Source organism: Pseudomonas putida, from assembly GCF_001941965.1.
GTDB classification, from domain to species: Bacteria; Pseudomonadota; Gammaproteobacteria; order Pseudomonadales; family Pseudomonadaceae; genus Aquipseudomonas; species Aquipseudomonas putida_L.
In genome coordinates, this window is the sequence record NZ_MKZO01000014.1 from 1 (window position 1) to 57,671 (window position 57,671).

Sequence of the window (57,671 nt, forward strand, 5' to 3'; positions counted from 1 at the left end):
TCTGATCCATCTGGATCGAGGGGGATTAACTCATCTGGATGGTCAGGAATGCTTGTCTCTGAGTGCCGGGGGGGTTGGAGGTCTCTGCCAGGCTCAGGATGGATGCTGTTGCTGATGGCCTCATCGCATCGAGCAGCGACAACCCCAATAAAAACCAGCAGCCCCGGCCCGCAACGGTCCGGCTGACATGCGCGCGCGTCCCGAGGGTGTCTGTCCGCTATTCAATGACTTTCGAGGTAAGTATGTCTCCGCGTTTGCTGGCGATGGCGCTGGCACCCCTGCTCGGGCTGTTCATCATGGCCCTGGGCAACGGCTTCCTGTCTTCCCTGACCACCCTGCGCCTGGACGAGGCCGGCGAGTCGGCCACCATGATCGGTATGGTCTCCTCCGCCTACTTCATCGGCCTGACCCTCGGCGCCGTGTTCAACGACCGCCTGATCCTGCGCATCGGCCATATCCGCGCCTACAGCAGCTTCGCCTCGCTGATCGCCGTGACCATCCTCCTGCAGGGCCTGTTCGTCGATACCTGGGGCTGGATGGTGCTGCGCCTGATCAACGGCTGGGCCACGGTCGGGGTGTTCCTGGTGATCGAAAGCTGGCTGCTGATGGCTGGCGACACCAAGGTCCGCGGCCGCCTGCTGGCCCTGTACATGATCGCCTTCTACGGCGCCGGCGTACTCAGCCAGGCCGGCCTGGGCGAGTTGGCCAACATGGGCGACATGGCGCCGTTCATGGTCGCCGGCATGCTGGCCTCGCTGTCGGTACTGCCGATCGTGATCCTGCCGCGGGTGTCGCCGATCCTCGAGCATGTCGAGCCGCTGAAACCGCGCCAGTTGCTGAGCGTGACCCCCACCGGCCTGATCGGCTGCTTCGGCTCGGGTGTGACCATCGCGGCGGTCTACACCCTGCTGCCGCTGTACCTGCAACGTATCGGCCTGGACGTCGGTGAAGTCGGGCAAATGATGGCCTGGGTGATCCTCGGCGCCATGCTCCTGCAATACCCGGTGGGCCGCTGGTCCGACCGCAAGGACCGCCAGGACGTGCTGATCGCCCTCGCCGCCGCGTGCGTGGTGCTGTCGGTGGTGATCGTGCTGCTGCCGTCCAACTCGGTGCTGTTGCCGGCCATGCTGTTCCTTCTCGGTGGCGGTGTGTTCGCGGTGTACCCGGTGTCGGTCAGCCACGCGGCCGACCGTGCCCCGGTCGAGGCGCTGGTGCCGATGATCCAGGGCATGCTGCTGATCAACTCGCTGGGCTCGGCCATGAGTCCGCTGGCGATCTCGCCCGTGATGAACACCTACGGCGCGGCCGGGCTGTTCTGGGCCTTCGCGGCGGTCAACCTGGCCATGGTCGGGTTCTTCCTGCTGCGCCGCGGCAAGCGTCCGGTGCCGGCCAACCCGGCGCCGTTCGTGCCGTCTGCGACCTTCTCGCCGACCGGCGCCGAACTGCGGGTCACCGACGACCTGCGCCATGCCGCCCAGGAACACCCGCCGGTGCCCGAGTGCGACAACGCCCACTCCCCGCCCGTGCCCCGCGCCGGCGTGGAATAAGGGTCTACACTGCGGTGCCCGGAGCATTTCGAAGGAGCACCGCAGTGAACACCACCACCCGCTCGCTGGCTGGCGCGATCGCGCTGCTGGCACTGACCGGCGTCGCCCAGGCGGCGCCGTTGTCAATCCACTCCACCGCCTTCAAGGATGGCGGCACCGTTCCCCTCGCCCAGGTCGGGCCCGATGCCAATTGCGGCAAGGGCCAGGGCCTGTCGCCGCAAGTCAGCTGGAAAAACCTGCCGGAAGGCACCCGCTCGGTGGCGCTGCTGATGTTCGACCCGGACGGCGCCAAGGGCCTCGGGGTCAGTCACTGGGTCGCCTACAACATCGATGCCAAGCGTGGCGAGATCGCCGAAGGTGCGAGCGAAGGCATCACCGTTGGCAAGAACATCAGGGGCGACACGGCCTACCGCGGCCCCTGCCCGCCTGCCGGCGACAATCCCCATCACTACGCCCTGACCCTGATCGCCAGCGACCTGGCGCCGGACGCGCTACCCGCAGGCCTGGACCGCGAGGGATTGATCAAGGCACTGCAAGGCCATGCCCTGGGTGGGCAAAGCCTGATCGGCCTGTACGGTCACTGAGCCTTCTTCGGCCTGGGGATCAACCAGCCGAGGATCACACCCTTCTTCGGCGCCGCGTCGATCAGCGGCTCGGCGTCGTACCAGCGCACACGATCGAGGGCGTCCGCCTTTTCGCCTGCGCTGCCACGCAGGCGCAGGCCGTCGCTGCACTTTCCCGAGGCCAGGCATAACCGGGCGTAGCCGTAGACCACGAAGGAGTGCGCGTCTTCAGGCCTACAGCCCTTGGCCCCGACCTTCTTGATCGCACATTGCACTTCGAGGATCAGCGGCGAGCCGCCGTCGATGGCCTTGCGGATCACCGCCATGGTGCCCTTGACGGTGTGCGGCAATTTCTCGCCATTGGGATACTCGACCAGCTTCATGTCGGTTTCGAACAGGGCATGGTTGCTTACGCGCTTGCAGCGGTCGGGGATCACTACCCGGTAGAAGAACTCGCCGAACTTCTTGCCATTGAGCCCCTTGGCCAGCTCCGGGTTGTCCAGGCCGGGGACGATCTGTCGCAATTCGGCCATTACCGGCGCAGGAATGTCGGCGGTAGTGGCGAACTGGCCCTTGTACTTGCGGTAAAAAGACTGCAAGCGGCCCAGCAGCTTGCGCTGGGAGGCGACTGACGCCTCGGTGATGCTGCCGTCCTCGACATACAGGTCGCCGAGGAACGCCCGCTCGTCGATGCACGACTGGTCGGGCGCCGAACCGCGAATCACCGCCGTGTTGAACAACGCCCCGATCGAACTGCCGCCTTCGGTGAGTTCGGGCGGGTTGCTGAAGCTGTAGTGGCCGTCGTTGTTCTTGGGCAGTTCCTGGCCCCAGACCGCCACGCCCAACGGCGACACCAGGCGATTGGGCTCCAGGGTGCTGCAGTTTTCCTTGTAGGCCTGGCAGTTGTGGTAGTTGAACACCGTGGCTGCGGAATGCCCGTAGCAGAAGCCGAAGCCTTGCTGGCTGGTGGGCGCGGGCATGTTGTCGAGGACCTTGCTTTCCTTCACCGTCCACTCTTCGCCGTAATAGACCTCGACGCTGACGTACTCCTCCTTGGCGTGAACGAGGAGCGGGAACAGGCACAGAATGATCGGCAGGAGGCGATTCAAGGCAGGAATCTCGGGAGAACGGGCTATTAAGCGAAGCGTACAAGCAGGTATGTCGTTGCGCCACTACCGCCCGGAAACCTCTTAACAAAATGTTGCAAGTCGTCATCGCTATATAGAATGCTATACGTCGAAAAACAGCCCAAGAGCCCTGCCATAGAGAGGCCACGCATGACCACCGCCGTGTATCCCAAGGAAGCCACCGGGGCGAACTACGCCCTCGACCTGATGAACTATGCCCAGGCCCGTACCTGGGAAGCCGTGGACGCCATCGCCGCGGTGATTCGTCCGGGCATGACCGAAAAGGAAGCCACCCTGCTCGGCAAGCAGATCCTCGTCGACCTGAACATGGAACGCATCTGGCACCCGCTGCTGGTGCGTTTCGGCGCCAATACCCTGAAAGCCTTCAACGAACGCTCGGAAGGCGATCCGGTGCTGGGCGAGAACGATATCTTCTTCATCGACATGGGCGTGGTCTGGAAGGGCCATGAAGGCGATGCCGGGGCGACCTTCACCGTCGGCGACGACGCCGAGATGATCGCCTGTGCGGCGGCAGCCAAGAGCCTGTACCAGCGGGTCGAGGCGCACTGGCGCGCATCGGGGTGCAGCGGGGTCGAGCTGTATGACTTTGCCCACGAACAGGCCGAGGCCATGGGCTGGAAGCTGAACCTGGATATCAAGGGGCACCGGGTCAGTGATTTCCCCCATGCCATCTACCGCGCCGGGGACCTGGGGGATTACGACGGGCAGCCGAACAAGGGGTTGTGGATTCTGGAGATCCAGATTGCCCATCCCACCAAGGCGTATGGTGCGTTCTACGAAGATCTCCTGGCTTGACACCGATCCCTTGTGGGAGCCGGCGTTGCCGGCGATGAGGCCGGACCAGACAACATCGCTGTCATTGCCGGCCTCATCGCCGGCAACGCCAGCTCCCACAGGGTTTAGTGGTGAATTGCAGTTCTGCATGCTGCTCGGAGCACGACGATGGACAAACTCCCCCTGTTGCTGTCCGCTCAACTGACCTGAGGCCCCCAGGCGGTCATCAGCGGCCCCTCCACGCCTCCCAGTGGATCGGCCTCCGGCAACGGCACGCGGGCGATACGCCCTTGCGAATCGGCGTGGTTGCCACTGCCGGGACGCTGAATATCGTAGTCCTCCTGCCCGCGCGGGTAGGCGCCCACCACGAGAAAGTCCTTGCTGCACTCGACGCAGCGATGGCCGGTGCCCGCTGGCAGGACCAGCACATCACCGGGTTCCAGGCTCAGGGTCTGTCCCGACTCGCCGCCCAAAGTCACCCGTGCCCGCCCGTGCACCACCGCCAGCGCCTCGTGGGCCGTGGAATGGTAGTGGTGATAGTCGTAGATGCCGGCGCGCCATAGTGGAATCCATTGGTTTTCGCTGAACAGTGCTCCGAAGGCGTCGGCCAATGCCGCGCCGTTGGTACTGCGCAGGTGATAGTGCAGCACCGGCAGGTGGCTGTTCGGCGTGGACCCGTCATCGTGGAAGTACAGTTGCCGGACATGTTCCAGGCCCCGTTGCAGATCATCGAAAGCGTGCATGGTTTACCTCTTCTTGCGCGTCCCCAGCTCGATCCAGGTCGGCGCGTGGTCACTGGCCTTGGCTTCGTTGCGCACCCAGGCATCGACCCCTGCGTTCTTCAGATAGGGGGCCAGGGCGCGGTTGAGCAGCAGGTGATCGATACGCAACCCCGAGTTCCTCTCCCAGTGCTGGCGAAAGTAGTCCCAGAAGGTGTAGAAGCGCTCGTGCGGATAAAGGTGACGCAGCGAATCGAGCCAACCCTGTTCCAGCAAGCGCTGGTAGCAATCTCGACTTTCAGGCTGCAGCAAGGCGTCCTTGAGCCAGGAGCGGGGGTTGTAGATGTCGAAGTCGGTCGGCACTACGTTGTAGTCACCGGCGAGCACTACCGGGTGCTCGCTATCGTGGAGCGACCGGGCATGGGTGATCAGTTGTTCGAACCAGGCCAGCTTGTAGTCGAACTTCGGTCCGGGCCGGGGATTGCCATTGGGCAGGTACAGACAGGCAATGATCACGCCATGGGCAGCCGCTTCCAGGTAACGACGCTGGGGGTCGCCCTCCATGCCCGGCAATCCACGGCGGATTTCCAGCGGCTCGGCATCGCGCGCAAGAATCGCCACGCCATTCCAGGAGGGCTGCCCGGAATAAAGGCTGCCATAACCGGCCTGCGCCAGGGCCTGGACGGGAAAATCCGCCGCCTTGAGTTCCTGCAGGCAGGCGATATCCGGTTTTTCGCGTTCCAGCCACGCCAGCAGGTTAGGCAGGCGCGCACGAATACCGTTGATATTGAAGGTGGCGATCTTTAGCGCTTTCATGCGTCCGGATCGGCCAGCCGACTTTCCAGTGCATCTTCCAGCGCCCGGGCGTGACCGCTGTTGGCCAGGGCCTTGAGCGCCATGTATTCATCCCAGTCCACCACGCCGCTGGCGAGCAGTTCCTCTGTGCCCTGCAGCAGGCTGGTGTGCCAGGCATCCGGCGAGTCCAGGCGGTAGCCATCGTCGCTGAGCAGGTCGTGCCAGGCCTGGAGTTCCGGGCGGTGGGGTTTGTCGTTCATGGTGGCGTGTCCTGATCTTCTACCTGTTGCTTATGAGCCCCGGCGGACGGCGGGCGTTCAGAAAAACCAAACTTTTCCCGGCTCGCGGCCCTCAACACCCAGGAGGCGACAACCGTCGTCATGACCTGAACGGGAGGAGCTCATCCATGGCTCAGCAACTGCAAGGCAAGAAGATCCTGGTGATCACCTCGAACGCTGGCGTCGAGCGCGACGAACTGCTCAAGCCGCTGGAGGCACTGCGCAATCTTGGCGCGACCCTGATCCACGGCTCGATCAAGGGCGGGACGGTGCAGACCTTCCTGCACGACACCGAGAAGGATCGGGCAGTCGAATCCGATGCCAAACTGAAAGACCAACAGGAAGCGGACTTCGATGCCCTGGTGATTCCAGGCGGCACCGTCAACGCGGACACCCTGCGCACCGACGAGGATGCGCGGCGCCTGATCAATGAATTCAGCCTGGCCGGCAAGGTGATCGCGGCGATCTGCCATGGGCCTTGGGCGCTGATCGATGCCGGGGTGGCCGAGGGCAAGACGCTGACGTCATATCCCAGCGTGAAGATTGACCTGGGCAACGCCGGGGCCGAGTGGGTGGACAAGGAGGTGCAGACCTGCGGAGCGAAAGGCTGGACCCTGATCACTTCGCGCAAGCCGGATGATATCCCGGCGTTCAATCGGGCGATTGCCGAGGCGCTGGTGGACTGATTTCTCGGGTGCCTGTACTGGCCTTATCGCCGGCAACGCCGGCTCCCACAGGTTTGGCGTACACCGCGATACCTGTGGGAGCCGGCGTTGCCGGCGATAAGGCACTCAAGGCGGTCAGTGATCCATCTCATCCTTCACGATCTTGCCGCTGTGCGGATCGACCTTGAATTCGTACTTCATGCCATCGGCCTTCATCCCTTCGCCTTCCCAATGGCCGTCATCGGCTTCGATCTTGGTGATCTGGGTGTAGCCGGCCGCCTTGAGGGTGGTTTCGGCCTGGGCCTGGGTGACTTTCCAGTCCGCGCCAGGCTGGTCGGCGAAGGCCGGGCCGGCCAGGGCGCCGATCAGGGCGAGGCCGGCGAACATCGAGGTCAGTGGTTTCATGGGACAGCTCCTTGTTTTGCATGAAAGGTCTTTCATGGACTGGCACGCCAGGCGCAAGGTTCAGCCGGATTCGCCGCGAATGGCTGCACGGCTTACACTGTGCGGCCGTTTCATTCAGTCAACGCAAGGGACCCCCATGGCCAACCACGACATCACCTACATTCCCGACCCGGACCCGGAATCGATTTCCTCCGATGTGACCGGCTTCAACGGCATCCTGATGTCCACCCAGATCCCCACCCGCGCCGACGGCAGCCTGGAGCTGGGCGATATCACAGCGCAGAGCGAATGCACCCTGCAGGCCCTGAAAGTGGCCCTGGAAAAAGCCGGCAGCTCGATGGACCGGGTGCTGCACCTGACCATCTACCTGACCGACATGGCCGAGCGCGCGGCGTTCAACGAGGTGTACCAGCGCTTCTTCCAGCAACCCTGGCCGGTGCGTGCGGCGGTGGGCGTAGCGGAGCTGGCGGTGGAAGGGATGAAGGTGGAAGTCACGGCGATGGCGGCCAAGGCCTGATCTCCCCAGGCTGAACGCGAGACCCTGTGGGAGCTGGCTTGCCAGCGAGGAGGCCAGACCAGACACCTTCTTTGTCATTGAAGGCCCTATCGCTGGCAAGCCAGCTCCCACAAGGACCGGTGAGCAGCATTCGGATGCCCCCCGGCCATTTCGCCGCTACAATGCGCGCCTTGACCGTGAAGCAGCCCGAAAAAAAACATTATGTCCTTGCCCAAGCATCACCTCGAATTGCTCAGCCCTGCCCGCGATGTCGCCATCGCCCGCGAGGCCATCCTGCATGGCGCCGACGCCGTGTACATCGGCGGCCCGAGCTTCGGCGCGCGGCATAACGCCTGCAACGAAGTCAGCGAGATCGCCGAACTGGTGAAATTCGCCCGCCGCTACCATGCGCGGATCTTCACCACCATCAACACCATCCTCCACGACAACGAGCTGGAACCGGCACGCAAGCTGATCCACCAGCTCTACGACGCCGGCGTCGACGCGCTGATCGTCCAGGACCTCGGGGTGATGGAGCTGGATATCCCGCCGATCGAACTGCACGCCAGTACCCAGACCGATATCCGCACCCTGGGCCGGGCGAAGTTCCTCGACCAGGCCGGCTTCTCCCAGCTGGTGCTGGCCCGCGAGCTGAACCTCAAGGAAATCCGCGCCATCGCCGACGAAACCGACGCGGCGATCGAGTTCTTCATCCACGGTGCGCTGTGCGTGGCCTTCTCCGGCCAGTGCAACATCTCCCATGCCCAGACCGGGCGCAGCGCCAACCGCGGCGACTGCTCCCAGGCCTGCCGCCTGCCCTACACCCTGAAGGATGAAAAAGGCGGCGTGATCGCCTACGAGAAGCACCTGCTGTCGATGAAGGACAACAACCAGAGCGCCAACCTGGCCGCGCTGGTGGACGCCGGCGTGCGCTCGTTCAAGATCGAGGGCCGCTACAAGGACATGGGCTATGTGAAGAACATCACCGCCTACTACCGCCAGCTGCTCGACAACATCCTCGAAGGTCGCCCGGATCTCGCCCGTGCCTCCAGCGGCCGTACCGCGCACTTCTTCGTCCCGGACCCGGACAAGACCTTCCACCGCGGCAGCACCGACTACTTCGTCAGTGAGCGCAAGATCGATATCGGCGCCTTCGACTCGCCGACCTTCACCGGCCTGCTGGTGGGCAACGTGGAGAAAGTCGGCAAGCGCGACATGAGCGTGGTCACCCATGAGCCGCTGTCCAACGGCGACGGCCTGAACGTGCTGGTCAAGCGTGAGGTGGTGGGCTTCCGCGCCAATATCGCCGAGCTGAAAGGCGAGTTCGAGGAAGACGGCGAGAAGCGCTACCGCTACCGCGTCGAGCCCAACGAGATGCCCGAGGGCCTGTACAAGCTGCGCCCGAACCACCCGCTGAGCCGCAACCTCGACCACAACTGGCAGCAGGCGCTGCAGAAGACCTCGGCCGAGCGCCGTATCGGCCTGTCCTGGGTTGCCCGCCTGCGCGAGGACGCCCTGGAACTGACCGCCACCAGCGAAGAAGGCATCAGCGCCAGCGCCCGCCTGGATGGCCCGTTCGGGGTAGCCAACAAGCCGGAGCAGGCCCTGGAGCAACTGCACGACCTGCTGGGGCAACTGGGTACCACCCAGTACCACGCCAATGCCGTCGAACTGGATGCACCGCACGCCTTCTTCATCCCCAACTCGCAGCTCAAGGCCCTGCGCCGCGAAGTGATCGAGGCCCTGACCGAAGCGCGTATCGCAGCGCATCCGCGTGGCGGGCGCAAGGCGGAAAGCACGCCGCCGCCGGTCTACCCCGAGTCGCACCTGTCGTTCCTGGCCAACGTCTACAACGAGAAAGCCCGGGCCTTCTACCACCGTCATGGTGTCGAGCTGATCGATGCTGCGTACGAAGCCCATGAGGAACCGGGCGAAGTACCGGTGATGATCACCAAGCACTGCCTGCGCTTCTCCTTCAACCTGTGCCCGAAACAGGCCAAGGGCGTGACCGGCGTGCGCACCAAGGTGGCGCCGATGCAGCTGATTCATGGCGATGAAGTGCTGACCCTGAAGTTCGACTGCAAGCCGTGCGAGATGCATGTGATCGGCAAGATGAAGGGCCATATCCTCGACCTGCCGCAGCCGGGCAGCGCGGTGGGCGGCCATATCAGCGCCGAAGACCTGATGAAGACCATTCCCCGCGGGCCGCACTGAGGCCCCACCTGGCATCTGTTTTGCCTTGTCACCTCCCACGGCGGGCCACATTGGCCGCTGTGGGAGCGGGTTCACCCGCTCCCACAGTGATCGCATTCCGCCACTCCATCTCCTCCCTACCCGACCACCAACCGGTAGCGCTTTGCGCAACCTGTAGGAAATATTGATATCATCTGTAAGCATTTTCCTACGAAACTCAGGGCTCACCCCCGGAATCACGCTAGGGAAACACCTTAAACGGCATTCAACTTTTGCAGACATGGGCCGATGTATGGAGCGCAGGCCGGGTTAGAACGGTGCAAAACCAGTCAAAATATCGGCGCTTTATTTCCGTTGCACCAACGATCGGAAACAGGCGCACTGAAAAAACAAATTATTGACACCGTCATTTTGATATCACACCCTTGCCTCTTTGGAAGACCTGATCTGCCCTTCTGTAGTCCAGATAGCCGTTGGCTGGAAGTACATATATGAGTCAAGCAGACGATATTGGAAATCTGTTCCACCGCTTTGGGGCCAGTGCCGACAGCTACCAGGAAATCAACACCGAGTTCGAATTCCTCGAGCCTTTGCCCGCAAACGCAGAGCCGGCGCCGCTTGCGCCCGCTGCGGTGAAACCCGCTCCGGTCACTTTGGTCGAGGTCAAGCGCCCCGCCCTGGTCACCGCCGCCCCCGCGCCATCCGCTCCGGTTGTTGTGCAATCTCCCGTGCCCGCCGTCCCTGCTCCGGCGTTTTTGCCGTCGAGCGCCGAGGCGCCGGCCGGTTCCCTGCGTGACCGCCTGCAAGGCATCGCCCGGCAACGCCGCCTCGCCGCCGAAGAAAGCAACCGCCGCGCCCTCGACAAGGCCATGCGGGTGCAACCCGCGTCGCGACCACAAGCACGCATCGTTGCCGTCGTGTCAGCCAAAGGCGGTGTCGGCAAGACGACATTGGCCATGTCCCTGGCCAAACTGCTCAAGCGCCCGGTCGGCCGCACCCTGGTCCTCGACCTCGATCCGCAGAACGCCCTGCTCAGCCATTTCAACCTGCCGCGTACCACGCCCGGCCTGAACCAGGCACGCCTGGATGCGCTGGACTGGAGCGAAATCTGCGCCCCTACCGACGCTGGTATCGAATGCCTGCCGTTCGGCCCGAGCAACGCTGCCGACCTGCGCGCCTTCGAAACTCTGCTGGCGGGCAACCCGGAGTGGCTGGTGCAGGAGCTGTCCACCCTCGACCTGGGCAAGGACGACCTGCTGTTGATCGACACCAGCACCGGCGCCTCGCCCTGGCTGCACCAGGTCCTGGCCATCGCCGACCAGGTGATCGCCGTGACCCTGGCCGACGCCGCCTCCTACCTGGTGCTGGACAAGCTGCAGTCCTGGCTTTCCCCCTTGCGCCCCGAACACTGCGCCTATCTGGTCAACCTGGTGGACGCCCGCAGCGCCCTGAGCCTGGATATGAGCGAAGTGCTGCGCCAGCAACTGGGCAACCAATGGCTGGCCGCCGTTCCGTTCGACCCGCAGGTCGGCGAGGCCCTGGCCTTCGAATACGACCTTTTCCAGCAACCGGCCGATAGCCCTGCCTGCCAGGCATTGCGCAACGTTGCCGGCCAGCTGACCCACCGCCTCGAGCAGCTTCGCGAAGAACACAGCGCCTCATGACCGCCCAACTCACACCGACGCCGGAGTTGCCGACGTCCAGGAGAGCGCGGGCGCATGCCTGGGTTGCCCGGATGGAAGCACTGTCCCCGGCCCTTAAGCTCAGCCTGAAGATCGCTGCCGCCGTGGTCGGCTTGTTCCTGCTCGCCGCCGTGGTCACCGCGCCCCTGGACCTGGAACGCCAGTTCGCCTTTTCCGGCCTGTGCCTGGTCTGCCTGCTGATCCTGCGCAAAGTGCCGGGACGCCTGCCGGTGATGGCCATGATCGCCCTGTCCTTGCTGGCGACCCTGCGCTACGTCTATTGGCGCCTGACCGACACCCTCGGCTTCGACAACTGGGTGGACATGTTCTTCGGCTATGGCCTGGTGGCCGCCGAGACCTACGCCCTGATCATCCTCGCGTTCGGCTACATGCAGACCGCCTGGCCGCTGCAGCGCAAGCCGAAGATCCTCACCACGCCGCCGCAGGAATGGCCGGTGGTGGACGTGTTCGTGCCGACCTACAACGAAGAACTGAGCATCGTCAAACTCACCGTCCTCGCCGCCCAGGCCATGGACTGGCCGCGGGACAAGCTGCGCATCCATGTGCTGGACGACGGTCGCCGCGAGGAATTCCGCGAGTTCTCCCGGCAGATCGGGGTCAACTACATCGTCCGCGACAACAACCGTCACGCCAAGGCCGGTAACCTCAACGAAGCGCTGAAGGTCACCGACGGCGAGTTCGTGGCGATCTTCGACGCCGACCATGTGCCGACCCGCTCCTTCCTCCAGGTCACCCTGGGCTGGTTCCTCAAGGATCCAAAGCTGTCGCTGCTGCAAACGCCGCACTTCTTCTTCTCGCCCGACCCGTTCGAGAAAAACCTCAACACCTTCCGTTCGGTACCCAACGAGGGTGAGCTGTTCTACGGCCTGATCCAGGACGGCAACGACCTGTGGAACGCCACCTTCTTCTGTGGTTCCTGCGCGGTGATCCGGCGTACCCACCTGCTGGAAGTCGGCGGCGTCGCGGTGGAAACCGTGACCGAGGACGCCCACACCGCCCTCAAGCTCAACCGCAAGGGCTACAACACCGCCTACCTGGCGATCCCCCAGGCGGCAGGCCTGGCTACCGAGAGCCTGTCACGGCATATCAACCAGCGCATCCGCTGGGCCCGGGGCATGGCGCAGATCTTCCGCACCGACAACCCGTTCATGGGCAAGGGCCTGAACTTCGGCCAGCGGGTCTGCTACGCCAACGCCATGGCGCACTTCTTCTACGGCCTGCCGCGCCTGGTGTTCCTCACCGCACCGCTGGCCTACCTGATTTTCGGCGCGAAGATCTTCCACGCCTCGGCGCTGATGATCACCGCCTACGTGCTGCCCCATATCATCCACGCCAGCCTGACCAACTCACGGATCCAGGGGAAGTTCCGCCATTCGTTCTGGAACGAGGTCTACGAATCGGTACTGGCCTGGTACATCATGCGCCCGGTGCTGGTGGCCCTGATCAACCCGAAGGTCGGCGGCTTCAACGTCACCGACAAGGGCGGGATCATCGAGAAGGACTATTTCGACTGGAAGCTGGCCCGGCCCTATATCGTCCTGCTGGCGCTGAACCTGATCGGCATGGCCTGCGGCATCGTCCAGCTGGTGATCGGCGACCCGGACGCGGCAGTGACCATCGTCATCAACCTCGGCTGGACCCTGTACAACGTGATCATGACCAGCGCCGCCGTGGCCGTGGCCAGTGAAAGCCGCCAGGTGCGCACCGAGCCACGGGTGCACGCCGAGCTGCCGGTGCGTCTGCACCTGCCCGACGGCCGCGAGATCGACACCAGCACCCTCGACTTCTCCCAGAGCGGCGTGGGCGTGAAGCTGCCGGCGGACCTGGCCCTGACCAAGGACATGCAGCTCGACGTGACCCTGCACCGCGGCGGCCAGGCCTGCGTGCTGCCGGCGCGGGTGATGTTCTCGCGCCACGGCATGGCCGGCATGCGCTTCCGCGAGCTGACCCTGCGCCAGCAGAGCGACATGGTCCGCCTGACCTTCTCCCGCGCCGACACCTGGGCCTCGACCTGGGGCGGCGCCAAGACCGACACCCCGCTGCACGCCCTGCGCGATGTCAGCCGGGTCGGCCTGCGCGGCATCTACGACCTCGGCCAGGCGACCGTGGCAGCGCTGCAGCACCGCCGCTATTTCCGCAAGAACCCGACTTCTCCTTCCGAACCTGCAGTGGAAACCCAATGACCTTCCAGGCTCCCTTCCCCCGCTCCGTCAACCCGTTGCGCCGCCCCCGCGCCCTGCTCGCCTGCGCCCTCCTCCTGGCCGGCGCAGCCCAGGCCGAGGAACTGCCGGCCAGCGCGTCGGCGGTGGCGGCGCCGGATGCGGCCCTCAGCCCGGCAGGCACCTCCCCCGGTTACCACATGACCTTCAAGGAGCTGGGCAAGGACTACACCATGAGCCTCAAGGGCATCGAGTCCGCCGACACGGTGAACTTCGACATGCGCGCCGACGAGGTGGTGACCGGGGCCCAGCTGACCCTGCAATACACCTATTCGCCGGCCCTGCTCAGCGACCTGTCGCAGATCAACATCATGGTCAACGATGAAGTCGCCGCCAGCCTGGCCCTGCCCAAGGAAAGCGCCGGCACCCTGCAGAAGCAGACCATCGAGATCCCGCCCTACCTGATCACCGAGTTCAACCGCCTCAGCGTGCAGTTAATCGGCCACTACACCATGCAGTGCGAGGACCCGCAGCACTCCAGCCTGTGGGCGAAGATCGGCAGCGACAGCCAATTGAGCATCCAGGTGTCCCAGGTCGAGTTGCCCAACGACCTGGCCAACCTGCCCATGCCGCTGTTCGACCGTCGCGACCGCCGCGCCCTGGCCTTGCCGTTCGTGTTTGCCGCTGCACCGGACAACACCACCCTGGAAGCCGCCGGCGCGGTCTCCTCGTGGCTGGGCGCGCTGGCCAGTTACCGTGGCGCGCGCTTCTCGACTCAACTCGACGGCCTGCCGGCCAGCGGCAACGGCGTCGTCCTGGTCAACAGCACCGAGGCCTCGCACCTGGCCGGCCTCGACCTGCCAGCGGTGGACGGCCCGACCCTGTCCATCGTCGCCAACCCCAATGACCGTTTCGGCAAGCTGTTGGTCATCGCCGGCCGCGACAGTGCCGAAATCAAGCAAGCCGCCAACGCCCTGGTCCTCGGCAACCGCAGCTTCGCCGGGCAAAGCGTGAAGATCGACGCCGTCGACCTGCTGCCGCGCCAGCCCTACGACGCGCCGAACTGGCTGCCCAGCGATCGCCCGGTGCGCCTGGGCGAGTTGCTCGAGCCGCGCCAGTTGAACGTCTCCGGCTACGCCCCGGCGATGATCACCGTGCCGATGCGCCTGCCGCCGGACCTGTTCAACTGGCGTGAAGACGGCGCCCGGCTGAACCTGAAGTACCGCTACACGCCGCAGCAGACCTCGACCAACTCGTCGCTGATGGTCAGCTTCAACGACCGCTTCATCCGTTCCATGACCCTGCCATCGATCCAGAGCATGGGCGCCGGGGAAAGCCTGCTGGCGATGCTGAAGAAGGACGACAGCCTGGTCCGCGAAGCGAGCATGCTGCTGCCGCTGGACTCGGTCGCCCTGCAATCGCGCCTGCAATTCCGCTATATGTTCGACTACGTCAAGCAGGGTGAATGCGGCGACATCATCATCGACAACATGCGCGGCGCCATCGACCCCGACTCGACCCTGGACCTGAGCGGCTACGACCACTTCATCGCCATGCCCAACCTCGGCGTGTTCAAGGACAGCGGCTTCCCCTTCACCCGCCTGGCCGACCTGTCGCAGACTGCGGTGATCCTTCCGGACAATGCCGGCCCGGCCGACTGGGACGCCTACCTGACCGTGCTCGGACGCTTTGGTGATTCCACCGGCTACCCGGCCACGGCGGTCAGCGTCGGCCAGGCCGACGACGTCGGGCAGTTCGCCGACAAGGACCTGCTGGTGCTGTCCTCCGGGCACAACCAACCGCTGCTCAAGAGCTGGGCCGACTACCTGCCCAGCCGCAGCGAAGACGCCAGGCGCTATGTGGAGTTCTCCGACCTGCCGCTGCGCCTGCGCGAATGGATCAGCCCGGACCCCGCCGCCAACCTGCGCAAGGCCCGGGGCGCCCTGACCTTCAGCGGCGGCGACAGCGGCTCCTACGTCAGCGGCTTCGAATCGCCGCTGCAGAAGGGCCGCAGCGTGGTCCTGCTGTCCAGCCCACAGGCCGGCAAGCTCAGCGAAGTGACCGACGCCCTGATCGGCGGCGAGCACTACACCCAGGCCCTGCAAGGCAGCCTGGCAGTGATCAAGGGCAAGAACATCCAGTCGCTGGTGGCCGAAGAGGATTACTACGTCGGCCAACTGGGCCCGTTCCGCTACATCCAATGGGTGCTGTCGCGCCACGTGTTCCTGCTGCTGGTGCTGACCGTCGTCGGGGTGTCCCTGGTCAGTGGCGCGGCCTACTTCTCGCTGCGCACCATCGCCCGACGCCGGCTCAAGGACCAGTAAGTCATGAAGACTCCATTGAAGACCCTGCTCGCTGCCGCCCTCGGCGCCTGCCTGCTGCCCGCCACCAGCCAGGCCGCCGAGCAGTGCGGCGTCAGCGAGTGGCCGCTGTGGCACGACTTCGTCCAGCACTTCATCCAGCCTGACGGCCGGGTGCTGGACGCCAGTACCCCGCAGTTGCACAGTTCTTCCGAAGGCCAGTCCTACGGCATGTTCTTCGCCCTGGTCGCCAATGACCGGCCGGCCTTCGACAAACTCTGGGCCTGGGCCAGGAACAACCTGGCCGGCAGCGACATCGCCAACAACCTGCCGGGCTGGTGGTGGGGCAAGGACGAGAAAGGCCAGTGGCGCCTGCTCGACAGCAACTCCGCCTCCGACGCCGACCTGTGGTTCGCCTACGCCCTGAGCGAAGCGGCGCGCCTGTGGAAGGACGACAGCTATGCCAAGGAGGCCAACCTGCTGCTGGCCAATATCAAGGCCAGGGAAGTCGCCGACCTGCCCGGCCTGGGCAAGATGCTCCTGCCCGGCCCGTTCGGCTTCGCCCAGCCTGGTCACCTCTGGCACCTGAACCCGAGCTACCTGCCGGTGCCGGTGCTGCGCCGCATCGCCGCGGTCGACCCGCAAGGCCCGTGGAACGAGATCGCCCGCAGCACCGGCAGCCTGATGCAGCGCGCCGCCAAGCACGGCTTTATCGCCGACTGGGTCGGCTATCGCGGCACCGGTCCGAGTTCCGGGCTGTTCATCATCGACCCGCTCAAGGGCGAACAAGGCAGCTACGACGCGATCCGCGTGTATCTGTGGGCCGGCATGACCCCCAACAGTGACCCCCTGGCCAAGCCGATCCTCGACAGCCTCGACGGCATGTCGCGCATCGTCGCCACCCAGGGCACGCCGCCGGAGAAGGTCCAGGTACACGCCAACACCACCAGCAATGCCGCCAACTTCGGGTTCTCCGCCGCGCTGCTGCCCTACCTGAAGGCCCGCCAGCAACCCTGGCTGGAGCAGCAGCAACGCGCCCGGGTCGATGCCGAGCTGGCCCAAAGCTTTACCCCGCAGGCAGTTCAGGCCAGCCAACCACCTTATTACTCCGTGGTCCTCAGCCTGTTCGCCCTTGGCTACATGGATGAGCATTACCGCTTCCTCGCCGACGGGAAGCTGCAACCTCTCTGGGAGACTTCATGCGCTCGCGTCGTCAAACTCTAGCTGTCGGCCTGCTTGCCGCACTGTCCTGCACTGCCACCCACGCCGAACTCAGCGCGAACGGCAAGGCCCTGCTCGAACAGGGCCAGTACTGGCAGGGGCGCAAGGACAAGGCCCGGGCCTCCGAGGCCTGGCGCAAGCTGCTGCTGATCGATCCGCAGCAATCCGATGCCATCTACAACCTAGGCCTGATCGAGCTGGACAGCGATCGTCCGGCAAACGCCAAGCGCTACCTGGAGCAGTTGAAAGCGGCCCATCCCGGTTCGCAACAGGCCCTGTTGCTGGACCAGGAAATCCGCCTGCACGGCGACGCCACCGGCGAGCACCTGAACCAGGCGCGGGTCGAGGTGGAGTCCGGCGAAGCGGAAAAGGCCGTGGAAACCTACCGCGGGCTTTTCGGCGGGCAACCGCCACAAGGCGACCTGGCCCTGGAGTACTACGGCACCCTCGGCTACACCAAGGGCGGCTGGCAGGAAGCCCGGCAAGGACTGGAACGCCTGATCGCCCAGGGCGGTGATAACCGCCGGGCCAAACTGACCCTGGCCAAGCTGCTGCTCAGCGACGAAAGTACCCGCGCCGACGGCCTGCGTCGCCTGGCCTCGTTCCGCGACGATCCGGTGATCGGCAGCCAGGCCGTGGAAGCCTGGCGCCAGGGCCTGTCGTGGCTGGGCGGGAGCAAGGCCGACATGGCCTTGTTCGAGGACTACCTCAAGGCCTATCCGGACGACGAGGAAATCCGCGAGCAAATGCGCACCGGCCAGCGCCGGGCGCAATCCAGCTACCAGCAGAATCCGCATCTGGCCCGGGGCTTCAAGGCCCTCGAAAGCGAAGACCTGGACGCCGCGGAACAGGCCTTCCAGGCCCGTCTGCGTGAAGCACCGCAAGATGCCGACGCCCTCGGCGGCCTGGGTCTGGTGCGCCAGCGCCAGGGGCGCCTGGCCGATGCCGACGCCCTGCTGCGCCAGGCGATCAAGCAAGGCAACGCCAGCCGCTGGCAGAGTGCACTGGTCGCCAACCAGTACTGGGTGCTGCTGGACCAGGCGGCACAGGAACGGGATGCCGGCAATCCGGACAAGGCCCGGGAACTGCTACAGCGGGCCATCGCCAACAATCCGCGCGAGGTCCAAGGCCATCTCAACCTGGCCGAGCTGCAAGCGGCCCAGGGTCAGCTCCAACTGGCTGAAACCACCTACCGCCACGCCCTGAGCCTGGACCCCGCCCAGCCCGACGCCCTCGCCGGCCTCATCGCCCTGCTCGCCGGCAACGGCAAGCTCGGCGAAGCCCAGCGCATGATCGACAACCTCGGCGATGCCCAGCGTCAGCGCCTGGACATGAGCCGGCTGCGCGCCGCCATCGCCGTCGGCCAGGCCAAGGACGCCGAGGCCCGTGGCGACCTGGCCGGGGCACGCAAGGCCCTGGAAGACGCGGTGCGCAACGACCCGCAGAACCCCTGGACCCGCTCGGACCTCGCCGAGATCTACCTGAAGACCGACGCGCCGAACAAGGCGCGGCAGACCATGGATGAACTGGTCCAGGCCAACCCGGGCAAGCCCGAGGCGCTGTATGCCGGGGCGCTGTTCGCCAGCCGCCAGGCGCAGTGGGCCAGGGCCCGCCAGTTGCTCGAACGCATTCCCGCCAGCCAGCGCAGCAAGGCGATGAACAATCTCGCCGAGGAAGTCGAACTGCGCCAGCTCGCCGCCCAGGCGCAAACCCTGGCCAAACAGGGCAAGCGCACCCAGGCCATGAACCTGCTCAAGCGCGCCGAAACCGGCGTCAGCGCCAGCCCCGACCTGTATGCCGCCCTGGCCGCGGCCTATATCGAAATCGGCTACACCGACCGCGCCGTGTCCATGTTGCGCAACGCTATCGCCCAGAGCAGCAAGCCGACCCCGGCCCTGCGCATCGCCTATGCCGGTGCCCTGCTCAAGGCCGGTGACGACCTGCAGGTCAGCCAGATGCTCCGCGACCTGCGCAGCCTGCCGCTGACCGCAGCCGAGCAGCGCAGCTACGACGACCTGCTGTTCCAGTACACCGTGCGCCAGGCCGACCTGCTGCGCGAGAAAGGCGACCTGGTCGCCGCCTACGACACCCTGGCCCCGGCCCTGGCCCAGCGCCCGGACGATGCCCAGGCGGTGTCGTCGCTGGCGCGCATGTACCTGGACAACCGCAATCCGCAGAAGGCCGTGGACCTCTATCAGCCACTGCTCGCTGCCCAACCCGCCAACGCCGACGTGCAGATGGGCGCGGCCCTGGCCTACCAGCAGAACGGCCAGACTGCCCAGGCGGAGCACGCCATCGAGCGCGGCCTGGAACTGGCCCCGGAAAATCCGCAAGTGCTGAGCACGGCGGCCGCCTGGTACCGCAGCCGCGGCAAGCTGGCCCGGGCCCAGGAGCTGTATGCCCAGGCCCTGGCCCTGCAGGGGCCGAAGGAAGAACTGATCGACAACCCGTTCGGCCCGGCCATCGCCGCCAACCCCTTCGTCGGCCAGCCCGGCCAGCGCAAGGCCTCGCGCCTGGGCGATATCGCCCTCAACGAGATTCCCGAACCGGCGCGGGTCCAGGCGAAAAGCCGTGCCGCCGCGACCCAGCTCCGCGACGCGGATACCTTCGACGAGCCGGTGCAACTGGCCAGCCTCGATGACGCGCCGGTTCAGCGTCGCAGCACCCGGCCGGCGGCCGAGCCCGACCGCGCGGTGATCAACCCGGATCCGCGTGCCGCCATCGAAACCGAGCTGACCAGCCTGGCCGAGCAGCGCAGCCCGCAGATCAAGCAAGGCGTAACCTTCCGCAGCAACAACGGCGAAGGTGGCCTGAGCAAGATCTTCGATGTGGAAACCCCGCTGGAAATCAGCTTCCCGGTCAACGACGACCGCATGGCCGTGCGGGTGACGCCGGTGTCGCTGAATGCCAGCGGTTTCCATTCAAGCAGCAACAGCGCCTACCGCTTCGGCGGCTTCGACGCGGCTGACGCCCAGGTGTTGCTGGCCGAACCGCTGGCAGAACAGCTGGACGACATGGACACCCTGCTCAACGGCTACCCCGGCTCGCAGAAAGATGCCGGCGTCGGCCTGGCCCTGGCCTATGAAATGCCAGCGCTGGGCCTGAAGACCGATATCGGCAGCACGCCGATCGGCTTCCGCGAAACCAATATGGTAGGCGGCATCAGCCTCGACCGGCCGTTCGCCGAGAACAGCAACTTCCGCTACAACCTCAACCTGTCGCGCCGGGCCATGACCGACAGCCTGCTGTCCTTCGCCGGCGCCCGCGATGCGCGCAGCGGCGTGGAATGGGGCGGCGTCACCGCCACCGGCCTGCGCGGCCAGCTCAGCTACGACAACCAGCGCTGGGGCACCTACGCCTACGCCGGTTGGGCCAGCCTCGAGGGCAAGCATGTCGAGCGCAACGAACGGGTCGAACTAGGCAGCGGTATCTACTGGTACCTGCTCAACAGCGAAGACTACCGCCTGACCGGTGGCCTGGGCGTGTCGGCGGCCAGCTACGACAGCAACCAGAGCTTCTTCACCTACGGCCACGGCGGCTACTTCAGCCCGCAGAACTTCTTCTCCATCGGCCTGCCGTTCAGCTGGGCGCATCGCGGGCCGGACTGGTCGTACCAGATCCAGAGCTCGATCGGCGTGCAGCATATCGAGCAGGAAGGCGCTCCCTACTACGGCAACAAGAGCGCCCAGGCCGCACTGGAAAGCCTTGCCGCGATCTACCAGGCGAACAACCCCGGCAGCGTGGTCAACACCCGCTACGAGAAGCAGAGCAAGACCGGCATCGGCTATTCCTTCGGCGCCACGGGCGAGTACCGCCTGGGCGACGGCTTCTTCTTCGGCGGTACCCTGGGCGTCGACAACGCCCGCGACTACCGCCAGTTCACCGGTGGCCTGTACCTGCGCTACCTGTTCGAGGACGGCGGCGGCGCCATGCCCCTGCCCGTCAGTCCTTACCGTTCCCCTTATTCGAATTAAGCCAAAGGAGATTCATACATGGCTGCTTCCCTGCTTGCTGGCCTGACCATCCTGATGATCGGCGACAGCCACCTGGCCACGCCCAACTACCTGATGCAGGACCTGCACAACAACCTGGTCAACCAGGGCGCGCAGGTGCATACCCTGGGCGTTTGCGGCTCCAAGGCCGGCGACTGGACCCAGGTGGTGCCCGGCGAGTGCGGCGGCGCCGAGCGGCGCAACAAGGACAAGGCCGTGGTCCTCGGCAACAAGGCCACCACCCAGCCGGTGGGCCAGTTGGTCGCTGCCGACAAGGCCAACCTGATCGTGGTGGTGATGGGTGACACCATGGCCGACTACACCAAGCCGGCGTTCCCGAAAGCCTGGGCCTGGCAGCAAACCACCCAGTTGACCAAGGCGATCAAGGAAACCGGCGCCAAATGCGTCTGGGTCGGTCCGGGCTGGGGCACCGAAGGTGGCAAGTACGGCAAGACCTTCGCCCGCGTCGAAATGACCTCGAAATTCCTCGCCGCCAACGTCGCCCCCTGCGACTACATCGACTCGCTGACCTTCGCCAAGCAAGGCCAATGGGCGACCATCGATGGTCAGCACTACACCGCCATGGGCTACACCAGCTGGAGCAAGGCGATCACCGACGCCATCCTGAAAACCCCGGCCGTGCAAGGGGCGAAGAAATGACCCTGCGTCCCCTGCTCGCCCTGCCCCTGGCCCTGGCGGCCGCCACGGCCAGTGCCGAAGTCGCCCTGTACCCCACCGGCCCCAGCGAAGACTCGGCGTTCCTGCGCTTCGTCAATGTCGCCCCCGGCGTACTGAAGATGGAAGCCAGCGGTTCGAAAGCCAGCCTCGCCCTGAACGATACGAAGAAGGTCTCCGACTACCTGCCGGTGCCGGCCAACAAGTCCATCCAGGGCACCCTGAGCCGTGGCGGCCAGAGCGCTGCACTGGACCTGAAAGTGGCGCCGGGCGAGTTCGCCACGGTGTTCGCCTTCGACGACGGCGGCAAGATCAGCCAGCGCGTGGTCCGCGAACAACCGGACGACTTCAACGGCCTGAAAGCCTCGCTGGCCTTCATCAGCCTCGACGCCACCTGCCAGGGCGCCAGTCTGCGCCCGGCCGGACGCACTGCCGACCTGTTCAAGGACACCGCCGACGGCAGCCTCCAGCGCCGCTCGATCAACCCGGTGAAGCTCTCGGTGCAGCTGGTCTGTGCCAACGCCAACGTCGGCAACCCGCTGGACCTGGGCGAGCTCAAGGCCGGAGAGCGCTACAGCGTCATGCTCTTGCCGGGGGCCAACGGCCCGCAACTGCTCAACGCCACCGATACCCTGGCCAACTGACAGGACGTCCGCCGCACCATGGTTTTTGCCTCGCTCGAGTTCCTGACCCTGTTCCTGCCGCTGTTCATGCTGGTGTATGCCCTGAGCCCGGCGCGGGGACGCAACCTGGTGCTGCTGCTCGGCAGCTGGTTCTTCTATGGCTGGCTGAGCCCGCTGTTCCTGCTGCTGCACGTGGTGCTGACGGTGATCGCCTGGGCCGGGGGCCTGGCGGTAGACCGCAGCCGCGAGGACGGCCGCGGCCGGGTGCGTCTTTTGGCGGCGCTGATCGTGCTCAACACCCTGGTACTGTGCTGGTACAAGTACGCCAATATCGTCGCCGCGACCTACAACGAGCTGATCACCCATTACGGCTACCTGCCCATGGAATGGCAGCGCGTGGCCTTGCCGGCGGGGTTGTCGTTCATCGTCCTGCAGGCGATCTCCTACCTGGTCGATGTGCACCGCCACACCGTGCCGGTAGAGCGCAGCCTGGTAAATTTCGCCACCTACATCTCGATGTTCGGCCACTCCATCGCCGGCCCCATCATTCGCTATGACTGGGTCCGGCGCGAGCTGGAGCAGCGTTACTTCAACTGGCAAAACTTCTCCCTCGGCGCCCGGCGTTTCATGATCGGCATGTGCATGAAGGTGCTGGTGGCCGACACCCTGTCGCCGCTGGTGGACGTGGCCTTCCATCTGGACAACCCATCGTTCCTCGACGCCTGGCTGGGTTGCCTGGCCTACTCGCTGCAACTGTTCTTCGACTTCGCCGGCTACAGCGCCATGGCCATCGGCCTGGGCCTGATGCTCGGTTTCCACTTCCCGGAAAACTTCAACCGGCCCTACCTGGCCAGCAGCATCCAGGACTTCTGGCGGCGCTGGCACCTGTCGCTGTCCAGCTGGCTGCGGGATTACCTGTACATCGCCCTGGGCGGCAACCGCTTCGGCACCTGGAACACCTACCGCAACCTGTTCCTGACCATGGCCATCGCCGGCCTCTGGCATGGCGGCGACAGTTGGAACTACCTGCTCTGGGGCGCTGCCCACGGCGTTGCCTTGTGCGTCGACCGGGCCTGGAGCCGTTCCAGCCTGCCGGCGATCCCGAAAGTGCTGTCCCATACCCTGACCCTGCTGTTCGTCTGCCTGGCCTGGACCCTGTTCCGTGCCCCGGACTTCGCTACCGCCCTGGACATGTACGCCGGGCAGTTCGGCCTGCACGCCTTCGCCCTGGGCGAAGCGCTGTCAGCCACGGTACGTCCGGTGCATGGCCTGGCGGCGGCGCTCGGTGTGTGTTGCGTGATCGCGCCGCTGTACCAGGCGCGGCTTGAACGATCCTTCGGTCACAGCGCACTGTATGCGGTGCTGGCTGCCCTCTGGCCCGTGGCCGGTTTCCTGTTGGCGTTCTCCCTGATCGCCAGCCGCGATGCCGTGCCCTTCCTGTACTTCCAGTTCTGATGACGACCAAGACTCCGCCGCCGAGTACGGCACCGACGCCTCCGAGCGCCATCGCCCTGCGCACCAGCCCGCTGGCCGGTGCCACCCTCGCCGCCTTCCTGGCCGCCGGCCTGCTGTCCTGTGGCTGGCTGCTGTTCAGCGGCAAGCTCCAGTTGCTGCCAGGCAAGGCGCTGTCCAACGACGCGGTGCTGGAGGGTGAAATCACCCACCGCATTGCCAAGGAACTGGCCAAGGCGCCGCTGCCGGAGCATGCCGCACAACTGGAACGCGCCGGCAGTTGGCTGGCGTTGGGCGATACCGGTCCGCGGGTGCGCGAGGGGTGTCCGCAGTGGCTGTTCATCAGCGACGAACTGAAGATCAACCGGCATGCGGCGCAGAATGCCGAGGCCAAGGCGGCGGCGGTGATTGCCCTGCGTGACCAACTGAAGGCGCGGAATATCCAGTTGCTGGTCAGCGTGGTCCCGGACAAGAGCCGGGTCGCTGCCGGCCAGCTCTGCGATCTGCCGCGTCCGGCCAGCCTGGAGCCTCGGGTACGGGACTGGACGGCCAGCCTGCAGGCGGCGGGGGTCAATGTCCTCGACCTCACCCCTGCCCTGCAACCCTTGGGTGCCGACGCCTTCCTGCGCCTGGATACTCACTGGAGCGAGGCCGGGGCCCATGCGGCGGCGCTGGCGATTGCCGGGAAGATCGCCGCCATGGGCTTCACGGCGACGCCGACGCGCAGTTTCGCTATCGCCCAGCAACCGGCGGCACCGCGCCCTGGCGATCTGGTGCGGCTGGCCGGGCTCGACTGGCTGCCAATGCCTCTGCAACCCGCTGAAGAAGTGGTGATGGCCTCGACCATCAACGAACAGGTGCCGGAAGCCGAAGGTGGAGGAGACAGCCTCGATGACTTGTTCGGCGACGACAACCTGCCCAACCTGGCGCTGATCGGCACCTCGTTCTCGCGCAACTCGAACTTCGCCGGGTTCCTGCAACAGGCGCTCAAGGCGCCGGTGGGCAATTTTGCCAAGGATGGCGGGGAGTTCTCGGGGGCGGCCAAGGCCTACTTCAACAGCCCGGCGTTCTCCCAGACCCCGCCGCAGTTGGTGGTCTGGGAGATTCCGGAGCGGGATTTGCAGACGGCGTATGGCGGGGACGTGGGTCTGCAATGATCGCCCGATAGAAAGCGCAGCGCCGGACAGATGCCGATGTCGGCAGTTCCGGCCTCATCGCTGGCAAGCCAGCTCCCACAAGGTCAGTGTCGGACACAAACTCTGCGGCTGGCTCAGAAACCTGTGGGAGCCGGCGTTGCCGGCGATGACGCCGGCACTGGCAATGAATGGTGGTGTCTGGGCGGGCCAATCGCTGGCAACGCCAGCACACACAGGGTTCGGTGGTGCACCCTCACTCGTGCGGACCACACCCCGCTTGCGCAGCCGGCCCATCCAGGTACTCGCGGCTCCACTGCTCCAGCGGCAACGGCGGCTGCTGCTGGAAGATCCGCACCATGATCCGCTTCAGCGCCTCGGGATTGCGAATCGAATCCACCCCCGCCCCCGGCCACGATGCCGGCGTCTGCACCTGCCATTGCCCCTGCCCGTCACAACTGGCCATACGGAAACGGAAGGTGTAGTTGCCGGGAATGCCCATGCGCAGGTCACTGACCACCAGGGCATCGCCGACCACGTCGTAACGCAGCCAGTCACCGGTGAACCAGCGCAGCCGCTCGTACAGCGGCGAGCCCTCCAGCACCTTGGCCGCATCCAGGTTCAGCGGCTGGCGCTGCCATTCCGGCGGATCGTCGTCGAACAGGCTGGTGACGCCTTCGTAGTAATGCCCATCGGGCGTTTTCGCTACCACGCGCCAGACCAGGGTGTTGAACGGCATTGGCAGCGCGCGCAGTTGCGTGACGTCGATCTCCCGCGCACGCAGCGCGGCGTGGAACCGCTGTTCGGCGATGTTCTTCGAGAGCAGGCCGAAGCCCAGGTAGACCGTACTCAGCAACAGCAGCACGCCCAGCACGGTGGCAGCCCCGCCCTTGAAGCCCTTGATCGCGGCATAGATCACCCCGAACAGCAGCGGCACCGTGTACAGCGGATCGATGATGAACACCGCCGCCCAGCTCTGCGGCGTGGGCTGGAACGGCCAGAACAGCTGCGTGCCGTAGACGGTGAAGGCATCCAGCAAGGGATGGGTGATCAGCACCAGCCACAGGCCGAGGAACAACCGTGGGCCGCTGTAGCCGGCATCAGGCCGGCGGCGACGAACGATGAACAGCACCAGCCAGGTCAACAGCAGGGCCAGGCCGGTGAGGACGAACAGGGAATGGGAGAAGCCACGGTGGAAGGTCATGCTCGACACGGGGTCGGCGTAGCGGATGGCGACATCCAGGTCCGGCAGGGTCGCGAGCAGCGCACCATAGACCAGCGAGCGCCGCCCCTGCACCTTGCCCAGCACCGCGCCCTGGATGGCGCCGCCCAGAACTGCTTGGGTCAATGAATCCAATGGCTTTTTCCTTGAGGGAGGGGCAAAGGGCAGATGCTAGCTCAGGGACAGGCAGGAAAGCACCCTGTGCGGAAACCTGGATGTAATTCAGGGGCTCATCGCTGGCAAGCCAGCTTCCACAAGTATCGGGTGCGCCGCAGAACCCGGTGTGTGTGGCCAGCGATGAGGCCCGTTCAGGCAACACATGTGCATCAGGTGTCATACAAAGCTACGAAAAGCGCGTAACTTCCGGCTTTCTTGTGGGCAATTTCCCAAGCATACTCCTGCGCGCTTTTGACGGTTGCGCTCATGGAAACCAGCACCTAGTCTCCGCCGGTCGTTGCAAAATCAACGATCGGCTTTGACAGGCCTGGATTGCATGAACGCTAGCTACCGTTATGGCGGCTGTGCGTGTGGGCACCTCCGGGTGCGCCAGGATTCTCATGCTCTCTGGTCTGTCAACCCGCGCACAGCTGCCACCCACCTGTTTGACAGCAGGAGTCTTTTCCCACTCTCAAGAGCATGAGATCACCATGAAAAAACTCGTACCTGATCCGCCACCTGATTTATCCCCACGCCTCACCACCGTCCACACCCACTTCGCCACCTGCCAGAACCATCACCCGCCCCTGTTCGCCGTCTGCGATGGCGCCGATATCGGCGATGCCCTTGCGCATCTCGCGGCCGCCTTGAAATCGGCGGCGGAAACCAATGCCCAGATGTGTGACCTTGCGGATCGGAAATATGGGGATCTGTTGTGGAGTACGCAGCAGTCGCTGGAGATTTCCCAGGCGTTGACGGCTTCGTTGTTGAAGGCGGTTGAGCGGCAAGGCGCGGATATGCTGCGCGGCTGATGGCCTCATCGCTGGCAACGCCAGCTCCCACAGGTTTCGCGTCGGGCATTCGATTTGCGGCTGGCATATGACCCTGTGGGAGCCGGCATTGCCGGCGATGACGTCTGTTCAAACACCATCCTTTATGGCGGCTGTACGTGTGGGCACCTTCAGGTGCGCCAGGTTTGCGTCTTCAGTGTCCTGGTCTGTCAACCCGCGTACAGTTGCCACCTCACTTCTTTAACATATGCCAACTAGCTGGGCTCAGCTCACTTCCCTACATCACGAAAGAATCGTCCTACAGCCACACCAGAATCTACCGACTTACTCCCAAGAGACTTTCAGCAACGATCTGCCCCTTCGCCCCGGGAGCCATTTCCCGGCGGAACACAGGTTTGACAAGAAAAGACAGGGAGGCAGACACATGGCAACCGGTTACATGATCCGCAGGGGCGACAAGACCTCCTGTGGGGGACAGGTTCTGGATGGCAACCCGCGTTTCGAGATTATGGGTCAACCCAGAGCCAGCGAAGGGGACCCCGTGTCCTGTGGTGTCACCGGGCAGGTTTACCAGATTCTTGGTGGCGTTTACACATTCACCAACGATGGCCGTCGGGTGGCTGGCAGCCTGGATAGCATCAGCACCTGCCCGTGCAGGGCCGCTCTGGTTCCCAGTTGCTTTATCTTCTCTTACGAGTCGTCCAGCGGAAAGGCGGCCGAAGGCCCGAAACAACACGCAATGGGTACGGCATCCCAGCGGGCAAACGTGGCTGCTGAACGCGCCCCCTGCGTCCCCGAGCGCCAAACTACTGCCTCCTCTCCCTTAACCAGCCAGTGGGAGCGCTGGAGTCCTGAGTTGATTGCCGTAGCCGGCAGTCAGCACGACCAAGGTTCAGGAAACAAAATGATGTTCATCGGACAGGCGGTACGTGAACTCGCCGAGTTTCTGCGCAGCAAACCCGCGCTGACCCGAACGCTGGTAGTGTTCACACCGTCTTACAGCGAACAAATGCTCAGTGCTGCACGCGATTCTGCCGAGGGCTATGGCGCGACTATCGTGGAGATAACTACCGCCCAGGAGCTGATTGACTATCTGAACAACGGCAAGAATCGGCAGCAGTCACCCATTGAGCGCCTCTCATTGTTCAGCCACGGAGTACCTCAACAGATAGCTTTCGGCTACGAACTTCCCGAGCGTTCTCGAATGGCATTGGACGTACTGAACTACACCCTTATCTCCCCCCGTGCCTTCTCCCGTACCGCACAACTGGATAGCTTTGCCTGCCGTACCGGAATGGGAAATCGTCCTGATCATCCTATCGAAGAGGCCATTCAGTTCTTCCCGCAAACCCATGAGAGCCTGGCGCAACTGCTCGCCAATCATCTGCGCATCAAAGTGCATGCTTTCATCCGTCGATCAGACTACAAAAATACTTGGGGCTCATTCGAGGAGCGTCAGTTGGGCAAGCTGTGTAACGTCAGCGAAAATACCACTCCTGATGGAGAATGGTGCCGGGACTGGGCCAGTATGGCCAAAGAGCGAAAGAGCACCAACGACATGTTCGACTTCACCTATCAGGCAATGGGTGCCAGCAATCCGGTTATCTCTGGCGAGACACCAGTGGGCGTACCAGGAGGATACTTTGAGTTTCTACCCCAGTAGGAGGCTGACGATCACAACAGCCATTCTGCTTTCGTTGCTTTTGATAGCGCTTTATTACGGACTGAACATCATGAACAGCAAATACAAGACTGACTTGGGAAATGGCGTGGTGATTCGTGCTGACAATTATGTCCACACCGGAGACTGGGTTTCCCACTGCGGGCGCTCACGATTGGTCAGCCGAAAGCCACTCCCCATTCCCAGCGCAGAATTGAAACGATCAGGCGTGCTCACACTCGGAAAAATGTATGCGCTAAACAATGCTGAAAAGACCCTTGCCAAAGAAGCAATTCAAGCAGTCATTGCGATGCCCGAGTGGTACAAGAATCTGAAATACCGGTACTCGGTCTTGGATGAAAACAGCAACCTTAACAGTCATCTGTTTGATTTATTGGCGGAGCATGATGGACGGGTTTGGGCGTTGATAATCTGGCAAGAGATCGACCAGAACGAAGTGTCCAGTTTTGACATAACAGCACAACTCTATAACCCTGCAACTTTCGTCGATCATGGCAGAGCACTTCAAGCTGCGGCAAAAAGCTGTTCGATCCCACAGTAAGCTATCGCACTCCTGGGCTGGCTGTGATTGCAATCCAGCCATGCCCCACAGGAATACCAGAATGCCAATTCTTCGTTAGCCCCAGCGGCCCCCGTCCCCGATGCTTTCCTCCAACTTCGATGGAGAAGAGCCATGCAGCACATCCACAAATTCCCGATCGTCGACGGCCACCTCGGCTGGTACGAAACCTCCCCCTCCTGCGGCCGGAAGCTGGGCGAGCGTCTCAAGGGCACCCACGATTTCGACTACGCCATCATCGGCGCCGGCTACACCGGCGTGGCCGTGGCCCAGCGGCTGGCCGAGCTGCATCCGCAGACCCGCATTGCCCTGGTCGATGTTCTCGGCGTGGGCCAGGGTACCTCCGGGCGCAATGCCGGTTTCGTGATCGATGTGCCGCACAACCTCGATGCCAGCAAGTCCGATGTGGAACACGACCGCAAGCTGTTCGAACTGAACACCTTCGCCATCGAACGCCTGCGCAGCTTCAAGGACCGCCATGCCATCGACTGCGCCTGGCAAGACGCAGGCAAATACATGTCCGCCCATGAGGAAAGCAATATCGCCGGGCTGAAGCACTTCGAAGAAACCCTGAAACTCGGTGGCTTCGACTACCAGTGGCTGGAAGGCGCCGAGCTGAAGAAGCGCCTCGGTACGTCCTATTACCGCGCCGCCGTCTACACCCCGGGCAATGTGCTGATCAACCCGTCGTCACTGATCCGCGGCCTGGCACACGCCCTGCCACCCTCAGTACACCTTTTCGAGAACAGCGCGGTGGTCAGCTGCGACTACGGGCGCCCTCACCGCCTGAACTTCCTCGGCGGGTCGATCCGGGCGCACACCGTGGTGCAGACCACCAGTTCGTTCAACGAAGAGTTCGGCCACCTGAGCAATCGCCTGGCGCCGATCTTCACCTACGCCAGCCTGAGCGAGCCATTGACCCGGGACGAACTGGACAGCCATTTCAAAGGCGTGGAAGCCTGGGGCACGACCTCGGCCCACCCGGCCGGCACCACGGTGCGCTTCACCCCGGATGGCCGCATCTTCGTGCGCAATACCTTGAACTACGAACGCAGCCTGAACAGCAATCCGCGAGGCCTGAACCAGGCCTGGGAACAACACCGCCACTCGTTCGAGGCGCGCTTCCCGTTCCTCGCGCACAAGACCTTCGAGTACACCTGGGGTGGCATGCTGTGCATGACGCTGAACCACCAATCGGTGTTCCGCCAGTCCGCCGAGGGGGTGTACACCCTCGTCGGCTGCAATGGCGTCGGCGTGGCCAAGGGCACCTACCTCGGCTACTACATGGCCGAGTACATGAGCGGGCTGGGCAGCAAGCGCCTGGACTTCATCCTCGACAACGCCAGCCCCAGCTGGGTACCGCCGGATCCGCTCAAAGGCCTCGGCGCGGCCGTGCGCCTGCGCCACGAATCAGGCAATGCCGGCGGCGATATCTGAGAGCAACCAGTCCTGAAACACCCGGCAAGCCTCGGATTGCCGGGCCTTGCTCGGGTGCACCAGGTAATCCGCCCTGCCCGTCTTCAGCGAAAACTGCTCCAACTGCTTTACCGCACCCTTGTCGATCATCTGCCGGGCCATGAATTCCCAGCCCAAGGCGATGCCCAGCCCCTGCTCGGCGGCCTGCATGGCGAGGGTGACCTGGTTGTAGGTGATGACCTTGTTGCCCGGTTTGAATTCACGGTCGTAGTAGCGCAGCCAATCGTTCCAGTTCATGCAGTTCCAGCCTGCCGTGTCGAGCTGGATAAGCGGCTGTGCGAGCAGATCGTCGAGGGTGTGGATGTGCCCGACGGGATGGTCGGGGGCACAGATCGGGTAGACCTCCTCGTCGAACAGCTTCACCCCGGACAGGCCCGGCCAGTCGCCATCGCCATAGAGGATGGCGAAATCGTGGTTCAGGCAGGACGACGGGGTCAGCAGGTTGCTGGCGACCACGTTCACCGTGATATGGGGAAAGCGCTGCTGGAAATGGGCCAGGCGCGGGAACAGGTAGTAGTGGGCGACAGCATGGGTGCAGAGGATGCTGAAGGCGTCCTGGTCATGCCAGTTGCGCACCTTCTGCACGGTGTCGCGGAAGCTGTCGAGGGCCGGTTGCACGCCGTCGTAGAGCATCCGCCCGGGCTCGGTCAGGGCCACGCCGCGGTGCTTGCGGGTGAAGAGCGGGAAGCCGAGGTTATCTTCGAGTTTCTTGATCTGCTTGCTGACGGCGCTCTGGGTCAGGTACAGCTCCTCGGCCGCCTGGGTGAAACTGCCGGTGCGGGCGACGGCTTCGAAGAAGACCAACGGGCCGACCAGAGGGAGGGTCTTGGGGGATTTGTCCATCGCGGGGTCTCGATGAGCGGGGGGAATGGCATTGGGGCTACAAGGTAGGAGCCCAGCTGCGGGTGGGCAAGTGATTTTGGGAAATTGAGATATGACTCAGAGGAATGTGTCGATCATCTGGCCTCATCGCCGGCAACGCCGGCTCCCACAAGTTTGGCGGTGCACGCGGATCTTGTGGGAGCCGGCGTTGCCGGCGATGAGGCCAGTCGAGCCACCATCACACCCGACCCAACCTCATATTGATTGGCCAAAGCACCGCCATACCTCCTTCCCACAGCCCCGCCAGATCCCGGGCAAACGCCTGCAGCAACCCTTCCCGGCCCGCCTCCCGCGCCTTGCGCACCGCCGACCAGGTGCCGACATAGCCAAGGAACTCATCGAGACTCCACGCCAGGCGAATCTCCATCACCGGCGCCTCGATCACCGCGAACGGGAAATCCAGCGTGGCGTAACCGCTGTCCACCAGCTTGCGCTCTGCCGGCCAGTACGGGCCGATCTCTTCCCAATAGAACCGGCGAAACCGCTCGCCCAAAGGCTCTTCCAGTTCCAGCACCCCATAGCTGATCAACGCCAGCACCGCCCCCGGCTCGGCCACCCGCCGCACTTCGCGGTAGAACGCCGGCAAGTCGAACCAGTGCGCCGCCTGCGCCGCCGTAATCAGGCTGGTACTGCGACTGAGCAGCGGCAGGTCCTCGGCAGGCGCCACCTGGTAGGAAACATTCTCCGCCGCCTCGGCATGCTCCAGCTGCTCCACGCTGGAGTCGAAACCCGAAACGCTGGTGAAGTGTTGCGCCAGTTGCCGGGTCAATTGACCGTTGCCGCAGCCGACATCCACCGCCTGGGTGGTGTTGGGCGCGATCCCGGCGAGGAATTCGCTCAACTGCGCCGGATAGTGCGGGCGAAAGGTCGAGTAGGCTTCGCCACCTTGATCGAACCAGTTCCGATTGAGATCGCTCATGAGGCCTGCTCCTGTTTGATCTGCGTAAGCCGCGCCCCGAAATCCTGACGCTCCAGGGCTGTGGCCGCGTCCTCCAGCACCCGCCGCAGCGGATGGCCGATGTCGTGTTCAAGGGATTCGATGACCGCGAAGGTGGCAGCCCAGTGGGCGCCGAGTGTCTCGACCAGGGACCGACCATGCTCGGTAAGGACGATCAGGCTCTTGCGCCCGTCATCCTGGCGCTGGCGGACGATCAGCCCCTCCGCCTCCATCTGCGCCACGGTCTGGCTGACCGCGCCCTGGGTCAGGTGGCTATGGGCAGTGATCTCGGTAACCGTCTGCAACCCCGATTGCAGGGCCCTGAGTACCGGGGTGAAACGGGCCCGGTAGTTCAGGCCCATTTGCTTGTAGTGGTTTTCCGCCCCGCGCTCGACCAGCTCGCCGACATAGCGCAGCAGCTCACCGAGACCGGGATGATTGTGATGTGGCATGGGTGTCCTCCAGCAGGTGAGCGCAAATTACATTAGCACTAATGCAAATGGCAAGACCTTGCCCGCTGGAAGCCATGAAGCTTGCCGGCTTCCCAAAGGTTCGGAGTTGCACGCGATACCTGCGGGCGCCGGCACAGCCACTGCGACTACTTGTTTTTCAGCCTCAGGTAGGACTGATGCAGATCGCTGGCCCAACCATCGATCACGGCCTTCACATCGTCCGGTTTCATCTGTTGGCTGGTGTTCTCCAGCGGTTTGCCGGTGCCCTTGCGCACCACCTGGGCCAGCACCTTCTGGTTGCCTCCGTCAAGGAACACCGCTTCGGTGGCGATATCGGTTTCCTGGTCGCGGATTCCGGAAGCCGTGCTCACCGCCGCCGCCACCAGGGCGACAGGAATCACTTCATAGGGCTTGAGCCCTTCGGTCTTGCTGCTGACCCCGGTGATCGCCGGACGCACCACGATCACGCCCGGACCGGGCCCTTGCGCCAGGGGCAGGGATTTGCCCAGCTCACGCTTGAGCGCCTGGTCGTAATAGTCGGTGATGCCTTTGAGCGTACCCGCCGGGATCTGCTGGGTCGGCGCAGGCTTCGGATAAAGCTGGCTCGGCTCGATATACACGCTGGTGTAGGCCTTGCTGTCCAGTTGCGGGTCGACCCAGCGCATCACCGGCGCGCCGGACGGTGATTTCGCTTCTTTCAGGCGGCTGTAATCCTTGAGAAAGCCTGAGTAATCCTCCGGCTTGCTGAGGTTGCTGGAGCAACCGGCAAGCAGTAACGAGCTCAGGCCAATCGCCAGTGCGACTTTCATAAGTGCTCCCCACTACGGAAATCCATGGAAAAAACCCGCTGGCACCACGCCAGCGGGTTTAGGTATAGCCCAGCTTTTCCGGCGTGCCCGATGCTGCACCTGAGCAATTGCGCAAAACCTGCACGGCATCAGCTTTTGCAGGGGCAAACAACTTTGCGCGCAGTGCAGGTGTGATCCACATCACAGTAGTGGCAACTAGCCATTTTCCTGCTCTACACTCCCCCGCCTGAGTACAACCTCCAACCAACCGGCAGGTACAGCATGGACAGGGAAGAATCCGTCAGCACGGACCAAAGCACGCAGTTCAACGCCGAACGGGCGCGTCTCGCCGAGCGTTACCGGCTGCTCGAACTGCCAGGTGGCAGCGACAAGCGCTGGGCCCTGGCGCTCTCCGGCGGAGGCATCCGCAGCGCCACCTTCTGCCTCGGGGTACTCCAGGCCCTGGCCCGGGCCAAGGCACCCCAGCCGGAGCCAACCGGCAATGAGCTGGGCAAGCGCCTGCTGCCGCGCTTCGACTACCTTTCGACAGTCAGCGGCGGCGGTTACCTGGGCTCGTTCTTCGGCAGCCTGTTCATCCCCGGACGCCTGTGCGGACGGGAACACAGCGGCAACGCAAATGACCAGAGCAACCCGACCGACGAAGCCAAACGCCAGGCGGCCCGGGAAGCCTATGACACCCTGGATTACGAGCCACCGGGGCGCATCCATACCAGCGACGATTACGCCCGTGAACCCGTCGGTGCCGCGCCCCTGGGCTGGCTGCGGGAAAACGGCCGCTACCTGACCCCGGGCGGCGGCGGCGACCTTTTCTATGTCCTTGGCATGTCGCTGCGCAACCTGTTGGCCGTACACATGGTCATCGGCATGCCGCTGCTGTTCGGCCTGGCCCTGGCCACCTTGCTGCAGGTCGGGATCGACTCCCTGCCGTGGTGCGCCGGGCAAGTGGCGTGCACCTCCTTGTGGTGGATGCCGGTCGCCCTGGTCGGGCTGGTGGTGATGCCACTGATGCTGACGTTCTGGATGGTCTACCGGCGGCGCAACGATGACCACATGCCCCATCCGTTCAACCAGGCCACCGGTCTCTACGCCCTGAGCGGCGTGGTCATGCTGGCCCTCGGCGTCGCCGCGCCGTGGCTCGGCACCGGGCTGCGCGTGCTGATGGTGGTGTTCGGCCTGATCTGCCTGCTGGGCCTGGTCTACTGCCTGTGGCTGTGTGCCTACCTCAAGCGCGGCCGCTTTGCTGCGGACAAGCTCCTCGCCCGACAAAACACCGTGGCCACCTACCGCGTGCTGGTGACCCGGCGCCTGGCCAGCGCGATCATCGCCACCCTCGCGGCGGCCTTCTTTGCCTTCGTGCCGTGGCTGAGCGAATGGCTGATCGCGCAATTCGGGCATGGCCCGCTGATCTCCAGTGCCACCGCCCTGCCCGCCTTGATCGCCCTGGTGCGCTGGGTGTCGCTGTCCAACGACGACAAACCCAGCCAGGGCTTGCTGAGCAAACTGCCGATCAGCTTGATCGCCGGGGTCGCGGGCGCGCTGATCTTCCTGCTGGTCGCGCTGTGCTGGGGCCTGCTGGTGCAATATGTGCGCATTGCCGGCGACGACGCCCACGACTGGGCGCGCCTGCTCGGCCTGACCGTCATGGCCGCGCTGTTCAGCCTGGGTTCGGGCAAATTCATCGGCTTCCTCAACCTGTCGTCATGGCACTCCTTCTACCGCGCGCGCCTGGCCCGCGCCTACCTCGGCGCCTCCAACGGCCTGCGCTTCTCCGGCAAGACCCGCAACCAGCGCAAGCGCCTGCTGAGCGTTGCCGAAACCCTGCCCGGCGATGACCCGGGCATCGAGGCGTACTACGCCAGCACCACCTGCGCGCCGGTGCACCTGATCAACGCCACCCTGAACCAGACGGTGGACCCCGCCGAACAGCTGGTGCAGCGCGACCGCAAGGGCAAGCCGTTGTGCCTGGCGCCATCGGGGGCCGATGGCTGGGCCAGCGTCAGCTACATCATTGATGGTGAGCCGCGCCAGCGCGCCACGCCACCGGACTGCGGGGAGATCTACCAGCCGTTGACCCTGGCCCACTGGGTGGCCACGTCCGGTGCGGCGGTCTCCACCGGCCTTGGCCGGGCCACCAGCCTCGGCACCTCGCTGGCCCTGGGCCTGACCAATATGCGCCTGGGCACCTGGTGGCCGGCGGACGTGCTGCAGAACGGTGAAAAGCTCACGGGCACCCGCGCCTCCCGCGACAGCCTGCGTGAGCGCTCCCTGACCAGCCAGCACTATCTGTTTTATGAGCTGACCGCGCAGTTCCACGGCCTGAACCGGGATTTTTCCAGTATCTGTCGGACGGTGGCCATTTCGAAAACACCGCGTGCTACGAGCTGATCCGCGAGGGGCGCAAGATCGACCTGATCGTCATGTGCGACTGCGGCGCCGACCCGACCTACCGCTTCGACGACCTGGCCAACCTGATCCGTCTGGCACGGATCGACCAGGCGCTGGAGATCAGCGAGGATCCAGGGGTGTTCGAAGTGGAGGCACTGGCGCCGTATTTCGGCCGGGTCCAGGACTTCAAGCTGACCTCGAAAGCGCGCGAGAAGGCGGACTACAAGCGCTGCGCGATCCTGCTCAATGTGCGCAACAAGCAGGGCGACCTGACCTCGCGCATCCTGCTGCTCAAGCCGAACCTGATCGCCGGGCTGCCGGTGGACCTGGTCAACTACGCCAGCGAACACCCGACCTTCCCCAACGAAAGCACGGCCAACCAGTTCTTCGACGAGGCGCAGTTCGAGGGGTATCGGCAGCTGGGGTTGCAGATCGGCCGGCGGTTGTTCGGGGATGGGAAGGAGGAATCGAAGGTGGCGGATGCCCTGTGGAAGTACCTGGGGTATTAGGTGGCTGATCGGGCCTCATCGCTGGCAAGCCAGCTCCCACAAGGACCGCGTGCACCGCTGAGCCTGTGGGAGCTGGCTTGCCAGCGATAGGGCCCGATCAGACAACAACGGTCTTCAGGCAATAACCGAGTAAGCAATCGCCGACAAGGTAATCAACCCCACCGCCACCACGAACACATTCGACACCTTGCCCGAATACTGACGCAGCGACGGCACCTTGTTGATCGCATACATCGGCATCAGGAACAGCAGGCAGGCGATCACCGGACCGCCAAGGGACTCGATGATCCCGAGGATGCTCGGGTTGAGCGTGGCAACGATCCAGCAGGTCAGCACCATGAACAGCGCGGTGACCCGCTCCAGGCCCTTGGCCGACATGCTCCGGCCACGGCCGCGCAGACTCTTAACGATCAGGCCCTGGAAGCCCTCACTGGCTCCGACATAGTGACCGAGGAACGACTTGGTGATCGCCACCAGCGCAATCAGCGGCGCAACGAAGGCGATGATCGGGGTCTGGAAGTGATTGGCCAGGTACGACAGGATCGAGATGTTCTGCGCCTTGGCCGCCGCCAGGTCGGCCGGGGACAGGGCCAGCACGCAACTGAAGCAGAAGAACATCACGGTCAGCACCATCATCAGGTGCGAGGCGGCCAGGATGCGCCCGCTTTTCTGCTCGGCACGCTCGCCATACTCACGCTTCTGCGCCACGGCGAAGGCCGAGATGATCGGCGAGTGGTTGAACGAGAACACCGTCACCGGAATCGCCAGCCACAGGGTCTTGAGCAGCAGCCCGGCGCTCATGCCTTCGCTGGCCTGGGCGAAGAAGGCGCTGTTCCAGTTGGGGATCAGGCCCAGAGCCAGCAACAGCAGCGCGGCGACGAAGGGATAGACCAGCACGCTCATGACCCGCACGATGATGCCCTGGCCGCAACGCACCACGATCATCAGGCCGCAGATCAGCAGCAACGAGAGCAAGGCCCGTGGCGGCGGCGTGATATGCAACTGGTGCTCGAGGAAATTGCCCAGGGTGTTGGTCAGCGCCACGCTGTACACCAGCAGGATCGGGAAGATGGCGAAGAAATACAGCAGGGTGATCAGCTTGCCGGCACCCGCGCCGAAATGCTCCTCCACCACTTCGGTGATGTCCTCGTTGCCGCCCTTGCGCCCGGACAGGACGAAACGGGTCAGGCCACGGTGGGCGAAGAAGGTCATGGGGAAGGCCAGCAGCGCCAGGATCAGCAACGGCCAGAAGCCGCCGACCCCGGCGTTGATCGGCAGGAACAGGACGCCGGCACCGATGGCGGTGCCGTACAGGCCCAGGGTCCAGGTGGTGTCGTGGCGGCTCCAGCCGCGGGTGGCAGGCGCGGCGGCTTCGCCACGCAGGGAAGTGGTGCTGTTTACATCAGTCATCGATATCGCCTTGTAATTATTTTTGTTGCATCTGAATAACCGTCGCCTGTGCCGGACGCCGGCTTAACACTCGACAAAGCTGACGGCCAGGCCGCCGCGGGAAGTCTCCTTGTAGTTTTCGTGCATGTCGGCGCCGGTATCGCGCATGGTGCGGATCACCCGGTCCAGGGAAATGAAGTGTTCGCCGTCGCCGCGCAGGGCCATCTGCACGGCATTGATCGCCTTGACCGCAGCGATCGCGTTGCGCTCGATGCACGGTACCTGGACCAGGCCGCCGACCGGGTCGCAGGTCAGCCCGAGGTTGTGTTCCAGGGCGATTTCCGCGGCGTTTTCCAGTTGCGGCGGGGTTGCGCCCAGCACGTCGGCCAGGCCCGCCGCAGCCATGGCGCAGGCCGAGCCCACCTCGCCCTGGCAGCCGACCTCGGCGCCGGAGATCGAGGCGTTCTTTTTGCACAGGATGCCCACCGAGGCGGCGGCCAGGAGGAAGTCGACCACGTCGTTGTCACAGGCCTCGGGGTTGAACTTCATGTAGTAATGCAGCACCGCCGGGATGATCCCCGCCGCGCCGTTGGTCGGCGCGGTGACCATGCGCCCGCCGGCGGCGTTTTCCTCGTTGACCGCCAGGGCGAACAGGTTGACCCACTCCATGGCGCTGAGGGTCGAACCGATCACATTGGGCTTGCCCAGTTCCTGCAGGCTGCGGTGCAGTTTGGCGGCGCGGCGCTTGACCTTGAGCCCGCCCGGGAGGATGCCTTCGTTGCTCAGGCCGTTGCTGACGCATTCGCGCATCACCGCCCAGAGCTGCAACAGGCCGGCGCGGATCTCGTGTTCCTCGCGCCAGGCCAGTTCGTTGGCCATCATCAGCTGGCTGACCCGCAGGCCGTGGCGCTTGCACAGAGCAAGCATTTCCTCGGCGCTGGAGAATTCGTAAGGCAGTTCGACCTGCGTACCCGTTGCGCCCTCGCCGATCTCAGCTGCCTCGACGATGAAACCGCCGCCCACCGAGTAGTAAGTCTGCTGCAACAGCAGGCCGCCGGCGCCAAAGGCTTCCAGGGTCATGGCATTGGGGTGGTATGGCAGGCTTTCGTCGAGCAGCAGCAGGTCACGCTTGCAGTCGAACGCAATCGTTTGGCTCCCACCCAGAACCAGAACGCCGGTGCTTTCCAGTTGCTCGATCCGCGGGCCGATGCACTGCGGGTCGATGCGGTCCGGCCATTCGCCCATCAGGCCCAGCAGGCAGGCGCGGTCAGTGGCATGGCCGACGCCGGTGGCCGACAGCGAACCGTACAGGCGCACTTCGACCCGGGTCACCGCCGTCAGCAGGTCCTGCCCGCGCAGGGCCTCGACGAAAGTCGCGGCGGCGCGCATCGGACCGACGGTATGGGAGCTGGACGGGCCGATGCCGATTTTGAAAAGGTCGAAAACACTGATAGCCATGCTAATGCCTGCCTGCACGAAAGCGGTGAACCCTTTCGGTGCACGGTGAAAAAATTGAGAGGTGTCGCTAAGTTGGGCGATACTGCCCTGCGAAATTTCCTACGACCAACGAAACTTTCTAAGCAAGGCTTTAGCAGGACTAAACGATGCGGCGATCGATGAATGGCCAGATGTATGTCTGGCTGCATGTGTTTTCCTGTGCGGCGCGGCATCTGTCGTTCACCCGCTGCGCCGAGGAGCTGCATATCACCCCGGGTGCGGTGAGCCAGCAGATTCGCCAGCTGGAGGAGCGCCTGGGCTTTCGCCTGTTCCTGCGCCGGGCGCGGGGCGTGGAGCTGAGCGCCGAAGGCCAGCGCCTGGCCGTGACCGTGCACGAGGCCTACGGCAGCATCGAGGCCGAGCTGCTGCGCCTGGATGCCGGGGAGATTCGCGGCACCTTGCGCTTGCGCTCGATTCCCTCGTTCCTCGCCAAATGGCTGACGCCGCGCTTGCCGCGCCTGCAGCAGCGCTTCCCGGATATCCAGCTGCGCCTGGTGGCCGAGGACAGCAACCAGGCGTTGCACGAAGGGGATTTCGACCTGGCCATCGACCTCAACGACGGCAGCTACCCGGGGATGTACTCGACACCGCTGCTGGACGAGGAGATCTTCCCGGTCTGCTCCCCCGCCCTGCTCCGCGGTCGCCCGCCGCTGCACGGACCGAATGACCTGGTGCACTATCCGCTGCTGCACGACATCACCGCCTGGCGCGGCAGCTCCGAGTATGCGGAGTGGGAGTTCTACCTCGAGGCGATTGGCGCCGGCGGGCTGGATGTACGGCGCGGGCACACCTTCAACCGCAATCACCTGACCATCGAGGCGGCGATTGCCGGGATCGGCGTGGCGATTGCCCGGCGCACGCTGCTCAATGACGAGCTGGAACGCGGGACCTTGATCGTGCCCTTTGGTGCGCCGGTGCCGAACCACAAGCGTTATGTGCTGCTGTACAGCGCCGGGACCCTGGCGCATCCGAGTGCGCGGGCGGTGCATGACTGGCTGGTGGAAGAAGCCCGGGCTTTCGGTTGAATGTGAGGGCCCCATCGCTGGCAAGCCAGCTCCCACAGGTCCAGCGGTGCACGCGATCCCTGTGGGAGCTGGCTTGCCAGCGATGAGGCCGGTACAGGCAAAACAAATTCCAGAGCACAGGGGTGAGGTTTTTTTACTGTCGCGCGTCATCTTGCACGTCTAGTTACAAGGCCCGTCCCAAACGCAAGGAATTCCCAATGACAGCCAACACCGAACGCGCCAGCCTGCGCTCGCAGCGCCTGAACCAGATCACCCATGCGCCGCACACCGAGCTGGACGCGCTGGTCAAGTCCCACGCGCCTTTCGAAACCCGTGAAAACTTCGCCCGCTTCGTCGTCGCCCAGTACCTGTTCCAGAACGAACTCAAGGCGCTGTACACCGACCCGCGGCTGATCGCCATCGTCCCCGACCTTGCCCAGCGCTGCCGCGCCGAACAGGCCCGCCTGGACCTCGCCGACCTGGACACCGAAGTCCCTGCCGACTTCCCCGGCGCCCTGCAGAACCCGGGCATCGCCCAGGCCATGGGCTGGATCTTCGTCTCCGAAGGCTCCAAGCTCGGCGCTGCGTTCCTGATCAAGCGCGCCGTGGCCCTGGAACTGAACGAGAACTTCGGCGCCCGCCACCTGGGCGAGCCGGCCGGCGGCCGTGCCGAAGGCTGGAAACAGTTCTGCCGGATCCTCGACAGCCTGGAACTGAGCGCCGAGGAAGAAGCCGCCGCCGAACAAGGCGCGGTCGCTGCGTTCGAGCGTTTCACCGAGCTGCTCAAGCACGCCTACGCCACTGCGCCTAAAGCCGAACTGGCCTGATCGCGCTCCGGCCGTCATCATGACGGCCGGATTTCCCCGTGCAGTCGACAAACCCCATGACCCGACCTTCTTCCTCGAAGCTTTCCCGCGTGCTCTACGGCCTGCTGGCCTACGTGAGCCTGGGCATCGGCCTGGTGGCGATCGTCATACCCGGCCTGCCGACCACCGAATTCATCCTCCTCGCCGCCTGGGCCGCGACCCGCAGTTCGCCGCGCCTCAGCGCCTGGCTGGAAAACCACCGGCTGTTCGGCCCGATCCTGCACAACTGGCGCAACGGCAAGGTGATCCAGCGCCGGGCCAAGGTCAGCGCGACCATCAGCATGCTGCTTTGCGCCACCCTGATGCTGGTGTTCCTCGACCACCACTGGCCGGTATTCCTGGCGATCGGCGGCATGACCCTGGGCAACCTGTGGATCTGGTCGCGCCCGGAAGCCGTCCCCGAGGCCGCTGCCAAGCCGAGCGGCATTTGACCTGGGCGCGCTGATTAACTTCACTTGTGTCCTTCGACCCCAGGAGGACAACGATGCTGAACATGCTCAGCGCCATCGCCCATGACCTCGACCTGCCCCGCCCGCTGGACGGGGCCGTGCGTTTCTCCACCCCTGGCAACCTGCCATCAGCCTTCGCCGTCACCGAGATGGCCGGGGTCAGCATTGCCGCCGCCGGTCTGGCGGTAGCCGCGCTGATCGAACAGCAGGCAGGCGAATGCCACCGCGTCCAGGTGGACCGCCGTTTGGCCGCCCTTTGGTTCGCCTCCAGCCTGCGCCCGCAAGGCTGGGAACCGCCGCCACTGTGGGATGCCATCGCCGGTGACTACCAGACCAGGGATGGCTGGATCCGCCTGCACACCAACGCCCCGCACCACCGCCTGATCGCCGAAGCCGTACTCGGCCCGGCCACTGACCGCGAAGCCATGGCTCGCCAGGTCATCGCCTGGTCTGCGGGCGAACTGGAACAGGCCATCGTCGAAAGCGGCGGCTGCGCGGCGCAGATGCGTAGCTGGCAGCAGTGGTCGGACCATCCCCAGGGCCGTGCGGTGAATGCCGAGCCGTTGATCCGCCGCCAGCCGTTCGACGCCGACGGCTCGCGCAACTGGTCGGGCACCCCGGAGCGGCCCCTGGCGGGAGTGCGCGTCCTTGATCTGACCCGGATCCTCGCCGGCCCCATTGCCACCCGCCTGCTCGCCGGCTTCGGCGCCGACGTACTGCGCATCGACCCGCCGGACTGGGACGAACCCGGCGTGGTCGCCGAAGTCACCCTCGGCAAGCGCTGCGCCCGTCTGGACCTGCGCGAGTTCGATGACCGCAAGATCTTCGAACGCCTGCTGGCCCAGGCCGACATCCTCGTCCACGGCTACCGTGCCGATGCCCTGGAGCGCCTTGGCTATGGCGATGCCCAGCGCCGGGTGCTGAATCCCGCGCTGGTGGACATCAGCCTCAACGCCTATGGCTGGAGCGGCCCGTGGCAAGTGCGCCGGGGCTTCGACAGCCTGGTGCAGATGAGCACCGGGATCGCCCATGCCGGAATGCGCTGGCAGCAGGCCAGCCGGCCGGTGCCCTTGCCGGTGCAGGCGCTGGATCATGCGACCGGGTACCTGATGGCGGCGGCAGCGATTCGCGGACTGGCGGAGCGGCTGGCGACGGGGCAAGGTGGCATGGCCAGGTTGTCACTGGCGCGGACGGCGAAATGGCTGGAGGAACAGGGGACCATGCCGGATGACCTGCCGCTGGCGGCCGAGACGGCGGCGGACCTGGGCTTGCGACGGGAGCAAACGCCCTGGGGGCCGGCGCTGCGGCTGAAGGCGCCGCTGCAGGTGGTGGGGGCGGCGTTGCATTGGGAGTTGGGGGCTTCGGAATTGGGGTCGGCCGAGGCGTGTTGGTAGGCTATACCGGCCTCATCGCTGGCAAGCCAGCTCCCACAGGGTTCGCGGCGCACACAAAACCTGTGGGAGCTGGCTTGCCAGCGATGAGGCCCGAATGAACATCCTCATTCCCGACTACCAACCACCGTCCCCTCCGGCACCACCACCTGCCCCAGATCGATCCGCTTGAACACCGGACTCGCCCCCAACCTGGCATTGAACCGCGTGTTGAAACTGAACTCATCCTCCGTCGCCACACTCAACGGCCGCCCATACGCCGCCTGCACCTGCGCCTGGTCATACCCCAGCAACTGCAACAGGGTCGGGAACAGGTTGTAGTGACTCGACCGATCGCGGTTCTGCTGCAGATGCGCGGCCCAGTCCGGCGCCTTGACCCCTTCACCCTGGATCACCACCAGCGGCACCAGGCCCTCCTCCATCACCGGGTCGCTGTCGCAGTGGGTGTTCAACCCGGGATTGCCCCGCTCATGCAGGTCCTGCCCATGGTCCGAGGTGTAGATCAGTACCGCCTGGCTCAGGTCGGCCTGGGCGAACAGGCGCTTGAAAAACTCCCCCACGTTCCACGCCAGGGTGTTGCGGTAGGCATTGCGGTACAGCACCCAGTCCTGCGGGCTGCCTGAAAAGCCATCGCGCCGCCCGGTATCGGCGATATCGGTGTACTCCCCGCGCGGCAAGGCCGGACGCCAGAGCATGAAGTCATCCGGGTACTTGTCGTGCACCGGAAAGTGCGCACCGACCTTGTTGACCAGGATCAGTTGCGGCCGCCCATCACCCAGCAACTCCACCAGTTGCGCTTCCACCGCCATATCCCTCTGCTGCACCGGGGTGTCGTCGAACTGGATGAAGCGGTCGATATCGCGCTTTTCCGTTTCGCTCATCAGGTTCTGCAGGTTGCCACCGGTGCGCTGGGCGTCGATGTACACCGTCTGCAGACCGGCCTGATGGGCGTACTGCCAGATCGACGGCTGGGTCGAGTTGATCCGCAGATAGTCGGCGCGGGTGCCGCCGTAGCGCAGGGTGACATTGGTGTCGGCGCTGCAGTTGGCGATGGACGCGGCGTAGCCGAAGTTGAAGATTTTCAGCCCCGCTCCTTGGGTCAGCGGCGTGGGCACGCCCTGGGCGGTGTTGAGGTCGAGGTAGTTGCCGGACACGCTTTCATCGATCAGCAGCACGATGTCCCGGGCCATGGCCGGGCCGCTGCGGGCCAGACTCACCGGCTGGCGCACACCGACATGGTCATGCAGGGTTTCGTAGGCCAGCAGGTTGAGATAGGCCAGCGGCGTATACATCACCGGCAAGCCCCGGGCGCCCTCCCCGGCACGCACGAACAGGATCCCCGTCAGCAGCAGCACCCCCAGCAGCGGCGCCGCCCAGGGCAACACCCGCGGTAGCCGCGGCCAGGTCCCTGGGCGCAAGCCGATTCCCAGCAGCAGCAACAGCCCGCGCGCCAGCGCCAGCAGGATGGCGTCCTGGTACTGCAGCAGCGCGTCCTGGATGAATGCGCCGGAATAGACCATCGAGATAAAGGCGCTGTAGGTCAGGTAGCTGGCGGTGATCCGCGTGTAGGCATCGAAGAACACCGCGCTGGCGAAGAACAGCAACGCCAGCGCCCAGCGCACCAGACCCAGGCGAATCTGCGCTGCCAGCCACAGCCCCAGCGCCAACAACCCGAACACGCCCAGGTACAACACCAGCGCAGGCCCCATGCCCAGCGCCTGCAAACGTTCGCCTGTCGCTTCATGAAAACAGGCCAGGTAGCCGAGCAACAACGAGCCCTTGAGATATGCACGCATGGAATGAGACCGCCTTCGGCAGACCGGGGATTTTCGAAAGGTAGTCAGCTTGCGCGGGTCTTTCCAGCTATCGACTGCCAATTTTATGGCGAATTATTGGCGCCGAAAAATAGGGATTAACACTAAAGGAGAGCCGTCAAACCAATTGCGAACAAATCTCTACAAGCCTTGAACGGCGCGGCCTTCGACCGTTTATCGAGAAATCACCCGGCGACTGGCCATCACCTTTTTGACGCAAAGGCGCGGATTGAAAGGGGTTGATGGCAAAACGACCGCTGCAACAGGCAACGTAAGTTGAGTGAAACATGCCATTCCATTGACACTTTTTCCGCAGCCTGCGCTATACCGAAAACACATCGCTGTTACACCCCCATTACGCCATGCGAGGCATCCGGAATGGACGTGAGTGTGTTCGGTACGGGTTACGTAGGACTGGTTCAGGCAGCCGCCCTGGCAGACGTCGGTCACCGGGTGCTGTGCGTGGATGTCGATACCCACAAGATCAGCCAACTGCGCGTCGGTGTACCGCCGATCCACGAGCCGGGCCTGTCGGCCATGCTCGAGGACAACATCCGCGACGGCCGCCTGCTGTTCAGCACCCAGGCCAGCGATGCGGTGAGCCATGGCGAACTGATCTTCATCGCCGTCGGCACCCCACCGGACGAAGACGGCTCCGCCGACCTCTCCCATGTCCTTGGCGTGACCCGGCAGATCACCGAGCTGATGGACGGCGACCGCACCCTGATCATCAAGTCCACGGTGCCGGTGGGTACCGCCGACCAGGTGGCGCAACTGGCCCGCGAGCAACTGGACCGCCTGGGCAAGCTGGAGCTCAAGGTACGGGTGGTGTCCAACCCGGAATTCCTCAAGGAAGGCAGCGCCCTGGCCGACTGCCTGCGTCCGGACCGGATCATCGTCGGCACCTGCGACGCCGACGCCCAGGACCAGCTCAGCGAACTCTACGCGCCCTTTTGCCGCAACCATGAAAAGCTCATGTTCATGGACAACCGCAGCGCCGAGCTGACCAAGTATGCGGCCAACGCCATGCTCGCCACGCGGATCAGCTTCATGAACGAGCTGGCCAACCTCACCGAGCGCCTGGGCGCCGATATCGAGGCGGTGCGCAAGGGCATCGGCTCCGACCCGCGCATCGGCTACCACTTCATCTACCCCGGCTGCGGCTTCGGTGGCTCGTGCTTTCCCAAGGACCTGCGCGCCCTGCTACACACCGCCGAGCACAACGGCATGCCGCTGCGCCTGCTGCAGACCGTCAGCGAGGTCAACGACAGCCAGCGGCAGATCCTCTTCGCCAAGCTCAAGCAGCACTTCCCCGGCAGCCTTGCCGGCAAGTCGGTGGCGCTCTGGGGCCTGGCCTTCAAGCCCAATACCGACGATATGCGCGAAGCGCCCAGCCGCTACCTGATGGAAGCCCTGTGGGCCGAAGGCGCCACGGTGCATGCCTTCGATCCGGAAGCCATGGCCGAGTGCCGGCGGATCTACGGCTACCGCAAGGACCTGCAGCTCTGCGCCACCCGCGACGATACCCTGGAAGACGCCGACGCCCTGGTGATCTGCACCGAATGGAAGAATTTTCGCGTGGTGGATTTCAGCCTGCTGGCGCAGAAACTGCGCCAGCGCCTGATCATCGACGGGCGCAACCTGTACAACCCCGACCAGGTCGCCACCTTCGGCCTCGACTATTGCGGCATCGGCCTGCGTCATGTCGTGCCCGAGGTACCGGCACCATGAAAGTCCTGGTGACCGGCGCCGCCGGCTTCATCGGGGCCCACTGCGCGCTGCGCCTGCTGCGCGACGGCCACCAGGTGATCGGCCTGGACAATTTCAACGCCTACTACAACCCGGCGCTGAAAGTCGCGCGGGTCGACTGGGTACGCCAGCAGGCCGGTGACTTTACTCTGCGGATCCTCGACCTGAACGATGCCGAGGGCCTGCAACGCCTGTTCGCCAGCGAGCAGCCCGAGGTGGTGGTGCACCTCGCCGCCCAGGCCGGGGTGCGCTACTCCCTCGACAACCCCCGGGCCTATCTGGACAGCAATGTCGCCGGCTTCCTCAATATCCTCGAATGCTGCCGCCGCCATCCGGTGCAGCACCTGCTGTTCGCCTCGTCCAGTTCGGTGTACGGCGCCAATCGCACGGTGCCGTATTCGGTACGCGATGGCGTCGACCACCCGCTGTCGCTGTACGCCGCGAGCAAGAAGGCCAACGAGGCCATGGCCCACTGCTACAGCCATCTGTTCGGCATCGCTGCCACTGGCTTGCGCTTCTTTACCGTGTACGGCCCCTGGGGCCGCCCGGACATGTCGCCGATCCAGTTCGCCCAGGCCATCCATGAAGGCCGTCCGCTGCGCCTGTTCAACCATGGCCAGCACCAACGCGACTTCACCTATATCGATGACATCGTCGAAAGCCTGGTGCGCCTGATCCCTCAGGCCCCGCAAGCCAATCCAGAGTGGGACGCAAGCCACCCGGACCCGGCCAGCAGCCACGCGCCCTGGCGCCTGTACAACATCGGCGGGCAGCGCCCGGTGGCCCTGCTCGACTATGTCGCCCTGCTGGAAAAGCACCTGGGGCGCCAGGCCGAAGTCGAGTTGCTGCCGCTGCAACCGGGGGACGTGCTCGACACCTGCGCCGACGCCAGCGACCTCGCCGCCGCCACCGGTTTCACTCCCCTCATTTCCCTGGATGACGGACTCGGGCGCTTCGCCGCCTGGTTCCTCGACCACTACCTGCCGCTGCTCGGGACGCCAGCGCAGATCCACCGGGCTTCGCCCGCAGAGCAACGGAGGTCGATATGACCGGACAACCGCAAAGCGCCCAGGTACAGGCGCTGCAAGAGGACAAGCGGATGGACCCCAAGCACCGCATGCGCATCGATTCGGCGGTGCACAAGCAAGGTCGTGGCTGGTTCACCGGGCGTATCGGCGGCCGGCCCTGGACCCTGTCGCGGACCAACCGCTGCCTCGCCGGCCTCGGCGCCGTGCTCCTGATCATTTGCCTGGCGCCACTGCTGCTGGCCCTCGCCGTGCTGGTCAAGGCCAGCGGCCCGGGGCCGGTGTTCTTCGTGCAACGGCGCACCGGCTATCGCGGACGCTGCTTCGGCATGTTCAAGTTCCGCACCATGGTCGCCGACGCCGAGGCGCTGAAGGAGTCCCTTCGGCACCTGAACAAGCACGGCGCCCAGTCCATCGATTTCAAGATCGACGATGACCCGCGGGTAACCCGGATCGGCCGCTGGCTCCGGCGCAGCAGCCTCGACGAGTTGCCCAACCTGTTCAACGTGGTGCGCGGCGAGATGCGCTTGGTCGGCCCCCGGCCTACCTCGTTCAACGCCTACCGCTACAAGGACAGCCACCTCGCACGCCTGAGCATCTACCCCGGCATGACCGGCCTCTGGCAGATCTCCGGGCGCAGCGACATCGACTTCGACCAGCGGGTCGAGCTTGACCTCAGCTACATCGCCGAACAGAGCCTGAGCCTGGACCTGAAGATCCTGCTCAAGACTCCCTTCAAAGTGTTCAACGGCCACGGAGCAAGTTGAGATGGACGGTTCTACTTCAAGAAGCATGCGTATCGCGACCCCCAGCGAAACCAACCTGACCTCCACCCTGCTCGACCAGGACCGCCGCCTGCTGTTGCTGACCGCCGCCAACCGCGGCAGCGGCACCAGCACCAGCGCCCTGGCCGTCGCCAAGCAACTGGCACAGATGAGCGGTGGCGCGGTGTTGCTGGTGGATGCCAGCGACACCCCCGACAACCTCAGCCAGCAACTGGGCCTGGGCAAGCTGCGCGGGTTCAACGACCTGCTGTTCGATGACCAGACCCCGCCGCTGCCCCAGGACTGCATCGTGCGCCTGTCCGACCAGAGCTTCGACGTGCTGCCCGGCGGCCTGCACAAGCGCGGCGGCGAGCGTCTCGACCCGGAAATGCTGCGGGTCCTGCTGCACAAGCTGGCCAGCGACTACCGCTTCGTCGTGATCGACGGCGAGGCGGTCTACGCCGGGGCCGACAGCCTGGTGATGGGGCCGCTGGTGGATGGCGTGATCCTGGTCATCGACGCCGACGACACCCGCCGCGAAGTGGCCCAGGCTGCCAGCCAGCGCCTGGTCCAGGCCGGTGCGCAGTTGATCGGCAGCGTCTTCAACCGGCGCCGCTACTACATGCCCAAGTGGCTCTACAACAACCTTTGAGCCGACCGTGCGAGGGCCCCCGACATGAACCATTCCCTGATCGCCCTGTTTGCCCTGGTACCACTGCTGGCCGCCTGCAGCAGTCACCAGGAAATGCACCAGATGCCGGTGCAGATCATGACCGCCCCCAGCGCCAGTGCCCAGGCCACCGAGCTCGACAGCCAGGAACAGGTGCTGCGCCCGCAGGACGTGCTCGACGTGATCTTCCATATCGCCACCAGCGGCACCGATGCCTATCGCATCCAGCCCGGCGATACCATCGGCCTGAACTTCCTCTCCGCCAGTTCCCTGAACGGCAACCAGCTGGTGCTGCCTGACGGCCGTATCGAACTGCCGGCGGCCAACACCTCGGTGCAGGTCGCCGGGCTAACCCCGGATCAGGCCCGCGCCGCGATCCAGCAGGCCTACCGCAACAAGAGCCTGTTCCAGCCCAACCGCGACCAGTTGACCGTGCAGGTGATCAGCCCGCTGACCAACGAGCAGAACCTGAAGAACTCGCTGAACCACCCGGCTACCGGCCTGAGCCGGGAGATCACGGTGAACAGCGACGGCCGCGCCAACTTCCCGGAAGTCGGCTCGGTGGCCCTGCAGGGCATGACCGTGAGCCAGCTGGAAAGCTACCTGAACGAGCGCTACGCCAAGCTGCCGGGAAAAATGAGCGTCGACGTGATGCTCAAGTCCACGGCGGTCAACGAGATCTACGTGCTGGGTGAAGTAGGCGCGCCCGGCGCCTATCCGATCCGCCGTCCGGTCTCGGTGCTGGAGGCCCTGACCCTGGCCCGCGGGCCGAGCATCAAGGCACGCCTGGACTCGGTGATGATCATGCGGCGCAAGGGCAACCAGGTGACGGCGGTGCCCTACAACATCGACAAGGCGCTCGACGCCAGCGCCGCCCAGGTCGCCTACCTGCAACCGGACGACATGCTCTATGTGCCCAAGACCAAACTCGCCAGCGCCGGCGAACTGGCCCGGCAACTGGCCGACGTGGTGCTGTTCCAGGGGGTTGGCGTGAGCTTCGGCTATCGCCTCGACAACAAAGGCAGTGACAACTGATCCCGGGAGTATCGCGACATGAATCCCAAAGAGAATTACCTGCACGAGTTCTTCCGCATCTTCTTCGCCAACCGCCAGTGGGTGAAACGCATCTTCCTGGCCTTCGCGGTGATTACCCTGCTGCTGCCGCTGGTCCTGCGCCAGAGCTTCGATATCGGCGCCGAGGTCATCGTCCAGTCGAAGAAACTGTCGCAGAGCGATACCAATACCGCCCTGGCCCAGGAAACCGACAAGTTCATCCCGCCCTCCCTGGCCGACATGGAGACCGAGAGCAATATCCTGCGTTCGCCGACCCTGATCCGCCAGACCATCAGCCAGCTGCGCAGCGAAGGCAGCTACAGTTCGGAGCCGGGCATGCTTGATCGCTGGGTAGTCAGCCCTTTGCATGTCCATGTCATCGACCCGCTGCGCAGCGCCCTCGGCCTGCGCGTGCAATCCGCCGGCGACAGCGAGCTGGATGCCCTGACCGAGCAGGCGGTGAAAAGCCTGAAGGTCGATACCCTGCCCGGCTCCAACGTGATCTCGGTGAACTACAGCTTCCCCGATCCGGCCCAGGGCACCGCCTTCGTCGCCCGCCTGCTGGACAACTACCTGAAGAACCGCCAGGACCTGCAATCCAACGAGTTGCCGGAGTCCTTCTATGAACAGAAGAAACTCCAGTACCAGACCCGTCTCGACGACCTGGAAAGCAGGCGCCTGGGTTTGCTGGAGGCCAACGGCTCGTCCGATCCGAAGGAGGAAATCACCTTCCGCCTGAACGCGATCAACACCGAGGAGCAGGACCTCAACCAGTACCGCGACCGCCTGCTGCAAAGCCAGCGCTGGCTCGACTACCTGAAGGGCGCGCTGGCCAATGCCAGCTCGGCGAAAATGGCCGACTACAGCTTCCCCTTCACCTTCACCACCACGGTGGACAACATCGCCTTCGAGGATCGCGAGATCAAGCAACTGGGCGAGCAACTGACCGGCCAGGTGTCGCGCTACGGCAATGACACGGCGATCTTCCAGCCCGGCAGTGAACCCATGCAGTTGCAACGCGAGCAGATCACCCGTACCCGCCAGCAATTCCTGAAAGTGGTGTCCAACCGTATCCGCGAACGCGAGAAGGACCTGACCGTGGTCCAGGAAGTGATCGCCCAGAAAACCGCGCGCATCGGCGAGCTGAAAAGCCGCATCCACCAGTTGCAGGAAACCCAGAGCAAGGCGCGCCAGCTCGATACCGAGATCGATGCCCTGCACAAGGCCTTCTTCACCTACACCCAACGCTATGAAGAAAGCCGTGGCCAGGGCCAGCTCGACAACCTGTCCAACGCCCGTATCCTCAGCGCGCCGTACCAGCCCACCGAAGCCGCCTTCCCGCGGCCGCTGCTGATCATTCCGTTCGGCATGCTGACCGGGTTGCTGTTCGCCATCGCCCTGGTCTATGTCCGCGAGTTCTTCGACCACCGCTTCAAACATCCGGCCCAGATCGGTCAGGAGCTGAACCTGCCGGTGCTGCTGGTGATCAACGACCAGACCCCGGCACTGCCCAACCCGCACAAGCAATGGTCGCTGCCACGGCTGTGGCACTGGGTGCGCAATTGAACGCCGCAGCCCCGCGCCAGCCGATCATCCACCTGCTCAACAGCGGTGGGTTCTACGGCGCCGAGCGCATGCTGCTGGACCACTGCCTGGCCACGCCAGGGCAGCATCGGGTGCTGTTTCTCGAGGCACCGGATGAATTGCTGGCGCGCTTTCGCCGCGCCGGGGTGGACTGCCAGCGCTGCACCGGGGTGGCGGGGCTGCTCGGCGAGATCGGCCGCGAGCGCTCGGCGCGGCCGCTGCTCAATGCCCACAACTTCCGCGGCCTGCTGTTCGGCTGCCTGGCGGCACTGGTGTGGGGCATGCCGCTGCTGGCCACCCAGCACGGCTTCACCCCGCGCAGCCGCAAGCAGCGCCTGTACACCTGGCTGACCCTGCGCCTGTGCCGTTCGCCGCTGGTGAGCAAGGTGGTCTGCGTGGCCGAAAGCATCGCGCGGATCCTGCGCGAGGCCGGGGTCGCCAACAGCAAGATCCGGGTGATTCCCAACGGCCTGCCGGACAGCGCGCAACCGCTCCAGCATGCCGAGCACCACGGCCAGTGGCTGGCCGGCTACGTGGGCCGCCTGAGCAGTGAAAAAGGCCCGGACCTGTTTCTCGACACCCTGATCCCGCTGTGCCGACGCTACCCGCAACTGCATGGGGTGATGCTCGGCGACGGGCCGGAACTGCCGGCCCTGCGCGCGCGGATTGTCGCCGCCGGGCTGTGCGAGCGCATTCTCCTGCCGGGCTTCCAGCAGGACATGCGCCCCTGGATGCGCCGCCTCGACGCCCTGGTGATCAGTTCGCGCACCGAGGGCACGCCGATGATCCTGCTCGAAGCCATGCAGGACGGGGTTCCCGTGGTGGCCTTCGGCGTCGGCGGCATTCCCGATGTGATCGAACACGGGCGCAGCGGCCTGCTGGCCCGGCCCCTGGCGGTAGACGAGCTGGGCGCGCAACTGGCCGCGCTGATCGACGACCCGGCCCAGGCCGGCGAGTTGATCGCCCAGGCCCGGCGTACCCAGCGCGAACGCTTCCACCTGCCTACCCTGGCCCAGCGCTGGGCCCAGGTGTACCTGGGCGCCGCAAAGGAGGTCCGCGCATGATCCTGCCTCTTTCCCTGATCGGGCTGTTCGGCCTTGCCGCCGTCGCCCTGCTGGTCAGTCCCTGGCCGTACCTGGCCCCCGGCGCGGTGCTGGCCCTGGCCGGCCTCCTCGGCCTGTGGCGGCGCCCGGCCTGGGGCCTGCTGGCGATCATTGCCCTGGTGCCGTTCGAAGGGCTGTTCAAGGACAGCGACCTGTCCGCCGCCAAGCTGGTCGGTGCCGGCCTGGCCCTGGTGCTGATGCTGCAACTGGCCAGCGGCAAGCTTGATGGCAGCCGCCTGCGCAGCAACCTGTGGCCCCTGCTGCTGGGCTTCCTGGCCTGCTATGGCCTGAGTTTCTGGCTCAGCGACGACTGGCTGCTCTCGGCCCGGCACCTGCGCGAACTGCTGATCGGCCTGCTGCTGTTCGTCATGACCCTGCTGGTCGGGCGCGAGGCCAACCTGGTGCTGTTCGCCCGCCTGGTGTCGTTGAGCGTCGCCGCCACCTGCGTGCTGGCCATGTACTCCAGCAAATACCAGGACCAGGGCCGCGCCGCCGGGCTGCTCGACGACCCCAACGTGTTCGCCATGCTGATCGCCTTCGCCATCCCCCTGACCATCTGGCTGCTGCTCAATGTGCCGCGCCTGGCCGAGAAACTGCTGTGGCTGGTGTGCACCGGGCTGCTGCTGGCCGGAATGACCCGCACCGAATCGCGCTCGGGCCTGGTGGTGCTGCTGATCAGCCTGGGCATCGGTCTGTATCACTACCGGGTGCACCTGACGCGGATTCGCCCGCGGCATCTCGGCCTCGTCATGCTCGCCCTGGCGGTGTTGCTGCCAACGGCGGTGGCGGTGATGCCGGCCAAGTACATCGAGCGGATCCAGTCGCTGAGCGTGCTCAAGTCCGGGGTCAACGCCTACGAGGACGACTCCCTGGGCCGGCGCGCCTCCTATATCGTGGTCGGCAGCCGGATGATCCGGGAAAACCCGGTATTCGGCTCCGGCCCCGGCACCTTCCCGCTGCACTACGCCCATACCGGCTATGCCAAGGCCTTCTCGGCCAACCGCAAGGTCACCGACCTGTATCGCCGTGCGCACAACACCTACCTGGAGCTGTTCAGCGAAGTCGGGATCCCCGGGGCGCTGCTGTTCATCGGCATGATAGCCCTGGCCCTGCGCAACTTCTGGGCCGCGCGCAATGCCTGGCTGCGCCAGCATGAGGTGGCCCGGGCCGACCTGCTGACCCACCTGAGCATGAGCATGCTCGCGGTGGAGCTGTTCCTGATGTTCCTCAGCGCGCCGAACCACAAGTACCTGTGGATCATGCTCGCCCTGTCCGGGGTGTTGCGCGCCCAGGCCGAGGCGTCGCGCCAACGGGAGCCACGCTCATGAACCGGGTCGCCATCGTCATCCCGATGTTCAACGAAAGCCGGCATATCGGCCGCACCCTGGTGGCGCTGCGCGAGGCGGCGCGGGAGGCGGCGGTGCAATGCCGGGTGATCGTGGTCGACAACGGCTCCAGCGACGACAGCCCGCGGATTGCCCGGGCCCTCGGCGCCGAGGTGCTGAGCCTGCCGGGGCTGAGCATCGGCGCCCTGCGCAACCGTGGCGCAGCGGCCTGCGAGAGTGAATGGCTGGCGTTTCTCGACGCCGACATCGAGGTGCCTGACAGCTGGCTCAAGCGCCTGTTTGCCCTGCATGACGAGGACCGCGCCGATGTCTTCGCCCTCGACTGCGACACCCCGCACCAGGCGCCCTGGTTCGCCATTGCCTGGCAACGCCGCACCCTGCGCGCCGGCGAGCTGCTGCAAACCCAGCAGTGGCTGCCCAGCCCCAACCTGCTGATGCCGCGCTACTGGTTCGAGAATGTCGGCGGCTTCAACGAAAGCCTGCGCAGCGGCGAGGACAAGGACTTCACCCTGCGCCTGCACGAAGCCAGCGCACGCCTGGCGGTGTTGCGCGATCCGGTGGTGTTGCACTGGGGCTACGAAGGCAGCTGGAAGGAATGGCTGGGCAAGGAAATGTGGCGCCAGGGCAGCCACCTGCAACTGCTGCGCAGCCATGGCGCGAGCCTGCGCCTGCTGCGCTTCCCGGCGCTGTCCCTGGGCGCCTGGGGACTCGACGCTATGGCCCTGTCGGCATTGCTCGACGGCTTTCCGCACCTGAGCCTGCTGCTGGTGCTGATCGCCAGCCTGCCGGCCCTGGCCCTGAGCCTGCGGCAAAGCCTGAAGCACCGCGATCCGCGCCTGATGCTGCAGCTCTGGGGCCTGCATTTCATTCGCCTGCACCTGGCCGGCATGGCCTTTGTCCTGAGCCTGTTCAACCTCAACGCAAGGAGGCCTGCCCGTGGCTGAATTCATCTTCTGGTCGTGCCTGCTGCTGCCGCTGTATGCCTGGCTCGGCTATCCGCTGCTGCTGACCCTGTTCGCGCCGTTTCGCCAGCAGCCCGAGGCGGGGCCGGCAAAACCCTTGTCGGTGAGCGTGGTGATCGCCGCCCATAACGAGCAGCGGCATATCGAGCAGAAGCTGCGCAGCGTACTGGCCCAGGCCCCGTTCACCGCGAGCCTGCAGATCATCGTCGCCAGCGACGGCTCCAGCGACCGCACCGTGGCCTGCGCACGCAGCGTCGATGACCCCCGCATCCTGGTCCTTGACCTGCCGCGGATCGGCAAGGCCGCGGCGCTGAATATCGCAGTGGAGCGCTGCCAGGGCGAGATCCTGGTGTTCACCGATGCGGACAATCAGTGGACCGACGACACCCTTGGCCATCTGCTGCGCCCTTTCGCCGTGCCGGGCGTCGGCGGCAGCGCCGGGCAGATGATCATTCCCCGGCCGGGCAAAGGCCTGAGCCTGGGCGATGCGCTGTACCGCCATTACGAGGGCTGGGTGCGCCGGGTGGAAAACCGCAACGGCTGCATGGTCTCCGCCGACGGCGCCCTGCTGGCCCTGCGCCGCGAGCTGTTCGAAGCGATCCCGGAACAGGTCAACGATGACTTCTTCATCAGTACCTGCGCGCCGGCGGCGGGCCAGCGCATCGTCTACGTGCCCGAGGCCGTGGTGCTGGATTGTGGCGTGGACCAGCCCGGCAAGCAGTTCCGCCGCCGCCAGCGGGTCACGGTCGGCGGCCTGCGCAGCCTGGCCGCGCGCAGCCCGTTGCTCGACCCGGCGCAATACGGCCTGTACGCCCTCGCCCTGATCAGCCACAAGCTGTTGCGCCGCCTCGCGCCGCTGCTGCTGTTGCCGTTGCTGCTGAGCAACCTGTGCCTGTTGGATGCCGGGGCCTTCTACCTGTGGACCTGCACCCTGCAACTGCTGGCCTATGGGATTGCCCTGATCGGCCTGCTGGACAGCGGCAAACGCCTGCCCAAACCCTTCCGCCTGGCCGCCTATGTGCTGGTGACCTTCGCCGGAATGAGCGTCGGGCTGTGGCAGTTCCTCCGCGGCCACAGCTACCGGCAGTGGAATCCCGAGCAGAATCGCTGAGGCCACGACCATGCCGATCAAGACCACGCTCAAGCGCGCCCGAGGCTGGATCTACCTCAACTCCCCGGCGGGCCGCCGCCAGTTGCAGGGCGCCGGGCTGATCCTGATGCTGCACCGGGTGCTGCCGGACGACCGCGCCGCCGCCCTGCCCCATCGCAACGAGCTGTGCCTTGGGCCGCTGGCCTTCGAGCGCCTGCTGCGCTGGCTGCGCGGGCATTTCGAGTGCCTGCCGCTGCTGGACCTGCTGCACGGCCAGGGCAGCGGCAAGCGCCCGCGGGTGGCGCTGACCTTCGACGACGGCTGGCGCGACAACGCCCTGCACGCCTTCCCCCTGCTGCAACGCTACGAAGTGCCGGCGAGCATCTTCCTGTCCACCGACTACATCGGCAGCCGCCAGCGCTTCTGGTGGGAAAGCCTTGGTGAAACCCTGTGGGGCAGCCATGGCGAGCCGGCACGGCATCAGTTGATCGAGAAACTGCGCCGGGTCGGTCGCCCGCTGCCCGCCGCCTACTTCATGCACGATGCGCCCCGGGCCCGCAGCCTGGCCCTGGCGCATTATCTGCAAAGCCTGAAAAGCCTGGCCGCCCCGGCCCTGCATCTGCTCACCGATGCCTGCCCGGAGGAGTCCCTGCCCCAGGCCCTGAACTGGCAACAGGTGCGGCAATTGGAAGACTCCGGGCTGGTCCGCTTCGGTCCGCATGGCGCCAGCCATGCCCTGCTGCCAGGGCTGGACGACCATCGCCTGGAAGAGGAAATCAGCCGCAGCCACCGTGCCTTGCGCAACGGCTGCCGCGATCCGCTGCCGGTGTACTGCTACCCCAATGGTGACCATGACCTGCGGGTGCGCCAGCGCCTGGCCGCGCACCAGTACCCCTGGGCCCTGAGCACCCGCCCCGGCCTCTGCCACTGCAGTGACGATCCGCTGGCCCTGCCGCGCATCGGGGTCAGCCAGCGCAATGCCAGCCGACCTGCGCTGCTGGCCTGGCGCATCAGCCGCGGAGGCCGCTCATGAACCGCAGCCACTACCTGCGCCACCTGCTGCTGAGCATGGGCACCAGGCTGGCGATGATCGCCCTGCGCCTGTTGCGCAATGTGCTCCTGGCGCGCCTGCTCGGGCCCAGCGAACGCGGGCTGTTCGCCCTGCTGAGCAGCCTGCCGGACCTGATCGCCGCCGCCACCAGCGGCGGGCTGAAC

Annotated in this window: 50 protein-coding genes (1 of these 50 running past the window's edge); 37 read left to right on the forward strand and 13 right to left on the reverse strand. The window is 65.0% G+C overall.

Annotation, left to right across the window (positions count from 1 at the left end; genetic code table 11):
• Positions 1-242 precede the first annotated feature (242 nt).
• Entirely contained in the window at positions 243-1,547 is a 1,305-nt protein-coding gene (locus tag PSEMO_RS09970; RefSeq protein WP_075802904.1) for an MFS transporter, read from the forward strand.
• Between the two features lie 44 nt (positions 1,548-1,591).
• Positions 1,592-2,131, forward strand: coding sequence for a YbhB/YbcL family Raf kinase inhibitor-like protein (locus PSEMO_RS09975; protein WP_144443560.1), 540 nt, complete (start codon positions 1,592-1,594; stop codon positions 2,129-2,131).
• Here the strand turns inward: PSEMO_RS09975 and PSEMO_RS09980 are convergent.
• The gene (locus tag PSEMO_RS09980; RefSeq protein WP_075802905.1) at positions 2,125-3,219 is read right to left on the reverse strand and encodes a hypothetical protein; all 1,095 of its coding nucleotides are present in this window, start codon (positions 3,217-3,219) and stop codon (positions 2,125-2,127) included. The genes PSEMO_RS09975 and PSEMO_RS09980 overlap by 7 nt on opposite strands.
• Before the next feature lie 168 nt (positions 3,220-3,387).
• Here PSEMO_RS09980 and PSEMO_RS09985 point away from each other — a divergent pair, with 168 nt between their 5' ends.
• Positions 3,388-4,053, forward strand: a complete 666-nt coding sequence (locus tag PSEMO_RS09985) for a M24 family metallopeptidase (RefSeq protein ID WP_075802906.1) — start codon at positions 3,388-3,390, stop codon at positions 4,051-4,053.
• A gap of 176 nt (positions 4,054-4,229) precedes the next feature.
• Here PSEMO_RS09985 and PSEMO_RS09990 read toward each other — a convergent pair whose 3' ends face one another.
• The 3 genes from PSEMO_RS09990 to PSEMO_RS10000 are packed head-to-tail and all read right to left on the reverse strand — an operon-like array spanning position 4,230 to position 5,806.
• A complete protein-coding gene (locus tag PSEMO_RS09990) occupies positions 4,230-4,775 on the reverse strand; it encodes a cupin domain-containing protein (protein ID WP_075802907.1) in 546 nt (181 codons plus the stop codon).
• 3 nt (positions 4,776-4,778) lie between these two features.
• Entirely contained in the window at positions 4,779-5,567 is a 789-nt protein-coding gene (gene xth / locus PSEMO_RS09995; protein WP_075802908.1) for an exodeoxyribonuclease III, read from the reverse strand.
• Complete coding sequence (locus PSEMO_RS10000; RefSeq protein ID WP_075802909.1) at positions 5,564-5,806, reverse strand: hypothetical protein; 243 nt, start codon at positions 5,804-5,806, stop codon at positions 5,564-5,566. The genes xth and PSEMO_RS10000 overlap by 4 nt, the downstream gene beginning before the upstream one ends.
• 146 nt (positions 5,807-5,952) lie before the next feature.
• On the opposite strand from PSEMO_RS10000, the gene PSEMO_RS10005 reads away from it, so the two are divergent.
• Complete coding sequence (locus PSEMO_RS10005; RefSeq protein WP_075802910.1) at positions 5,953-6,510, forward strand: type 1 glutamine amidotransferase domain-containing protein; 558 nt, start codon at positions 5,953-5,955, stop codon at positions 6,508-6,510.
• 114 nt (positions 6,511-6,624) lie between these two features.
• Here PSEMO_RS10005 and PSEMO_RS10010 read toward each other — a convergent pair whose 3' ends face one another.
• Entirely contained in the window at positions 6,625-6,894 is a 270-nt protein-coding gene (locus PSEMO_RS10010) for a PepSY domain-containing protein (protein WP_075802911.1), read from the reverse strand.
• 136 nt (positions 6,895-7,030) lie between these two features.
• On the opposite strand from PSEMO_RS10010, the gene PSEMO_RS10015 reads away from it, so the two are divergent.
• The 11 genes from PSEMO_RS10015 (at position 7,031) to PSEMO_RS10065 (ending at position 24,865) form a co-directional block, all read left to right on the forward strand.
• Positions 7,031-7,411, forward strand: coding sequence for a RidA family protein (locus tag PSEMO_RS10015; protein WP_075802912.1), 381 nt, complete (start codon positions 7,031-7,033; stop codon positions 7,409-7,411).
• Between the two features lie 201 nt (positions 7,412-7,612).
• Positions 7,613-9,604 (forward strand): peptidase U32 family protein, encoded by a 1,992-nt coding sequence (locus tag PSEMO_RS10020; RefSeq protein ID WP_075802913.1) that lies wholly within the window; start codon positions 7,613-7,615, stop codon positions 9,602-9,604.
• Positions 9,605-10,074: 470 nt separating this feature from the next.
• Positions 10,075-11,247 carry a cellulose biosynthesis protein BcsQ gene (gene bcsQ / locus PSEMO_RS10025; protein ID WP_075802914.1) on the forward strand — a complete coding sequence of 391 codons (1,173 nt, stop codon included), beginning with the start codon at positions 10,075-10,077 and terminating at the stop codon, positions 11,245-11,247.
• Positions 11,244-13,469, forward strand: coding sequence for a UDP-forming cellulose synthase catalytic subunit (gene bcsA, locus PSEMO_RS10030; RefSeq protein ID WP_075802915.1), 2,226 nt, complete (start codon positions 11,244-11,246; stop codon positions 13,467-13,469). The genes bcsQ and bcsA overlap by 4 nt, the downstream gene beginning before the upstream one ends.
• Positions 13,466-15,769 (forward strand): cellulose biosynthesis cyclic di-GMP-binding regulatory protein BcsB, encoded by a 2,304-nt coding sequence (gene bcsB / locus PSEMO_RS10035; protein WP_075802916.1) that lies wholly within the window; start codon positions 13,466-13,468, stop codon positions 15,767-15,769. The genes bcsA and bcsB overlap by 4 nt, the downstream gene beginning before the upstream one ends.
• Positions 15,770-15,772: 3 nt before the next feature.
• A complete protein-coding gene (gene bcsZ / locus PSEMO_RS10040) occupies positions 15,773-16,969 on the forward strand; it encodes a cellulose synthase complex periplasmic endoglucanase BcsZ (RefSeq protein ID WP_075802917.1) in 1,197 nt (398 codons plus the stop codon).
• The gene (locus PSEMO_RS10045; RefSeq protein ID WP_075802918.1) at positions 16,945-20,940 is read left to right on the forward strand and encodes a cellulose biosynthesis protein BcsC; all 3,996 of its coding nucleotides are present in this window, start codon (positions 16,945-16,947) and stop codon (positions 20,938-20,940) included. Before bcsZ ends, PSEMO_RS10045 begins: the two co-directional genes overlap by 25 nt.
• Positions 20,941-20,958: 18 nt before the next feature.
• Positions 20,959-21,618 carry an SGNH/GDSL hydrolase family protein gene (locus tag PSEMO_RS10050; protein ID WP_075802919.1) on the forward strand — a complete coding sequence of 220 codons (660 nt, stop codon included), beginning with the start codon at positions 20,959-20,961 and terminating at the stop codon, positions 21,616-21,618.
• On the forward strand, positions 21,615-22,277 hold the full coding sequence (locus tag PSEMO_RS10055) for an alginate O-acetyltransferase AlgF (protein WP_075802920.1): 663 nt from the start codon (positions 21,615-21,617) through the stop codon (positions 22,275-22,277). Before PSEMO_RS10050 ends, PSEMO_RS10055 begins: the two co-directional genes overlap by 4 nt.
• 18 nt (positions 22,278-22,295) lie before the next feature.
• Entirely contained in the window at positions 22,296-23,711 is a 1,416-nt protein-coding gene (locus tag PSEMO_RS10060) for an MBOAT family O-acyltransferase (RefSeq protein ID WP_075802921.1), read from the forward strand.
• A complete protein-coding gene (locus PSEMO_RS10065; protein WP_075802922.1) occupies positions 23,711-24,865 on the forward strand; it encodes an alginate O-acetyltransferase AlgX-related protein in 1,155 nt (384 codons plus the stop codon). The genes PSEMO_RS10060 and PSEMO_RS10065 overlap by 1 nt, the downstream gene beginning before the upstream one ends.
• 232 nt (positions 24,866-25,097) lie before the next feature.
• Here the strand turns inward: PSEMO_RS10065 and PSEMO_RS10070 are convergent, their stop codons facing one another.
• Positions 25,098-26,198, reverse strand: coding sequence for a metal-dependent hydrolase (locus tag PSEMO_RS10070; protein WP_075802923.1), 1,101 nt, complete (start codon positions 26,196-26,198; stop codon positions 25,098-25,100).
• A gap of 512 nt (positions 26,199-26,710) precedes the next feature.
• On the opposite strand from PSEMO_RS10070, the gene PSEMO_RS10075 reads away from it, so the two are divergent.
• The 4 genes from PSEMO_RS10075 to PSEMO_RS10090 all read left to right on the forward strand — a co-directional run bounded on the left by PSEMO_RS10075 (position 26,711) and on the right by PSEMO_RS10090 (position 30,687).
• A complete protein-coding gene (locus PSEMO_RS10075; protein WP_075802924.1) occupies positions 26,711-27,031 on the forward strand; it encodes a hypothetical protein in 321 nt (106 codons plus the stop codon).
• 403 nt (positions 27,032-27,434) lie between these two features.
• On the forward strand, positions 27,435-28,673 hold the full coding sequence (locus tag PSEMO_RS10080; RefSeq protein WP_075802925.1) for a PAAR domain-containing protein: 1,239 nt from the start codon (positions 27,435-27,437) through the stop codon (positions 28,671-28,673).
• Positions 28,674-28,743: 70 nt separating this feature from the next.
• Entirely contained in the window at positions 28,744-29,232 is a 489-nt protein-coding gene (locus PSEMO_RS10085; RefSeq protein ID WP_144443561.1) for a hypothetical protein, read from the forward strand.
• 132 nt (positions 29,233-29,364) lie between these two features.
• The gene (locus PSEMO_RS10090) at positions 29,365-30,687 is read left to right on the forward strand and encodes an NAD(P)/FAD-dependent oxidoreductase (protein WP_075802927.1); all 1,323 of its coding nucleotides are present in this window, start codon (positions 29,365-29,367) and stop codon (positions 30,685-30,687) included.
• Here PSEMO_RS10090 and PSEMO_RS10095 read toward each other — a convergent pair.
• The 4 genes from PSEMO_RS10095 to PSEMO_RS10110 form a co-directional block, all read right to left on the reverse strand.
• Positions 30,661-31,569: a LysR substrate-binding domain-containing protein gene (locus tag PSEMO_RS10095; protein WP_075802928.1), complete on the reverse strand. Its 909-nt coding sequence runs from the start codon at positions 31,567-31,569 to the stop codon at positions 30,661-30,663. The genes PSEMO_RS10090 and PSEMO_RS10095 overlap by 27 nt on opposite strands.
• A 217-nt stretch (positions 31,570-31,786) precedes the next feature.
• Complete coding sequence (locus PSEMO_RS10100) at positions 31,787-32,527, reverse strand: class I SAM-dependent methyltransferase (protein ID WP_075802929.1); 741 nt, start codon at positions 32,525-32,527, stop codon at positions 31,787-31,789.
• A complete protein-coding gene (locus PSEMO_RS10105; RefSeq protein WP_075802930.1) occupies positions 32,524-32,997 on the reverse strand; it encodes a MarR family winged helix-turn-helix transcriptional regulator in 474 nt (157 codons plus the stop codon). The genes PSEMO_RS10100 and PSEMO_RS10105 overlap by 4 nt, the downstream gene beginning before the upstream one ends.
• A gap of 146 nt (positions 32,998-33,143) precedes the next feature.
• Positions 33,144-33,806, reverse strand: a complete 663-nt coding sequence (locus PSEMO_RS10110) for a DUF3313 domain-containing protein (RefSeq protein ID WP_075802931.1) — start codon at positions 33,804-33,806, stop codon at positions 33,144-33,146.
• A 261-nt stretch (positions 33,807-34,067) separates the two neighbouring features.
• Between PSEMO_RS10110 and PSEMO_RS10115 the strand changes: the two genes are divergently transcribed.
• Together PSEMO_RS10115 and PSEMO_RS33785 are read left to right on the forward strand one after the other, a co-directional pair.
• Complete coding sequence (locus PSEMO_RS10115) at positions 34,068-36,191, forward strand: patatin-like phospholipase family protein (protein ID WP_086937215.1); 2,124 nt, start codon at positions 34,068-34,070, stop codon at positions 36,189-36,191.
• A 32-nt stretch (positions 36,192-36,223) separates the two neighbouring features.
• Complete coding sequence (locus tag PSEMO_RS33785; RefSeq protein WP_086937216.1) at positions 36,224-36,700, forward strand: hypothetical protein; 477 nt, start codon at positions 36,224-36,226, stop codon at positions 36,698-36,700.
• Positions 36,701-36,814: 114 nt separating this feature from the next.
• On the opposite strand, the gene PSEMO_RS10120 is transcribed toward PSEMO_RS33785, so the two are convergent.
• Entirely contained in the window at positions 36,815-38,110 is a 1,296-nt protein-coding gene (locus PSEMO_RS10120) for a serine/threonine transporter (protein WP_075802932.1), read from the reverse strand.
• A 63-nt stretch (positions 38,111-38,173) separates the two neighbouring features.
• A complete protein-coding gene (locus PSEMO_RS10125) occupies positions 38,174-39,547 on the reverse strand; it encodes an L-serine ammonia-lyase (RefSeq protein WP_075802933.1) in 1,374 nt (457 codons plus the stop codon).
• A gap of 146 nt (positions 39,548-39,693) precedes the next feature.
• Here PSEMO_RS10125 and PSEMO_RS10130 point away from each other — a divergent pair, with 146 nt between their 5' ends.
• From PSEMO_RS10130 to PSEMO_RS10145, 4 genes are all read left to right on the forward strand, one after another.
• Positions 39,694-40,611, forward strand: a complete 918-nt coding sequence (locus PSEMO_RS10130; RefSeq protein WP_064304581.1) for a LysR substrate-binding domain-containing protein — start codon at positions 39,694-39,696, stop codon at positions 40,609-40,611.
• A gap of 197 nt (positions 40,612-40,808) precedes the next feature.
• Complete coding sequence (locus tag PSEMO_RS10135; RefSeq protein ID WP_075802934.1) at positions 40,809-41,417, forward strand: biliverdin-producing heme oxygenase; 609 nt, start codon at positions 40,809-40,811, stop codon at positions 41,415-41,417.
• 56 nt (positions 41,418-41,473) lie between these two features.
• The gene (locus PSEMO_RS10140) at positions 41,474-41,887 is read left to right on the forward strand and encodes a YbaN family protein (protein WP_075802935.1); all 414 of its coding nucleotides are present in this window, start codon (positions 41,474-41,476) and stop codon (positions 41,885-41,887) included.
• 53 nt (positions 41,888-41,940) lie between these two features.
• Positions 41,941-43,299 (forward strand): CoA transferase, encoded by a 1,359-nt coding sequence (locus PSEMO_RS10145; protein WP_075802936.1) that lies wholly within the window; start codon positions 41,941-41,943, stop codon positions 43,297-43,299.
• Between the two features lie 104 nt (positions 43,300-43,403).
• Here PSEMO_RS10145 and PSEMO_RS10150 read toward each other — a convergent pair whose 3' ends face one another.
• A complete protein-coding gene (locus PSEMO_RS10150; protein WP_075802937.1) occupies positions 43,404-45,092 on the reverse strand; it encodes a sulfatase-like hydrolase/transferase in 1,689 nt (562 codons plus the stop codon).
• 396 nt (positions 45,093-45,488) lie between these two features.
• Between PSEMO_RS10150 and PSEMO_RS10155 the strand changes: the two genes are divergently transcribed.
• The 12 genes in view from PSEMO_RS10155 to PSEMO_RS10210 are tightly spaced (at most 24 nt apart) and all read left to right on the forward strand, a layout consistent with a single transcriptional unit that may run on beyond the window.
• Entirely contained in the window at positions 45,489-46,841 is a 1,353-nt protein-coding gene (locus tag PSEMO_RS10155) for a UDP-glucose dehydrogenase family protein (protein WP_075802938.1), read from the forward strand.
• Entirely contained in the window at positions 46,838-47,908 is a 1,071-nt protein-coding gene (locus PSEMO_RS10160) for an NAD-dependent epimerase (RefSeq protein WP_075802939.1), read from the forward strand. The genes PSEMO_RS10155 and PSEMO_RS10160 overlap by 4 nt, the downstream gene beginning before the upstream one ends.
• Entirely contained in the window at positions 47,905-48,651 is a 747-nt protein-coding gene (locus PSEMO_RS10165) for a sugar transferase (protein ID WP_075802940.1), read from the forward strand. Before PSEMO_RS10160 ends, PSEMO_RS10165 begins: the two co-directional genes overlap by 4 nt.
• A 1-nt stretch (position 48,652) precedes the next feature.
• A complete protein-coding gene (locus tag PSEMO_RS10170) occupies positions 48,653-49,300 on the forward strand; it encodes a CpsD/CapB family tyrosine-protein kinase (RefSeq protein WP_075802941.1) in 648 nt (215 codons plus the stop codon).
• 24 nt (positions 49,301-49,324) lie between these two features.
• Positions 49,325-50,353 carry a polysaccharide biosynthesis/export family protein gene (locus PSEMO_RS10175; RefSeq protein WP_075802942.1) on the forward strand — a complete coding sequence of 343 codons (1,029 nt, stop codon included), beginning with the start codon at positions 49,325-49,327 and terminating at the stop codon, positions 50,351-50,353.
• 18 nt (positions 50,354-50,371) lie between these two features.
• On the forward strand, positions 50,372-51,937 hold the full coding sequence (locus tag PSEMO_RS10180; protein WP_075802943.1) for a GumC family protein: 1,566 nt from the start codon (positions 50,372-50,374) through the stop codon (positions 51,935-51,937).
• The gene (locus tag PSEMO_RS10185) at positions 51,898-53,019 is read left to right on the forward strand and encodes a glycosyltransferase family 4 protein (RefSeq protein ID WP_075802944.1); all 1,122 of its coding nucleotides are present in this window, start codon (positions 51,898-51,900) and stop codon (positions 53,017-53,019) included. The genes PSEMO_RS10180 and PSEMO_RS10185 overlap by 40 nt, the downstream gene beginning before the upstream one ends.
• The gene (locus PSEMO_RS10190; RefSeq protein ID WP_075802945.1) at positions 53,016-54,386 is read left to right on the forward strand and encodes an O-antigen ligase family protein; all 1,371 of its coding nucleotides are present in this window, start codon (positions 53,016-53,018) and stop codon (positions 54,384-54,386) included. Before PSEMO_RS10185 ends, PSEMO_RS10190 begins: the two co-directional genes overlap by 4 nt.
• Positions 54,383-55,348, forward strand: a complete 966-nt coding sequence (locus PSEMO_RS10195) for a glycosyltransferase (protein WP_075802946.1) — start codon at positions 54,383-54,385, stop codon at positions 55,346-55,348. Before PSEMO_RS10190 ends, PSEMO_RS10195 begins: the two co-directional genes overlap by 4 nt.
• Positions 55,341-56,477, forward strand: a complete 1,137-nt coding sequence (locus PSEMO_RS10200; RefSeq protein WP_075802947.1) for a glycosyltransferase — start codon at positions 55,341-55,343, stop codon at positions 56,475-56,477. The genes PSEMO_RS10195 and PSEMO_RS10200 overlap by 8 nt, the downstream gene beginning before the upstream one ends.
• Before the next feature lie 10 nt (positions 56,478-56,487).
• Complete coding sequence (locus PSEMO_RS10205; protein WP_075802948.1) at positions 56,488-57,489, forward strand: polysaccharide deacetylase family protein; 1,002 nt, start codon at positions 56,488-56,490, stop codon at positions 57,487-57,489.
• Positions 57,486-57,671, forward strand: partial view of a lipopolysaccharide biosynthesis protein gene (locus tag PSEMO_RS10210; RefSeq protein ID WP_075802949.1) — the 5' portion only. 1,122 nt of this gene lie beyond the right edge of the window; 186 of the gene's 1,308 nt are visible here — the first part of the coding sequence; its start codon is at positions 57,486-57,488; its stop codon lies off the right edge, out of view. Before PSEMO_RS10205 ends, PSEMO_RS10210 begins: the two co-directional genes overlap by 4 nt.

Coding starts and splice junctions, on each gene's coding strand:
- PSEMO_RS33785 (WP_086937216.1), top strand. CDS start 36,224: ATGTGCGACTGCGGCGCCGACCCGACCTACCGCTTCGACGACCTGGCC.
- PSEMO_RS09990 (WP_075802907.1), bottom strand. CDS start 4,775: ATGCACGCTTTCGATGATCTGCAACGGGGCCTGGAACATGTCCGGCAA.
- PSEMO_RS10170 (WP_075802941.1), top strand. CDS start 48,653: ATGGACGGTTCTACTTCAAGAAGCATGCGTATCGCGACCCCCAGCGAA.
- PSEMO_RS10130 (WP_064304581.1), top strand. CDS start 39,694: ATGCGGCGATCGATGAATGGCCAGATGTATGTCTGGCTGCATGTGTTT.
- PSEMO_RS10165 (WP_075802940.1), top strand. CDS start 47,905: ATGACCGGACAACCGCAAAGCGCCCAGGTACAGGCGCTGCAAGAGGAC.
- PSEMO_RS10120 (WP_075802932.1), bottom strand. CDS start 38,110: ATGACTGATGTAAACAGCACCACTTCCCTGCGTGGCGAAGCCGCCGCG.
- PSEMO_RS10105 (WP_075802930.1), bottom strand. CDS start 32,997: ATGCCACATCACAATCATCCCGGTCTCGGTGAGCTGCTGCGCTATGTC.
- PSEMO_RS10080 (WP_075802925.1), top strand. CDS start 27,435: ATGGCAACCGGTTACATGATCCGCAGGGGCGACAAGACCTCCTGTGGG.
- xth (WP_075802908.1), bottom strand. CDS start 5,567: ATGAAAGCGCTAAAGATCGCCACCTTCAATATCAACGGTATTCGTGCG.
- PSEMO_RS10005 (WP_075802910.1), top strand. CDS start 5,953: ATGGCTCAGCAACTGCAAGGCAAGAAGATCCTGGTGATCACCTCGAAC.
- PSEMO_RS10010 (WP_075802911.1), bottom strand. CDS start 6,894: ATGAAACCACTGACCTCGATGTTCGCCGGCCTCGCCCTGATCGGCGCC.
- bcsA (WP_075802915.1), top strand. CDS start 11,244: ATGACCGCCCAACTCACACCGACGCCGGAGTTGCCGACGTCCAGGAGA.
- PSEMO_RS10100 (WP_075802929.1), bottom strand. CDS start 32,527: ATGAGCGATCTCAATCGGAACTGGTTCGATCAAGGTGGCGAAGCCTAC.
- PSEMO_RS10180 (WP_075802943.1), top strand. CDS start 50,372: ATGAATCCCAAAGAGAATTACCTGCACGAGTTCTTCCGCATCTTCTTC.
- PSEMO_RS10155 (WP_075802938.1), top strand. CDS start 45,489: ATGGACGTGAGTGTGTTCGGTACGGGTTACGTAGGACTGGTTCAGGCA.
- bcsQ (WP_075802914.1), top strand. CDS start 10,075: ATGAGTCAAGCAGACGATATTGGAAATCTGTTCCACCGCTTTGGGGCC.
- PSEMO_RS10125 (WP_075802933.1), bottom strand. CDS start 39,547: ATGGCTATCAGTGTTTTCGACCTTTTCAAAATCGGCATCGGCCCGTCC.
- PSEMO_RS10145 (WP_075802936.1), top strand. CDS start 41,941: ATGCTGAACATGCTCAGCGCCATCGCCCATGACCTCGACCTGCCCCGC.
- PSEMO_RS10015 (WP_075802912.1), top strand. CDS start 7,031: ATGGCCAACCACGACATCACCTACATTCCCGACCCGGACCCGGAATCG.
- PSEMO_RS10095 (WP_075802928.1), bottom strand. CDS start 31,569: ATGGACAAATCCCCCAAGACCCTCCCTCTGGTCGGCCCGTTGGTCTTC.
- PSEMO_RS10045 (WP_075802918.1), top strand. CDS start 16,945: ATGCGCTCGCGTCGTCAAACTCTAGCTGTCGGCCTGCTTGCCGCACTG.
- PSEMO_RS10175 (WP_075802942.1), top strand. CDS start 49,325: ATGAACCATTCCCTGATCGCCCTGTTTGCCCTGGTACCACTGCTGGCC.
- PSEMO_RS10160 (WP_075802939.1), top strand. CDS start 46,838: ATGAAAGTCCTGGTGACCGGCGCCGCCGGCTTCATCGGGGCCCACTGC.
- PSEMO_RS10050 (WP_075802919.1), top strand. CDS start 20,959: ATGGCTGCTTCCCTGCTTGCTGGCCTGACCATCCTGATGATCGGCGAC.
- PSEMO_RS10055 (WP_075802920.1), top strand. CDS start 21,615: ATGACCCTGCGTCCCCTGCTCGCCCTGCCCCTGGCCCTGGCGGCCGCC.
- PSEMO_RS10000 (WP_075802909.1), bottom strand. CDS start 5,806: ATGAACGACAAACCCCACCGCCCGGAACTCCAGGCCTGGCACGACCTG.
- PSEMO_RS10205 (WP_075802948.1), top strand. CDS start 56,488: ATGCCGATCAAGACCACGCTCAAGCGCGCCCGAGGCTGGATCTACCTC.
- PSEMO_RS10065 (WP_075802922.1), top strand. CDS start 23,711: ATGACGACCAAGACTCCGCCGCCGAGTACGGCACCGACGCCTCCGAGC.
- PSEMO_RS10085 (WP_144443561.1), top strand. CDS start 28,744: ATGAACAGCAAATACAAGACTGACTTGGGAAATGGCGTGGTGATTCGT.
- PSEMO_RS10020 (WP_075802913.1), top strand. CDS start 7,613: ATGTCCTTGCCCAAGCATCACCTCGAATTGCTCAGCCCTGCCCGCGAT.
- PSEMO_RS10135 (WP_075802934.1), top strand. CDS start 40,809: ATGACAGCCAACACCGAACGCGCCAGCCTGCGCTCGCAGCGCCTGAAC.
- PSEMO_RS10150 (WP_075802937.1), bottom strand. CDS start 45,092: ATGCGTGCATATCTCAAGGGCTCGTTGTTGCTCGGCTACCTGGCCTGT.
- PSEMO_RS09970 (WP_075802904.1), top strand. CDS start 243: ATGTCTCCGCGTTTGCTGGCGATGGCGCTGGCACCCCTGCTCGGGCTG.
- PSEMO_RS10060 (WP_075802921.1), top strand. CDS start 22,296: ATGGTTTTTGCCTCGCTCGAGTTCCTGACCCTGTTCCTGCCGCTGTTC.
- PSEMO_RS10115 (WP_086937215.1), top strand. CDS start 34,068: ATGGACAGGGAAGAATCCGTCAGCACGGACCAAAGCACGCAGTTCAAC.
- PSEMO_RS10090 (WP_075802927.1), top strand. CDS start 29,365: ATGCAGCACATCCACAAATTCCCGATCGTCGACGGCCACCTCGGCTGG.
- PSEMO_RS10195 (WP_075802946.1), top strand. CDS start 54,383: ATGAACCGGGTCGCCATCGTCATCCCGATGTTCAACGAAAGCCGGCAT.
- PSEMO_RS10110 (WP_075802931.1), bottom strand. CDS start 33,806: ATGAAAGTCGCACTGGCGATTGGCCTGAGCTCGTTACTGCTTGCCGGT.
- PSEMO_RS09985 (WP_075802906.1), top strand. CDS start 3,388: ATGACCACCGCCGTGTATCCCAAGGAAGCCACCGGGGCGAACTACGCC.
- PSEMO_RS10140 (WP_075802935.1), top strand. CDS start 41,474: ATGACCCGACCTTCTTCCTCGAAGCTTTCCCGCGTGCTCTACGGCCTG.
- bcsZ (WP_075802917.1), top strand. CDS start 15,773: ATGAAGACTCCATTGAAGACCCTGCTCGCTGCCGCCCTCGGCGCCTGC.
- bcsB (WP_075802916.1), top strand. CDS start 13,466: ATGACCTTCCAGGCTCCCTTCCCCCGCTCCGTCAACCCGTTGCGCCGC.
- PSEMO_RS10185 (WP_075802944.1), top strand. CDS start 51,898: ATGGTCGCTGCCACGGCTGTGGCACTGGGTGCGCAATTGAACGCCGCA.
- PSEMO_RS10075 (WP_075802924.1), top strand. CDS start 26,711: ATGAAAAAACTCGTACCTGATCCGCCACCTGATTTATCCCCACGCCTC.
- PSEMO_RS10190 (WP_075802945.1), top strand. CDS start 53,016: ATGATCCTGCCTCTTTCCCTGATCGGGCTGTTCGGCCTTGCCGCCGTC.